Source organism: Chryseobacterium tagetis, assembly GCF_016735585.2.
Lineage (GTDB): Bacteria > Bacteroidota > Bacteroidia > Flavobacteriales > Weeksellaceae > Chryseobacterium > Chryseobacterium tagetis.
Genome location: NZ_JAERSE020000003.1, coordinates 1 through 57,671, shown reverse-complemented (window position 1 = coordinate 57,671; position 57,671 = coordinate 1). Strand labels below are relative to the sequence as shown.

Below are 57,671 nucleotides of genomic sequence, written 5' to 3'. Positions count from 1 at the left end.
TCCGCAAAGTTGTTGCTTCCTCCTCCAAAATCATCATCGAAACCGAAATCATCCTCCATTAAAGGCATTGCCGATTTTTTCTTCCCGCCTCCTGAAGCACCGTTTTTGCTAGGAGCTTTTAAAGGAACGTTTCCAAATCTGTATACCGTGATAGGATAATTAACTCCTTTTGTCTCGTCAATCACTTCAACCAACTCACAGAAGAATTCCCAAAGATCTAAAAGTCCGTACTGGAACTGAGCTTTATCTCCTGCACTTTCGAAGGCTTCATCAATGTACACATCTGACATAATTTCGCCATCACCGTCGTCACTCATATCTTCCAACGGAACACTCTTTACTATTGTTCCATCTTCTTCAAGTAAATTAAAAGTTGAAAGCTCGTCTCCCTGCAAGCTGAATGCACTTTTAATTCCTAAATGTAAGTTCCATAGCGTCTGTTTTCCTTTAACTTCGATATCACGGAAAATATCTTCTTTCGCATCTAATATTACGCGGATTTTGTAAACCATATCAGTTTTTAAATTACTTTTTGCCTTTTTTATTACGATAAATCTCTGCTGCAAATATATAATAAATGACATGTGACAAAAAAATATTTCAGAATTTTTTAAAATATTTTTTTTTCTTACATTTTGCCGAAACTATTTACTTTTTTCGAGCATAAAACTGAACTTCGTTCCTTCAAGATATACACTTTCTACGGTAATGTTTTCGTTGTGAGCTTCCAGAATATGCTTCACAATCGCCAATCCGAGACCAGAACCACCTTCTCTTCTACTTCTGCTGGTTTCCACACGGTAAAATCTCTCAAAAATTCTAGGCAATAATTCTGATTTTATCCCCATTCCGTTATCTATAACTTCTATGAGCACTTTATTTTTCAGAATGCTTGTTTTTACCACTACTTTAGCTTCCTGCCTGTTTGCATAATGAATCGCATTGGAAATTAAATTGATAAAAACCTGAGACATTTTCTGTTTGTCGGCATCTACAAAAATCTGAGGATGCAACGTCTGAATCTGTAATGTGGTATTGCGTTTTTCTGCTTCAAGATCGAGCAGATCAAAAATCTCTTTGATAAGCAGATTCACATCAAATCTGGAAACGGTAAGATTGATTTCCCCGGCTTCAAGTCTATTAATCATATCCAAATCTGTTACAATCGCAATAAGTCTTTCAACAGATTTATCAATTCTTTCCAGATATTTATCCCGAATGGTCAAATTATCTACGCCTCCGTCTCTTAATGTTTCTACATATCCCTGAATGGAAAACAGAGGTGTTTTAAGCTCATGGGAAACATTTCCGATGTATTCTTTACGATAGCTTTCCATTTCTTTCATCATGTCAATTTCGGTAACCTTCTGCTGATTAAGATCTGAAAAACGCTCTCCTAATTCTTTTATGGTAATATTCTCATCGTTGTCCTGAACAATTTCCTGAGGTAAAAGCTGAGAAAGCCCACGAACCTGCTTTTTTCCATAATAATTAAAAAGCAGTTCCAACACCAAATAGTTGATAATAAAAATAAAAACCAGACAAATAAGAAGTCCTATTCTGAAGAATGGGGTCTGGTCATAAAGATCCTTCAGCCAATCAAAAATGATGACCAAGAGGAACATCACCACTGTAAGTAAACCAGAGGTGGCGAGGGTAAGTCTGTAAAATTTCAATTTTACAAATATTTAATAATTAATTGTATGTCTAAAGTTCCGGATTAAACGATAAGTTTATATCCGATTCCTTTTAAAGTCTGAATGGTATTAATTCCTAATTTTTCTCTTAGTCTACGGATGTGCACATCGATTGTTCTTTCTCCTACAATGACATCATTTCCCCAAACTTTTTCAAGAATTTCTTCTCTTTTGAATACTTTTTCTGTATTGGAAGCTAAAAGATACAACAAATCAAATTCTTTCTTAGGTAATAAAAACTGCTGCCCAGCTTTTGAAACTCTAAAATTGTCTTTGTCGATTACCAAATCCCCGATTTCAATCAATTTAGCATTATCAGAAACCTGAGAAGTCAGCTGTAATAATGCATTTACTTTAGAAGTAAGAATTTTCGGCTTGATCAGTTTTACGATATAATCATTTGCTCCTGCTTGAAAACCTGCTAGTTGTGAGAATTCTTCGCTTCTTGCAGAAAGGAAAACAATTAATGTTTTTTGAAGTTCTTTTATTTTGCGAAGTTCCTGACAGGTTTCGATACCATCTTTTTCCGGCATCATTACATCTAATAAGATAAGATCTGGGATAATTTCTTTGGCTTTTTCAATTCCTTCGTTACCATTGGTAGCGGTATAAATGTCGTAGCCTTCTTTTTCTAAGTTGTAAGACAGAATCTCTAAAATATCCAGTTCATCGTCTATTAAGAGGATTTTCTTTTGGTTCATTTTCAATTTTTACGAGTCAAAGTTAATAATTTTTAAAGCACAGATTAACAAATCGGCTATCGTTCACATAAAGTTAACAATTAATTCCTTTTCTTAATATTTAGTTAAGAAAAATTTAAATTTTACTAAACCATAAACCCCGACAATCTTTTATTCCTTTGCAGCGAAAGAATTTTAGTAAGATAAAGTAAAATGAAAAAACAAATCCACAAGAGCATTATGCTACTTGCCTTGTTTTCTGCTGGCTACGCATTTGCACAAAGTCAGATTCTAGAAGGTAGAGTATTGGACGAGAAAGACAATACTCCCATAGAAGGAGTAAAGGTAAAAGTAAATAATCAGGAGGTGACAACTGATATTTCCGGAAACTACTCTCTAAGCCTTCCTCCTGGAACAAATTATATCATCACAGTAACTTCCAACGGATACAACAGAAAAGAGATCAGCGAAGTTGTTATAAAAGGTGATGCAAACACTCATCTTGATATTGTTTTGAATAAGCCAGCTTCTACTAAAGAAAAACAAATCGAAGGGGTAGTTATAAAATCCAGCGCAAAAAAAGAAACTATTGCTTCTACCATAGGATTACAAAGAAATGCAGGTGTTGTTTCACAGGTAATCGGTGTTGAAGCTATCAAAAGAAGTCCGGACAGAAATACAGGAGAAGTTCTGAAAAGAGTATCCGGAGTAAGTTTATTCGAAGGAAGATACATTGTAGTAAGAGGTTTATCTGACCGTTATAACCAAGCCATGTTGAATGGTATTCAGTTATCAAGTACTGAACCGGACAGAAAGACTTTCTCTTTTGACCTTTTCCCAGCCAATGTTATCGAAACGCTTGTTATCAACAAGACTTTCATCCCTGAATACAGTGGTGAATGGGCAGGAGGATTGATCCAAGTAAATACTAAAGATATTCCGAGCAAGAATTTTTTCAATGCACAAGTTGGTGTAGGAGGAAACTCTATCACAATGGGGCATGAATTTAAAATGCAGAAAGGAGGAAAATGGGATTTCTTAGGAATTGATGACGGATCAAGAAAACTTCCTGATGGTATGCCTGCAAAAAATGCATTCAGCAGTTTGGATGATGCTAGTAAAACAGGATTCGGACAAAAATATGTAAAAAACCTAGGCTACAATTCTATTGGTTATCCTGAAAACGTAAATTTACAGTTAGACGGAGGTTTCAATACAAAACTTTTCGGAAAGGATTTAGGAGTTATTGCGGTTTTAAACTACAGCAACAACAAGAGAAAAATTGAAACAGCAAACAGTTTCTTCACAATCAACGGTCCTTTAGCTGATACCAACTTTGATTATTATACTGAAAAATATCAAAATGATGTTATTTTAGGAGGTTTATTAAACCTAACGTTAAAGCTTAACAGCAATAACAAAATTTCCCTGAAGAATATCATTACGAACAATACAACAAACCATATGTCTTTCAGAACAGGAAAAGATTTCGAATTCGATCCTGTAAACGGAACCAACATTATGGCAAGAGAAATTGGATTTAAAGAAACTACTTTCTATAATTCAACTCTAAACGGAACACACAAAATTAATACTTTAGGAGGTATTACTTTAAACTGGTACGGAAGTTTCGGTATTTTGGATCAGTATATTCCATTATTACAGCGTTTACAATACAATCAATATCCTGATATCACCGGAAGCCCTTATTTGGCTTTGATTTCAAATGGTCTTTCTCAAAAATCAGGAAGTGTATTCTACTCTACTCTTAGCGATTATTTATACAATGCCGGAGGTGATTTATCTAAAACTTTTGAAATGTTTGGAGGCCAAAAACAAACAATTAAAGGTGGATATTTATTTCAGGTGAAAGACAGAATTTATAACTCAAGACCTTTTTCTGTAAGACTTCAAGGTTTTAATCAAGGATTACTTTCTCAACCTTTCGAAACTATTTTCAACCCTGAAAACTTTGGAACTGATGGAAGTAAATTCACTTTCGACGAAATCTCAGGAAACCAGTATAGATATATTGCGAATACAATCCTAAATGCAGGCTATTTGCAGATGGACAACAACTTTACACCTTGGTTCAGAGCTGTTTGGGGATTAAGAGTTGAAAACTTCGATCAATTGGTTGGAAGTACAAAAAGAAGCGATGACCGTTTCGTAAATACTCGTGTTACTGACTTTTTACCCGCTTTAAACATGACATTCAAGTTAACTAATAACATGAATTTACGTGTTGCAGGTTCACAGACTGTTGTAAGACCGGAATTTAGAGAAGTTTCTCCATTAGCATATTATGATTTCGATTTAGGAGCTACGGTTGTTGGTAACAAAAATATCCAAAGAACTAAAATTACCAATGCCGACGTTCGTTGGGAATGGTATCCAAGAAACGGAGAAATCCTTTCATTAGCAGGTTTTTATAAAAACTTCAAAAACCCGATCGAATTATATTTTAATCAATCAGGTGCAGGAACAAGTAACACGTTCAACTACTTAAATGTAGATAAAGCTGATGCTTACGGAGCTGAATTAGAATTCAGAAAAAAACTTGATTTCTTCAGTGCTCTTAAAAACTTCACATTGGGTGGAAACTTCGCTTTAATCAAAAACAAAGTAACCGACGAAGCAACAAAAACAAACAGACCAATGCAAGGACAATCTCCTTACACTGTGAACTTAAGCCTTCAATACGATACTGAAAAAACAGGTTGGACTTCAACAGTACTTTTCAATATGATCGGAAGAAGAATCCTTTATGTAGGAAACGACCAGGTTCCACCAATCTGGGAAAATCCAAGACCTCTTCTTGATTTTCAGATTGCTAAAAAAATCTGGCAGAATAAAGGAGAAATTAAGCTTAACGTTTCAGATATCCTGAACCGCCACGCGAAATTCTACCACGATCTAAACAACAACAAAAAATATGACAGTGCAGATGCACTTGCTATAGACAGAGTAACAGGTACAAACATCAGCTTAACTCTAGGATATAGCTTCTAATTAATTTAATTGAATATCTAATAAAAAATAAGTCTTATAACATGAAAAAAATTGTTTTATACTCTTTAATGCTTGGTACTTTAGTAACTACTGTAACAGCATGTAGAAACATAGAAGAAGATGGACAAACTATAGTTCAAGGTGGTTCAGGAAGCGGAAGTACTGAAAACCTGATTCTTTCTGGAAAGATCACTTCGAATCTTACACTTAAAGCTAACAATACTTATAAGTTAAGAGGATTAGTATATGTAACTAACGGAGCTACTTTAACAATCGAGCCCGGAACAAAAATCGTTGGTGAGGCTGATAAAAACGGATCGTTAATTATTACAAGAGGAAGTAAGATTATGGCAGAAGGTACTGCTGCCAACCCAATTATCTTTACTTCTGAAAAACCAAGTCCTAAAAGAGGAGACTGGGCAGGTTTAGTAATCTTAGGATCTGCTCCTACAAACGCTTCTTACAACGGACAAGCAGGTATTGGAGAGATTGAAGGTGGTATCAACAATACTGAAGGTCTTGGTCTTTACGGTGGTACAAATGCTGCTGACAACAGTGGTGTTTTAAAATATGTAAGAGTAGAATATGCAGGTTATGCATTCTTACCGGATAAAGAAATCAACGGAATTACTTTCGGTGGTGTTGGTAACGGTACTACTGTAGATTATGTAGAAGTTGCTTATGCAAATGATGATAGCTTTGAATGGTTCGGAGGAACGGTAAACTGTTCTCACCTTATCGCTTACAAAGGTCTTGATGATGATTTTGATACTGATAACGGTTTCTCAGGGAAAGTTCAGTTCGGTATTGCGGTAAGAGACCCTCAGATTGCTGACGTTTCAGGATCAAATGCATTCGAATCTGATAACGATGCAAATGGTTCTTCTTTAACGCCACAAACTGGAGCAACATTCTCAAATATGACAATTATTGGTCCAATCAACTCTTCTTCAAGCACAAATACCAATGCAGGTACAATCAACGTTTTGTTCCAGAATGCTTTACAGATCAGAAGAAATTCTTCAATCTCTATATTTAATTCTGTTTTCACAGGATACCCTGTAGGTTTATTCATTGATGCTACAAAAGGTACTCCAACAGACAACAATATTGGTGGATCAAGTCTTGTTTTCCAAAACAATATTTTAGCAGGAAATACAGCTCAGTTAAAATTTGCAGGATCTACAACTACTCCTACAACTTTCACTTTAACAGATCTTACAAACTGGTTCAATGCGGGAGGAAACACTCTACAGACTTATACAGCTGATGTAAAATTAACAGGAGCATGGGCTCCGGCAGGAACTACTCCAAACTTCTCTCCTGCTGCAGGATCTGCTTTATTAACTGGTGGTGTATTTACTCACGCAAAATTAACAAACTGGTTTACCCCGGTAACGTATAGAGGTGCTGTAAAAGACGCTAACGATACTTGGTATGCAGGTTGGACAAACTACAATTTATAATATATAGTAAATAGTTTCTTCATATCAAATTGAAAAATAATCCATCTCGTCATCGGGATGGATTATTTCATTAATAAAAACAAGTATTAAAAAAACTCAACTATATATATTTAATTTTTCCAAAATAAATTTCCTTTATTCATCAAACCTTCCACATTCGAAATCCTCGAAACCGCTTCTGCAGAACAGCTTGCATCCACTAAAACTACATTTGCTTCATCACCGATTTTTGGCCATTGCTGCTCTCCTCTATTATTTAACGGAAGCCTATTTTGAGTTGCAAATTCCAACGCCCTCGAAAGCTCAAATTCAGATTCGTAGCCATATAGTTCCGCAATTAAATTGGCTTTCTGCAGCATATTTCCTGAACCGAATGTACTCCAGTAATCCTGCACATTATCATTTCCGATCAAAACATTCACTCCATACTTTTTCAATACAGGAATCGGCATTACTTTCCCCCTGAAGGGCACAGAAGAAGCGATCCCCACTTTCGCAGCAGCTAATTTTTCAGCGATCTCTTGTGCTTCGTTTCTATTTAAATAGGCTAAAGCAAACGCATGGCTCACAAAAGTTTTCCCTTGCAGCTCCGGATTTTCAATGGCTTTATCTATTAAATAATTGATTGTTTTCATCCCCGATTCTCCGGTTTCATGCAAATGAATATCAATTCCTTTATGATGGTCCAAAGCCAATTGAATTGTGAAATCCAATACCTTTTCTATATTTCCGTCAATGCTCAAAGGATCCAACCCACCAATGAAACCTACACTTTTCAACTTTGCCGCTTCCTCCATCAAAGGAGCCGACTTCGTATAATAAACACCATGCTGCGGAAAGGCAACCAGCTCCGCACTGAATGAATCTTTCTTATTTTCTAATGCTTTTTCTAAATTCTCTAATGATTTCAGCCCTGAAGTAGGATCAATATTAAAATGCGTTCTTGCAAAATTTGTCCCGTAGTTTTGTAACAGATCAATGAGCTGTTCTGCTCTTTCCACTGAAGTTTTCAAAAGCTCAGGAATGATTTCCTGTTCGTAGGCAATCATATCCTTTACCGTTCTTCTTTTGGGTGAAAGCGCTTGCCACGGAAGTCCATACAACGTTTTATCCAGATGAATATGCATATCCTTAAATGCAGGAAGCATCAGTTTGCCTTTTGCATCTATTGCCTTTAAATTGGAATCGTTTGGATTGATTGATTTTATTTTCCCATCTTCAATTTCAATAGAAAACAGTTCTGTTTTTGTCCTAATTACATCTTCATTATCATATTCGAAACCCGTCTCCAAACGGACGTTTTTTAACCAGTAATTTCCTTTTGCTATAGCTTGATAAGATGATTGCATAACTCTCATTTAGTCATACAAAGTTACGCTGGCAGAATTTTAAACAGGAGTACAATTCATGTCTTATTCTGTACAGATCATTCTTTGAACTGTGATGGCGTCATTCCGGTTTGCGCTTTGAAGAATTTAGAAAAACTGGCATGATCGTAAAAACCCAGATCATAAACAATATCTTTTACTGACATTTCAGAAACTTTCAGCAGACGTTTTGCTTCAAGCAAAATCCTGTCCTGAATTAATGAAGAAGCCGAAACATTAAGGCTTTTCTTACAGACAATATTGAGGTAATTGGCTGAAATATTCAATTTATCTGCATAAAAAGAAACTAAACGTTCCGATTTGAAGTGTTCATTAATTAAATTTAAAAATTTGGAAATGATCGGATTCGAATTGTAAATTTCAAAATCTTTAAAAGTACCTTCCACCGATTTACTTACTAATAACCCGATAAGCTCACTTCTTTTCTGAATCAGTTCCCAGAATACTTTCTCCTCACCGAGTTCCTTCTTGATAGCCTGAAATTCATGCAGTAACAATTCATATATTTCCTTCGAAACCGTAAAAGCAGGATGTTGAAAATAATAAGACGAAGAAAACCGTAAAGCAGGAAGAAAACTTTCATACCATTCTCTACTGATCATTAATTGATACCCAATCGTTTCTTTTTCAATCGTCCATTGATGAACCTGATCCGGAAACACCAGATGAACCTGATGATCATCAATTGTATATTCCACAAAATCGATAATGTGTATTCCTTTTCCTTTTTCAAAAAGATTAATGATAAAAAAATCATGCTTATGAGGCTCATCAATCCGTCTTTCACCACTCAGCTCATTAAAAAGCAGATCGCAACCTTTAGACTGTTTTTCTGCAAATTCATGAATTCCGAGAATCGGAAAATAATCTGACTGATGGCTCATTCTGTAATAATTTACCCTAAAATACGTAAATTTTATCAAAATGAAATTTTCTTCTTAAAACACAATATTCCCCTGATGGATCAGCGATTCCACATTAGAAATTCTTGAAACAGCTTCTGCAGAACAGCTTGCCTGTAAGAATACCAAATCTGCATCATCTCCAACTTTCGGCCATTGCTGATTTCCTTTATCATCCAACGGTAAAATATTTGCCGTCGCCAGTTTTAGACTTCTCGATAATAAAAATTCTGTAGACTGGCCGTACAATTGCGCCATTAGATTAGCTTTTTGCAATACACTTCCTGTTCCGAAAGTATTCCAGTGATCGACAATGCTGTCATTTCCCGTCAATACCTTTACATTATATTTATACAGAGTTGGAATAGGCATAACTAAGCTCCCAAAAGGAATCGTAGAAACAATTCCAATTTCTGCATTGCCTAATTTTTCTGCAACTTCTTCCTGTTTTGTTTTCTCCAGTTTACCTAAAACGAAACAATGACTTAAGTAGGTTTTTCCTTTCAACGAAGGATTTTCGTTGACTTTATCAATTAAATATTCAACCGTTTTCAAACCGGATTCCCCACTTTCATGCAAATGAATATCAATTCCCTTTTTGTGGTCTAAAGCCAGCTGAACGGTAAAATCCATTGTTTTTTCTATCGCTCCGTCAATTGTAAAAGGATCTACTCCACCGATAAAATCAATATCCATTTTTGCCGCTTCCTTCAGATACGGAACAGAATCCGTATAAAAAACTCCATGCTGCGGAAAAGCAACCAATTCGGCTCCGAAAGTTTTCTTTTTATGTTCTAAAGCTTTCTGTAGATTTTTTAAAGAGTCTAATTTGGAAGTAGGTTCAATATTTACATGGCTTCTTGCAAAAGAAGTTCCTTTCGACTGTAATAATTCGATCATTTTTTCCGCCTTGAACGTTGAGTTCTTCAACAATTCTGGCATCATTTGCTGCTCCAGAGCGATCATTCCTTTTACTCCGCCGGTTCTCTTTCTAACAGCCTGCCATTTATCACCATAAAAAGTTTTATCTAAATGAATATGCATATCTTTGAAAGCAGGAAGCATCAAAAATCCTTTTGCATCAATCGCTTTTGCATTAGGCTGATTAGGAGAAATCTTGATAATTTTTCCGTTTTCAATTTCAATATAAAATAAATCGGTCTTTGTAGCAATCACTTCACCTTCTTCATATTCAAAGCCTGTTTCAAGACGAACATTTTTTAAAGCTAATTTTTCTTTTGAAGAAATAGTGGCATCATTAAAAATTGAAGTTGCTCCCAACCAATTTGAAGGTAAAGCCAGTCCTGCCATTGCCAAAGCTGAATTTTTAAGAAAATCTTTTCGTGATATGCCGCTTGAATTGTTCATTTCCAAATTATTTACAACAAATTTAGAAAGAACGAAAATGAATAACGGGTACGAATTATTGTATTGTCTGTACGATTTATTAGAAATAAATTTCCTCTTTGTCAAAAAAGATTTAAGATCATCTTAAGATAAAAAAGAATACTTCTCCTTGAAAAAGTATTCTTTTTTACTTTGCTTGTTCTAAAAAAATTAGACTATTTTTAGGATATCACTACAATATAATCATTATTCGTTCCACCTGTATAAAAAGAAGTTACAGATATATTAGGATCAGAATATGTCATTGGGTAAGTGAGTATCATATGCGTTCCACCGATTACTTCTATTCTTACATCATAATTCACGGTAAATCCTCCTTGTGCCGAAGGATCATTAGGATCCCAATATTCCACTTGCATACCTCCCCACCCAGTTAAAGTTCCAAATGGAGTATTTAATGCAGGACTTGCAGATGCTAAAGTAAGATAATTGGTTGTAGCTGCTGTTGCCACCCACCAATTATTTATGGGAACAGTTGACAGTTGAGAATTCATATATTTTCTATAAGAAGTTATATTACGCCCAAGTGGATCCCCAACTGGATAGACATTATCATTAAATGGACCGCTCAACGCAGGAAAAGAACCGTTATTAGTAGCACTAACGTGCCCACCCATTATAAATCTACTATAATTCAGAATCTGCATTTCATCGGTTGTAGCATATGGAGGACCTTGAGCATTCATAAAATAAATTGTACCTGATGCCAGCAAAAGTGTTAATAGTTTTTTCATAGTCATATTTTAATTATTAGATTTTACTTTTGTTCTATATATTTTGATATTTTCCTGATAAACTCTGAGACCTTTTTCTATTACGTCTCTTTTATTCAGTTTTTGCAATTCTGTCTCAGACATCCCTTTTTCTAAAACCAGTTGGGTAGCGACAGGTAATAAAATCTTAATACCTTCTTCATTAAGTAACTTATCGCGGCCAACATATCTTTCACCTCCTTTGCTAATAGCTTTTAAAGCACTCTCAAAATTGGTAACCACATCATTTTTAAGGCTTTCTACTGTTTCTGGTGTTTCTACAACTTGTCTTTGTTCATTTTGGCAACTCGTCATGAGCGTACAGCCAACTAATGCAATAAATGCAATTCTTTTCATGATTTTTTTAATTTTTGTGATTAATAATTTTAAAATATCTGTTTGTTTATAACCTGTTTATTATTTTATGTTTTTTCTTTCATCAAAATCATCATTTTGTCAGCCATTAAGTTCATGGGATAAAAATATTTAATGAAAAAAGAAGTGTATTTTTTTGTATTCATTGAAAATCTAAGAATTAGGGATTTATATTTTCATTAAGAAGAACTTGTATTTCTCCAATCTTATCAGGAGAGATACGATCAAGAAAATAATACATTTCCGAAAGCCTTTATTAAAAGATTTTTTCTGACGATTAAATACAAAATAACTTATCGAGGCAGGAATAGCACAGACCAATGCTGTTTGTCTATAATAGGTTTAAAGGAAAGTAGATAGGTATTAAAAATTAGATACAGTTTTTCTCTATCCAATTTGAATAAAATTGTATTTCTCATATAACGATTTGGTGATGATTACTAGTATCCTATCTATAATAGAATACTTTTCGAAAATATGTAAAATAATTCACTTATGGGTAAATTATTTAACTTTTTTTAATTCTCAAGCTAAGTTTTACTCCTTGCTCAACAAATAAACATCACAAAATGAAGCTTTTGGAAATAAAATAGGAAAGCTTTTTTAGCTTTCCTAGTAATAGCAAATTATGATTTTGCTGAATGATTTTACTAAATCAAGAAAAATATATTTCCTGATTTATGGAAAAGGTTGCCTTTATATGACAACCCTTATCCTTTTAATTTTTATCTTAATTCGAATATTCAAATTTTCTGACTGCTTCCAGCGTCATATCAATTTCTCGGTCTTTTATCGCATCGCTGATGAAATACGTTTCATAACCACTTGGCGGAAGATAAATTCCGTTTTGTAATAACTGATGGAAGAAATTATTAAACAATGAATGATTAGCATTCTGAGCTTCATCAAAATTAGAAACCCTGTTGATATGGAAAAATACAGACATCATTGATCCTTTTCTGTTGATTCTATGTGCAATTCCTTTTTCATTTAAAATCTTTCCGATTTCAAAATCTAAAGTTTCTGTAGTTTTTGCCAATCTATTGAAAAATTCAGGATCGTTTTTGATGATCTGTAAAGTCTTCAAACCTGCTCTCATTGCCAAAGGATTTCCACTTAAAGTTCCAGCCTGATAAACTCCACCTTTAGGTGCTAAGTGATCCATAATTTCGTTTCTTCCAGCAAAAGCTCCCACCGGAAGTCCGCCTCCGATTACCTTCCCATAAGTCACCAAATCCGCTTTTACATTGAAAAGTTCCTGAGCTCCACCAAAAGCCAATCTGAAACCGGTCATTACCTCATCAAAGATTAATAAAGCTCCGTTCTCATCACAGATTTTTCTTAGTTTTTGAAGGAATTCATTTTCAGGAAGAACACATCCCATATTTCCGGCAACAGGCTCGATAATTACAGCTGCAATTTCACCCTGGTTGTGTCTGAACAAATCTTCAACCTGTTCAAAATCGTTATATCTTGCTAATAAAGTATCTTTTGCCGTTCCCGCAGTGACGCCCGGAGAATTCGGATTTCCAAAAGTAGCAGCACCACTTCCCGCCTTGATCAAAAATGAATCTGAGTGACCGTGATAGCAACCTTCAAATTTTATGAATTTATCTCTTCCCGTAAAACCTCTCGCCAGTCTGATAGCACTCATACAAGCTTCCGTTCCCGAAGAAACCATTCTGATCTGGTCGATATTAGGAATATTTTCTGTAATGAATTTTGCGATCTCAGTTTCTAATTCTGTAGGAGCACCGAAAGAAAAACCTTTCTCTGCCTGAATTTTTAACTCTTCCAAAACTTCGGGATGAGTATGTCCTAAAATGGCAGGTCCCCAAGAATTTATATAATCAACGTACGTATTATCATCAGCATCTGTAAGGTAAGCTCCTTTGGCAGATTTCATAAAAACAGGAACTCCTCCCACCGATTTGAACGCACGAACCGGAGAATTTACTCCACCCGGAATGTATTTGTAAGCTTCATCAAATAAAGCTGAACTTCTTTGGTATCTCATATCTTTATCAGTAAAATTAACAATTGCTAGTCAGTGGCCAATATATTTAACCATCAACTAGCAATCACCAATATATAAATTAAATTAATTTCTGGGTTTTTTATCAATCAAATAAATCAGCTGTCCTGCAGAAGGTTTTTGGCCTTCATCCATTCTGTTTTTAGCATATAATTTATTCAATTTAATTCCGAATTTCTGAGCGATATCATGCATATCTTCCCCAGATTCGGCTTTGTAAGTCGCCGTATTTCCATCTGAGTTTTTAGATTCTAGGAAAACAATATCGTTTTTGTGTAAAACATCTGTTTCTAATTCATTCCATTTTAAAAGTTTGCTTTCGCTTACTTTAAATTTATTGGCAATGAATTGCACATTGGTATCTTCAGGAATGATGATATATTTCAACCCGTCATTAGGATGGCTTTTAATCAAAATTGAATTAAGGATTTCAGCTTTTGTTTTAATCCTCTCTACTCTTTTCTGTTGCTGAGCATAAGAGGTCGGCTTATAAGGAACTTCTACTGTAACCGGCTCTTTTGATTTTTTTATCGCCTTTGAAGGTTCAAGCTGCGCCATAAAAGTCCGGTCATCTTTCAGATCGGGATACATTTTTAGGACTGCATACAGAACTTCTTTAGAGTTAGTATCATCAAATTCGTATAACTTATATCTTTCAATTTTCCCGATCAGGATCGAAGCATAACGAGGATTCGTTGCATACCCTGCTTTTTTCAAACCTGTTGCCCATGCTTTGTAATCTTTCATATCCAGATTGAAAAGATTTGCATAATATTTCCTTGTCGCTAAAAATATGGAGTGATCTTCGTAAGATTGCCTCGGATCTTCATATACACGAAAACACTCATTGGGAGCATCATCCGTATGTTTCATTGTTTTCCCCGTCCAATCTTCTTTACACTTTATTCCGAAATGGTTTTTTCCTTCCAGAGCCAGTCTGCTTTGTCCGCCTCCGGTTTCCAAAAGTCCCTGCGCAAGAGTGATAGAAGCCGGAATTTTATATTTTTCCATCTCCTCTACCGCATATTTTGCAAATTTTTGGATATATTGGTCTTCGGTCGCCCAGGTCTGAGCTGAGAATTTTGATAAAACTAAAAGGCTAATTAGTAAGAAAAGTCTTTTCATGTTTTTCAATTTTACTTTATATAATTAATTTTCTGTTCTGTTTTTGTAAAAGCAGATTTGCTCCCTCAATCCCCTGCAATCCACCGGTATGAAAGCACAAAACCCTGCTGTTTTCAGGAAAATAGTCTTCTTCAATCAGTTCAAAAACCTTCTGCATCATTTTTCCTGTATAAATCGGTTCCAAAGGAATTCCGTATCGCTCTTTAAAATCATTGATAAAACGGATATTTTCATCTTTTATTTTACCATAACCGCCAAAACTTGAATCTATTAGATCAAAATTTCTTTTCAAAGTTAATTCAAATATTTTATTCTCCAATGAAGAATCGTCTACCGCCTTAAATCCTATAACTTTCTGATTGTCTTCACTAAATTTTAAAATCCCTGCAATTGTTCCTCCAGTTCCGACCGCCGTGCAAAGATAATCAAAATCTTTTGTTTCGTCATTCAGCATCATTTTCACCCCGTTTACGGCATCTTCATTTGTTCCTCCTTCCGGTACAATCAATGCTTCGGGAAATTCTTTCTGTAAATATTGGGTAAGTTTTTCTTTATCGCGGTACTCTTCTCGGGTAACAAATCTAAAATCCATCCCATTCTGATGGGCAAAAACTAAAGTCGGATTGTTACACCACTTATTTTGTAGCTCTTCTCCACGAATCATTCCCAATGTTGGAATCTTAACCAAATTTCCCACTGCAGAAACCGCAGAAATATGATTTGAAAAAGCCCCTCCAAAAGTTATGATAGATGGATTTTCAGGATTTTTCTCTAAATATTGATTGATATTAAAGAAGAGTTTCCAATACTTGTTTCCCGAAATTTGAGGGTGAATTAAGTCTTCTCTTTTCATAAAGAGCTTCACTTTTTTGTTGACAGAGATTTCCTGAATCGGGATATTTTGTATGGGAGGCTGTAGTAGCATTCTTTAGCTTAAATCGTGTTTACAAAATTAGTGTTTTTATATTTTCCAGATTTTATTACGTGTTCTCTCGCAGATTTCATGGATTACGCTGATGTTTTTGGAAATTTTTAATATACTTTTTGTGGAAACTAGTTTTGTTTACGCTAATAAATTTTAAACAAAAAACATTACCCCAAACCGTTTACAAATATTTCCTGAAGCTCCAGAATTTTCTTTTTTTGAGATAATTTAAGTCTAATTCATTGGAATAAGCTTCCCTTTCAAAAGAGATTCTTCTGTACGCCAAATCTTTATTTTTGAGCTTCAACAACCAGTAATAGTATTCAAGTATGTAAAAAATATAGAAAAAAATCACTAAAAGCTCCAATTGTTGTCTTAAATGGATTTTTTCATGATTGATAAGTATATTATTTTGTTTATCTTCGAATTTCCTAATGAAGATAAAGGGAAAGAGAGCAATGCCATTAATTTTTAATCTTTTTAAAGGCTTTTGGCATATAATTATCATATTAACAAATATAAGTTTTTTTAACTTAGAGATTTAACCTATGGCACTTTTTGACATCAAAGAAGGTGAAGACTTTTACTACAACGAACAGGGGTACAAGGTTTTTACAGAAAAATTTCATCTGAAAAGAGGACATTGCTGTAAAAGTGGCTGTAGACATTGTCCTTATGGATACGATAAAAAGACCGATACATTCATTAAAAACGATAAAAAAAATAAATAAAATGAAAAAATATATTTTTATTTTGTTAGCCGCGGCTACGTTGGGTTTAACATCTTGTAGTCCATTCAACGTACGTTCTGATTATGCTGATACAGCAAATTTTACTTCATATAAAACTTATAAATTAAGAATTGATGATTTAAAATTAAATGACATTGATAAAGACAGGGTTTTGAATGAATTGTCGAGACAGCTTCAAAGCAAAGGTCTTCAGTCCGGAGAAAATCCAGATTTGATCGTAAATGTAAAAGCAAACCATAAAAAAATCACCGACATTACAAGCAATTCTCCTTACGGAATGTACGGTTGGGGTGGTTCTTTCGGATGGGGTATTGGAATGAACAGAACCTGGACCAGCAATTATAATGAAGGAGCAATTATCGTTGATTTGGTAGATGCAAGAACAAGCAAATTGGTTTGGCAGGGAATAGGAAGCGGAATTTCTGTAGACAGACCAAAAGCTAAGCAAAAACAAATCCCGGAAATCATGGCGGAAATTATGAAAAATTATCCTCCACAGAGAAAATAGATTTAAATCAATCAAATATATTAAAAGCCGATGCAAACTTTGTGTCGGCTTTTTGTTGCATGTTACCAAGAGAAAAGGCTGTCGACAGATCAACAGCCTTTTCAGAGGAAATTTAAAAAAAATTAGTTTTTGATTGATTTGAACGACTTATTCGTTCCGTTTTTAAAGTGTAAGGTCACAAAATACACTCCTTTTTCCAAGTCTGACAATTGTATTGCTGCGGATGGTTTTTCCAGAGTTTTGATCAGCCTTCCTGAAGCATCAGTAACGGAAACTTTTATCAGATCTTTAGTATCTGAAATATTTAATACATCATTAAATGGATTTGGATAAATTCCTATTCCTGATTGAATATTATTTTCAGCAGTTGACAAATTCTGAATTTGTTCCCAAACTGCATCGTCCCAATAATGCCCTGCAAAAGAAGTTCCCGGATTTCTGATTGCCAGTCTCGCTCCTGAAGGAACTGTAGTTGGAACTGTGAAGATTCTTTCTGCTGCACTATCGGTATAACTTGTATTATTGATATTGATAGGCTGAAGAACAACAAAAGTATTGGCATCTGCAGGATCTGTAACATATCCGAATTCAAGATAACCTGCAGAATTTGCCTTCATCTTCACCCTGAACTGATGAGTTCCTGCATTGATATTTGAAACCGGAGGCATTACTACGATAGAGATTGTTCCTGTCCCATATCCGAACTGATAGATCTGGCTGGTTCCTGATGCAGGTTGCGTACTTGAAATAATCTGGCTTGCATTATTCAGCCTTATGCTGTTCCAGCAGGTAGGTACAACTCCCATTGTACAGCAGGAGTACGCATCAAAATTTTCTGAAAATTCAGCTACCGGATTGCATTGTGCATTGAAGAATAAAACCCCACAAAAAGTACTGATTATGGGTAAGCATTTTTTAGTAAGTAAATTTTTAATCATTCTAAATAAAAATAATAACACGAAATTATACATTCCATTAGATTCAGCAATATTAATTTTATATGATTTTTATCAACAATAAAATCTTATTTCTATTAAAAATTTAAAATAAATATTGTAAAATATTAACAATTTTGTAATTTAATAGTAATAAAATTATATTAACCTTACCAAAAAATAAATTATATGAAAAAGATTTTCTTTTTTCTGGGTTTTGCTTCTTTAGCAACTGCCCAGGCTCCTTCCGGATATTACAATTCAGCGAATGGATTAACAGGTGCAAGTCTGAAAACCGCATTAAGTACGATCATCACCAACGGACATCAAGATAAAGGATACAACGGATTGTGGACCGGATATAAAACCACTGATATTGATAAAAATTATGAAAATGACGGTTCTATTTTAGATATTTACTCTGAGAAACCAACCACTACTGATCCTTACAAATATACTCCGGTAACTAATCAGTGTGGAACGTATTCTGTGGAAGGAAACTGCTACAACAGGGAACACATTATTCCACAAAGTTTATTTAATGAGGCTTCACCGATGGTTGCTGACATTCATTTCATCAGAGCTACTGACGGAAAAGTAAACGGAATGAGATCCAATTATCCTTTTGGAAAGGTAGGAACAGCTACTTTTACTTCTAAAAACGGTTCAAAACTTGGAAATTCTGCTTCTTCAGGATATTCGGGAACTGTTTTTGAACCTATTGATGAGTTTAAAGGGGATGTGGCAAGAATGATATTTTATTTTGTCACTCGTTATCAAAGTAAGCTTTCATCTTTTACTTCTGGAGATATGTTGGGAAGTTCCACTTATCCGGGATTACAAACCTGGGAACTGAATGTTTTATTGGCATGGCATAATCAGGATCCTGTTTCTCAGGCAGAAATCAACAGAAACAATGCATCGTATACTTATCAGGGAAACAGGAACCCTTTTATTGATAATCCGGGATATGTGGATTTAATTTGGGGATCTCAGCAACCTGCTGCAGATACGCAAGCTCCAACTGCCGCGACAGGACTTTCTGTTTCAGGAACGACATCAAGCAGTATTTCTCTTTCGTGGAATGCTTCAACAGATAATGTAGGAGTAACTTCTTATAATGTTTATATGAACGGGAGTCTGAAAACGACTGTAAGTTCCGCATCAGCAACCATTTCAGGACTATCTGCTTCTACCACTTACAGCTTTTATGTTGTAGCAAAAGATGCTGCCGGAAATTCTTCTTCAAACAGCTCAACTGTTTCGGGAACAACTGCAGGAACCACCACTTCAACAACGAATTGCGTGAACGAAACTTTTGAAACCATCCCCGCAAGCTCTGCTTCGTATTCAACAAGAACATGGACAAACAGCGGAATTACATGGACTGCCACTGATGCAAGAACTGATCAAACCATTTCTAACAAAGCCATTACTGTAAGAGACGGTTCTTTGAAATCCAGTACTTCGGCAAACGGAATCTGGTCACTTACAGTAACCACTCAGTTGAAATTTACAGGAACCAACGGAACATTCAATGTTCAGGTAAACGGAGTAACAGTAGGAACTGTTCCTTATAGTACAACTGCAACTACTACAACAATCAACAATATCAATACTTCAGGAAATGTAGTCGTGACTTTAGTAAATAGCTCCGCCAGTAATCGGGTTGCCATCGATAATCTAAGCTGGACCTGCTATGGAGGAGCTTCAAGAATGGCAAATAATATCTCACCTGTTTTAACTACTGAAAACACCACGTTACAGATTTTTCAGAATCCTATTTCTAATCAGGAGATTTTTGTAAAAGGGGATACAGGAAGTATTCAGAAAGCAGAGATCTATAATCTTCAGGGGAAACTGATGCAGAGCATTAATCAGCCTTTTAAGAACACCAGAAATTCAATTAGAATCAAGAATCTTGAGCAGGGAGTTTATATTTTAAAATTGGATCAGACTACCTTAAAATTCATTGTGAAATAATACTTATCCCATAAAGACTTCTCGAAGAAACGGGAAGTCTTTTTTATATCACTAATAACCTTTTATCATAGAAAAGACTGCCTACAATAGACAGTCTCTTTTTATGAATGTTGATGATGTGGTGTGTATTGTATTGTTAAGCAGAAGGCCAAAGTCCTTCGTAAGCAGAATTACCATAATTGATTTTCTCTGCACTTACCGTAAAACTGATCAGCATTGAGTTTTCGTCTACTGCATCAAAGTCTACTTCATGCTCAATTACATATCCGTTTTCCCAGTTCAGAGTAATCAGAGTTCCTTCTTCGTGAGATTTGTTGAAAGTAATTTCCCCGCTTGTCGGTTTATATTTCCCGTTTAATAGGCTTTCCAGAATATCAGATTTCTCCGTTGCTTCTACAGTAAGTTTGATAATTGCGTTAGAAGGATCTGAAGCTACTCTACCTGAAACATCTGTGGATCTTGATACGCTGTAGTTCAGCTTTAATAATTTTTGACCTTCTCCATTGTTGAATTTTAAAATTCCTCTTGAATTTGCTGCCATGATCTGTAAATTTTAATTGTTAATATTTCGTGATTTGGTGATTAATATGAGACAAAGATAGAACCAGCAATCTGATCTCAAAAACTTTTAAACATGAATTTCAAATTTTGTAGTAGTTCTACGATTCTTTGTAGTAGTTCTACGACTTTCCGTTCTTCCGGATCATTTTAAAGTTTCCAAACAACAGAATCAAAATCAACAGTTTACTGTTTATATTTAATTTTTATTGGAATTCTATTGAGATTGCTAAAAAATAAAGACCGCAATTTGCGGTCTTTATTTTTTTATTATTAATTAAATTAATGTCCTTGAATTTCTCTGATTCTCTCTTGTAGCAATTGCGGATCTGAAAGTGCATCTATCCCAATTACAGCAATAATGTAAATAAAATAAATAATTGAAAGAATGTTTAAAACAAGTCCAATTATACAAAGAATTCTACCTGTATTTAAATTACTATAATTATCATATTCGCCGGGATTTTGCTTATATAACTTCATATCTTTTCCGCTAAGTACAAGTCCGATGATTGAAGTAATAAGACCTACGACCCCATAACAGCAGCAAGTAATGATAGATACGATTCCTAAAACAAGTACCGCCGTCGCGTTGGGTAGTTTTTGTTGATTCATAGTTAAATTTTTTAATGATTGTGTTTAAATTATATATAAAAATGTTTGTAAAAGTAAGCAACCACCATGATTACCGAGTTCATAATCGCTAAAAGAATAATCAAATTTCCATAATTCCTTTTTCTGTCAATAAAATTCACCCCAACTACACCTAAAAAAAGCAGTAAGGTATATACAGCAGGAAACATATGAAAGGCTTCTGCAAATCTGCCTTCAAAAACCATTACGATTGCTCTTTGGGCACCACAGCCAAAACATTCTATTCCTAGAAACTTTTTGCTTGGGCAAGGCAACATAAAGTCTTCGATTTTCATATTCTATTTTTTGGTGGCTCTAAATTAAGAAGAAATTTTTGCTCTCAAATACTGATGCGGAAAAAAAGATTCTTCCTTCATTTCAAACGAACCCTGCACCGCAATATACGGATTTCTAAGAATTTCTCTTGCTACAAATATAAGATCTGCGTCTCCTTTCTGCAGAATTTCATCAGCCTGTTGTATTTTAGTAATCAATCCTACTGCTCCAGTTTTCACTTCTGCTTTGTTTTTAACTTCAGAAGCAAAGGGAACCTGATACCCGTCAAAAACAGAAATCTTTGCCCCATGAATGTTTCCTCCGCTTGAAACATCGATAAGATCTACCCCATGATTCTTTAATATTTTTGCCAGTTCCACACTATCTTCAATATTCCAGCCGTTTTCAGCATATTCTGTTCCAGAAATTCTGACAAAAAGTGCAACATTTTCATTTAATTCTTCATTTACAGCATCTACAATTTCCAATAAAAATCTAATCCTGTTTTCGAAGCTTCCTCCATATTCATCGGTTCTGATATTAGACAACGGTGACAAGAACTGATGAACCAAATATCCGTGAGCGCCATGAATTTCAATTATATTAAATCCTGCTTTCACAGCTCTTTTTGCGGCGTTTTTAAAATTCTGAACCTGTTCTTTAATTTCATCTACAGTCAAAACATGAGGAATTCTTTCAGTCGGATGATATGGAATAGGACTTGGAGCTACGGTTTCCCATCCTTCTTCCACCGGAATTTGAATATTATTCCATGTAGAACCTTTTCTCCCTGCATGAGCAAGCTGGATTCCAATCTTACTTTCGGAATTCTGATGCACAAAATCAACAATCTTCTTAAGCTTTTCAGCCTGCTCATCATTCCAGATTCCCATGCAATGATTTGTGATTCTTCCACGAGGCTCCACTCCTGTTGCTTCTACCATGATAAGTCCTGTTCCTCCTTGCGCACGGCTTCCGTAATGCACAAAATGAAAATCATTAGCAATTCCGTTTTCGCATGAGTACATACACATTGGTGACATTACCCAGCGGTTTTTTAACTCTACATTTCTAAATTGTATTGATAAATATAACATTGTTTATTTTTTTATCCGTTTTAAAATTACAAATTTAGTCTTAGTAAAAATGTATTGCCTACGTTACGAAAAAGCTTTAATTTTATCCCCCTTTTTTAATAAGACATGAGAAAAGATATACATATTAGTTATGAGCATTTCAGAAACAGTACAGAACTGAATGAAATAGAACAGGCGCTTTTTGAAAAAGCTAAGCTGGCAAGAGAAAAAGCATATGCTCCCTATTCAGATTTTTTTGTAGGATGTGCCATACTTTTAGAAAACGGAAGTATCTTTTCCGGCAGTAACCAAGAGAATGCAGCTTTTCCTTCCGGCCTTTGTGCGGAGAGGACTACTTTGTATTGGGTGGCCGCCAATTTTCCGGATGTGAAGATAAAAAAGATCTTCATTGTAGGCGGACCAAAAGAATTTTCGGAGAGCAGCCTTCCTATTCCACCTTGCGGATCTTGCCGACAGAGTATTATTGAATATGAAACCAAGCAAAATGAAAATATTGATCTTTATTTTGCAAATCTAAAGGAAGAAACGATCAAGGTACATTCTATAAAAGACCTTCTTCCATTCTCATTTGACGGAACTTATTTATAGATTTTCAAATAGTTGAAATATTTTCATTAGTTTTGCAAAAATTTTCAGAAAAGGGAATCGTGTGAAAATCACGGACTGTCCCCGCAACTGTAAATCACAATTTTATAGGAGTATAAACAATACTTTATAAAAAGATTTTTCTACAAAATACCATTGCCCAAAGCGAGAAGGTGTAGAGAATGTGAAAGTCAGGAGACCTTGCTGAAATATTAAATTAAAAAATGCTTTCGGAGGAAAAGCCTGATTTCATCGAATTTTTCAAGAATTCGTTATAATTAGTGTTTTATTTTTTCCGGTAAGCGAACTTTAACTTTAGCTATTTTTTATGAATAAAAAAATGATTTTAGTTGGAGCGATGCTTGTCACTGGTACAACCATTTTCGCACAACAACAGGAGACTCAGATTGAAGAAGTGACCGTAGCTTCTAAAATTCCTCAACAGCTCTATAAAACAGGAAAGAACGTAAAACTTTTCACGCATGAAGATCTGGAAAACTTCAAAGGACAAACCCTTAATGATGTTCTGGATCAGGTTGCAGGTTTTCAGATTACCGGGAATTTCAACAATCAGTCTGAACCTAAATCTATGAAAATCCGTGGAGGAAAAAGTGCTAATGTTCTGGTTCTTATCGATGGGATTCCGTTGAAAGATGTTACAGGAAATGACTATACAGTAACAGATTTACGTTTAATTGCTCTGGAAAATGTAGAAAGCATTGAAGTACTGAATGGTGCTTCTTCTGTACTTTACGGTTCTAATGCTACTGTTTCTGTTATCAATATTAAAACCAAGCAGTCTGCCCAAAAAGAAGTTGAAGGTATTCTTTCTGCAAGAGGAGGATCTTTCAATACTTACGCTCAAAATGCGACTGTAAAGGGAAAAATTAAAAAATTCAATTATCAGGTTAACGGCTTTAATGAAAAGTCTCAGGGAATTTCTTCGGCAGAGGGTGATGATTCTTTTGATAAAGACGGATGGGAAAAGCAGAATGTTTCAGCTAATGCAGGTTACACTGATGAGAAATTCAATGTAAATATTTCCGGAGGCTGGAATCATAACCTTTACAAATATGATGAAGGTGCTTTTGCTGACGGACAATACAGAGGAAACGACAAACAGTTCTTCACAGGCTTGAATGCCGGATTTAAATATAACAAAGGTCAGGTTGTTTTGAACTCCAGATATTCCGGAAATGAAAGAATCGGACAGAGTTTCTATACAGATCAGTACAATGATCAGTTTTCATATAAAGGAAAAAACCTTTTCACAGAATTGTACAACTTCTATAAGGTAAATGATTTTTTCAATTTTACGGTAGGAGTTCAGTATGAAAATCAGAAAATGGGATATTCTTCGCTTCCTTGGGGAGGAACTTCATTGGAAGAGGTTTTAAATGAAGATGCGACCAAACTTTCAAGCTTTGATGCATTTGCTAAAATTAATTTAAATTACAAAGGTATAAACCTTGATGCAGGAGCAAGAATGACAGATAATTCTGAATTCGGAAATCATTGGGTATATTCTGTAAATCCTTATTATTACAAAGAAACCGGAAAGATTTTCTTTAAAGTAGGAGCTTCGTTTTCGACTGCCTTTATCGCCCCTACTCTATACCAAAACTACGGATCACTTCCATATATTCTTCCCAATCCTGATCTGAAACCGGAGACTAATCAATCTTTAGAAGTTGATTTCAGCATAGGAAATAGAAATAAAACTTTGGTTTTCAACGCCAGTGCATTTCACCGAGAAGAAAAAGATGTTTTTGCTTACCAAACTGTTGATTTCATAACTTATGCAGGTCAGTATCTGAACGTAGATTTTAATAAAGTAAACGGTATTGAAATTGGTTTCGATTATGACTTCAATAAATATGTCGGATTTGGTGGGAACTTCAGTTTTGTAGAGAAAGATAAAGAAGCTACGATGCTAAGACAGCCTAAGCAAAGAGTGAATTCTTATGTTAAAATCAATCCTTTCAAAAACACCCGTATTTATCTGACGCACCAGTTTGTAGGAAAAAGAACGGATGCCTATTATGATTCTACAACATTCTCAACTGTAAATGTAGTGAACAAAGACTTCAACCTTTTCAACCTGAATGTTAACCAAAATATCAACAAGAACATCAATATTTCTGCAAATATCGGAAACCTGTTCAATACGTCGTATGTTGATGTTATCGGATATAAAACAAAACCTAGAAACTATACGTTAGGAGTTAGTTATCAATTTTAAATTCTTTGAAAACTAACTTTGATAAAGTTTTTATAAAAATCTATCCTTAAATTTCTGAATAAAATAAAGGATAAAAACACTTTTTATTTTTTTACATTATGTTGTCCGGGCGGTTTCTTCGAAACCGCCCGGATTTTGTTTGTACAAAAAAAGCAACAGATACTAAAATCCATTGCTCTATAATTTATCTAAAAGTGAGTTTTTAAGCTAAAGTCAACCCCAGTTTCTCTGCTTCCGCAATCACAAAACTTCTTGCTTCCTCGCTGTCATTTCCAATTTCACCTTCAAGAATGGCTTCCTTCACTTTTTCTTTTAAAATTCCGATTTCACGACCAGGTTTAAGATTGAACATTTCCATAATTTCTTCTCCGGAAATGGGTGGCTGGAAATTTCTTACCTGATCTTTTTCTTCCACTTCTTTAATTTTTACCGCAACATATTCAAAATTCTTTTTGAACTTTTCCTGTTTTTTAGAATTTTTTGTAGTGATATCTGCTTTACAAAGCGTGAATAAATCTTCCAGATCTTCTCCGGCATCAAACAGTAATCTTCTCAGTGCAGCATCCGAAGCATCATCGGTAATCAAAGCGATGGGACGGGATGAAAGCTTTACCATCTTCTGAACATATTTCATATCCGGACCTAATGGTAATTTCAGTCGCTGAAACAATGTTTTTACCATTTTTGAGCCTAAAAATTCATGTCCATGGAAAGTCCAGCCTGTTCCTTCAACGAATTTTTTTGTAGGAGCTTTTCCGATATCGTGAAGCAAGGCCGACCAACGAAGCCACAGATTATCTGTATTTTCAGAAATGTTATCCACAACTTCTAATGTATGATAAAAATTGTCTTTATGAGTCTGTCCTTCTACTTCTTCCACTCCTTTCAGATCGATCAGTTCAGGAATGATCAGTTTCATCAAACCCGTTTGTTCCATCAGTTTCAATCCTATTGAAGGCTTTTTGGAAAGCATGATCTTGTTGAATTCAACCATAATTCTCTCCATAGAAACAATTTTTATTCTTTCTGCTTCCTGTTTGATGGCTTCTAAAGATTTCTCTTCAATATGAAATTGTAAGGTTGATGCAAATCGAATCGCTCTCATCATTCTCAAAGGATCGTCAGAATAGGTTTGAGCCGGCTCTAATGGAGTTCTTAAGATCCCTTTTTCCAGATCATCAACTCCGTTGAAAGGATCAATTAATTCTCCGAAATTATCTTTATTTAAAGAAATCGCCATTGCATTTACGGTGAAATCCCTTCTTTTCTGATCATCCTCAATAGTTCCCCCTTCCACTTCCGGTTTACGGCTGTCTTCTGTATAACTTTCTTTTCTTGCACCTACAAATTCCAGTTCAAGATCTTTATATTTAATCATTGCGGTTCCGTAGGTTTTAAAAACAGAAACTTTCATTTTAGGATCGATTTCCTTTCCTACGTTTTGAGCCAGTTCAATTCCGCTTTGTTCAGTCACAAAATCAATATCCGTAGACGCTTTTCTTTTCATCAGTAAATCCCGAACATAGCCGCCAACAACGTATACAGACTGATTGTTTCTACCTGCAACCTCAGAGATTATTTTGAAAAGTTTTAAATTTTGATTTTGATTTAAATTGATGAACATGATTTATATTTAATTTAAAACCATTAAAGAATCAAGACTTTACGAATATTTCCCAAATTTTCCTGATGCTTTAATGGTCAAATGATTTTGCAAAGATAATTAAAATCTTTTTTTATTCCCGAAGCACTTTTATTCTATTATCACTCCATATTTTTATCACAGAAGATCCTGAATATTTTGAAACTTTTTCGCGATCCTCTTCCACTGCGTAATCTACCAGATCGATGATTTCAGACGAAATATCCGAAAATTTCAATGGGCTTTTGTTTCCACTAAAATTTGCCGAGGTTGAAACCAACGGCTTATTTAATTTGGTGATTAATTTTTTACAAAAATCATTCTTTACCAAACGGATTCCTATACTTCCATCTTCTGCCAATAATTCTTTGGGTAAACCTCTTGGATTTTCATAAACAATTGTCACCGGTTTTTCGCTTAAATCGATAATTTCCCAAGCCATTTCAGGAACATCTACCAAATCCTGCAGTCTCTTTTCAGATTCTACCAAAATGATCATGGATTTGTTCTTTTCACGCTTTTTGATGTCAAAAATCTTGTTGACCGCGTCTATATTAGTAGCGTCACATCCAATTCCCCAAATTGTATCTGTTGGATAAAGAATTGTTCCGCCAGATTTTAATATTTCTATGATGTTTTCCATTAATAATTAAAATTTTAAGTTTTAACTAAGACCAATGATATTGAATTTAATCTTAAACGAACAGATTAAAAACCCATTTCCAGTAATTTCCCAGTCGTAAATTTACAAAATCTTTGTACAAAAATCTATTTAAAATAATGGACCTATATTCAATAGGAATGGGCTTTAGCCCATTTTATAAATCATAAAATCAAATTTGGCTTTAGCCAAAACCTATTTAAAATTATATTTCTCAATAAACTCCTGATATTCTTCTATAAATGATTTCTTTCTATGATGGTTTTCTTGATTTTTAATATAATTTCTAACCGATTCGACCATAGATTCAGAAACAGAAACGGCGAAATATTCATCCTGCCAAGCAAATTTTTCTTGAGTCAATTGATTTTTATTTATCCAATGCGAAGACTCTCCTTTCAATAATTGAACAACTTTTTCAATATTTTGATTTGAACTGAGAGAAATTAAACAATGACAATGATCTGAGTAACCATTAACCATATCTAGGAAAATGCCTTTCTCATTCGCATTTTTTTTGATATGTTTCCAAACTTTTATTTTTAATTCTGAAGTGTTGAAATAAGGTATTCTATTTCTTGTCGAGAAAACGACATGAATATAAATTTTAATAAATGGCATTTGTGTTGTTTTACCAAAAATATAAATTCTTTCTTAAATTTTGGCTAAAGCAAATGGAATTGTATTAAAATTGAAAACGGGCTAAAGCCCGTCCCTATTGATAACAATTAAAATATTTTTATCTACAAGTTCGGCAAATATCTTTTCTCAATAATATTCAAATGATGGTAATTGTGCCCAATAATCAGTTTTCCGATGGTTTCTACAGAAATCTGATTTCCGTTGGCTGTTCCGATATTATTTAGAACAGATGGATCTAATGTTTCCAATAAAATTTGTGAAGATTTTCTTACCGATTGATATTCTTCCAACAAAGAATCTAAACTTCTTCCATTAGCAAAAGACTGATCGGCATATAATTCTTCATCAAAACCTGGTAATTCATTTTTATCACCTCTTGCAAAAGCTAAAATTCTGTATTGAAAAACTCTTTCCGTATCAGATAAATGCAAAAGCAGTTCTTTCAAAGTCCATTTTCCTTCTGCGTAGGCAAAAAGGGATTGCTCTTCTGTAAGATTTGTATAAATTTCAACTGTTTTTTCTCCTGAGTTCTTTAATTCTCCCAACCAGTCTTCGGATGGAATATTATCTAAATATCTCTGTACGTATTTTTGAAAATCAGTCATGTTTTTTTAGTTATATAAGTTATAATTGATAAATGATGATTGATAAATGGTAACAAGCACAATTTTTAATCATTTATAATTTATCAACGATCATTTATGCATCATTATTCGTCCATTCATAGAAATTCACTTCATCGTAAATTTCGAATCCGCAGGAGGGATATAATTGGTTTCCGATATCGTTGGATTTTCCCGTTTCAAGAAGAACACCACAAGCATCTGTAGATTTTGCCAGTTCTTTAGCTTCTCCAATTAATTCTTTTGAAAAACCTTTTCCACGATGGTTCTCGTTGATGTACAAATCATTTAATAACCAATAACGCTTCATTCTTGTTGATGAAAACAATGGATATAATTGAACAAAACCAACCAGCTTCCCTTCATTTTCAACAATAAAAATTTCAGAATCTTTGTTTTGAATCCTTTCTGTTAAGAACTTTTCAGCTGCAGGAATATCAGAATCTTTATAGTAAAATATCCTGTATTGATCAAACAGTTCGGATAATTGTGGTACATCCTGAACCGTAGCTTTTCTCGTGTTTTTCATGATTAATTACAAATGATGATCGTAACTGAGTACCCGCTTCATTTTCCAGTCTTTCCCGTCTAAAATCCAAAGAATGGTAAATTTAGCACGGCTTCCTTTATTCCATTTTCCTTTATAAAATTCGGCGAAATCGTGTTCGCCTTCTTCAATAAAAGCATACAACGTATTATTGTTGTACAAAGGATAGACTTTCATAGTGTTTGGAACCAGCTCACGTTTTACCTTGTTGGGTCCGCCGCAAATATTGTTTTTAATAGAAGCTATGAAAGCTTCTTTTCCGGAAGTAATTCCTCCTTTATCATGATAAAATTCCAGGTCGTCACTCACGATAGAATCATAATGAGAAAGATCACATGTATTGAATCCGATATCGAATATCAGACTGTCTAATTTTTTTGCCGTTTTGTACAGTTCATCAGTATTTTTCACCTGAGAATAGGCAATCTGACCTAAAATTAACAACAATACAATCTGAATCTTTCTCATTATGTTTACTTTTTTTATTTAACCACAAAAGATAGAAAAGCTTTTACACTTAAGAATTTTAAGTTCATTATTAAACTTTATAAAAGTACACCTAAGTTTTTGAAAATATTTGATTTTCTGCTTTGTAAAATTTTAATTTTAAAACTATTTAAAACCTAACATTTTCTTTTGTGACTTTTGTGGTAAAATCTATTAAGAAAAAGCTTTTTCTAAATCTGCGATAAGATCTTCTGCATCTTCAATTCCAACGCTTAAACGAACTAAGTCATCAGTAATTCCCAGTTCAGCACGTTTTTCAGCAGGAATAGAAGCGTGAGTCATCAAAGCTGGGTGATTCGCTAAAGATTCTACTCCACCAAGAGATTCTGCTAAAGTGAAGACTCTTACTTTTTCTAAAAAGCTGATCGCATCTTCTTTTTTTCCAGACTTGAATGTGAAAGAAACCATTCCTCCGAAATCTTTCATCTGAGATTTTGCCAGTTCATATTGTGGATGAGATTCCAATCCCGGATAGATTACTTTATCAACCGCAGGATGAGATTCAAGATATTTCGCAACAGCCATTCCGTTTTCAGAATGTCTCTGAACTCTTAAAGCTAATGTTTTAATTCCTCTTAATACCAAATAAGAATCATGAGGTCCTAAGATACCTCCGCTCGCAAATTGAATGAAGTGAAGTTTATCTCCCAATTCAGCATCTTTAGCGATTAAAGCTCCCGCAATAACATCAGAGTGACCTCCTAAGTATTTAGTTGCAGAGTGCATTACGATATCTGCTCCCAAATCGATCGGTCTCTGAAGATAAGGCGTTGCAAATGTATTATCAACTGCAACAAGGATATCTTTTCCTTTTGCAACTTCAACAACCGCTTTAATATCCACTAATTTCATCAATGGATTTGTTGGTGTTTCAACCCAGATCAATTTCGTTTTGTCTGTAATAACATCCGCAATTTTTGAAGCATCGTCAAAATTCACGAACGTAAATTTCAATTGATATTTTTCAAAAAGTCTGGTGAACATTCTGTAAGTTCCACCGTATAAATCATCAACAGCAATTACCTCATCGCCAGGATTTAATAATTTCAAAACACAGTCGATTGCTGCTAAACCTGAACCGAAAGCCAAACCTCTCGCTCCGTTTTCGATGCTTGCCAAAGAATCTTCCAAAGCCTGTCGTGTAGGATTGGCCGCTCTTGAATATTCATAACCGGAATGTACTCCCGGACTTTTTTGTGCGAATGTAGATGTTAAAAATACAGGAACATTCACAGAACCTGTTGCAGATTCGTGATGCTGTCCTCCGTGTATAACTTTTGTATTAAAATTCATTGCTTTATATTTTTTGGTTGGAAGCCGGATGATGGAAGCTGGATGTCTTGATAAACTTCCAACATCCGACTTCCAGCATCCAGCATTTTTTACATTTTTATTGCAGACTTGATCGCAAATTCTTCTGCCATCTGCTCAATCCATTGTGCTACATCTTCTTCTCCTGTCGCTCTTTGATAAGTACTTCCAAGAGAAACTAAAATCTGATGCATAAACATTTTCATCTGGTCAACCGGCATTTCTTTTGTCCAAAGATCGATTCTTAAAGCTTCCATCGCTTTTTCATCCCAAACAGAAATCATTACCGCTTTTGTTTCTTCTTTATCAACACCTCCGTCCTGCGCATTCCAAGTCATTAATTCCGGGATGTGATTTTCATCCAATTCTACATCTATCGTAATCTGAGTCTTTCTCATTCTTTCTATTTTTTCTAATTCTTTTAATTAATTTTTTGGTTTATATCCTGATTTATTGAAAATGGTTTGTGCATCCATTTTTAAGAAATCCAATAATTTTGTTTCCGGATTTTCTTTTAAATATGATTTACAAATCTGCCATCCTGTGAAAATACCAATCTGAGGGGAAGATTCGTTATCTATTTCTGTATAAAACTTTGAAAACGGTCCCGGTGAAATAAAACGCTCTACCAATCTGGGATCATCACCGAAGACTAAATTATTTTCTACAAAATAGTTCCAGATATTCGCTTCATTGGTAACTGCCCAATCATATTGTTTTTTGGTATAATTCATCTTAAGATAATCCGGAAAATTCGGTAAAAACGCATCTTGTAAAGTCATAATTTTACCATTAAGGATCAACTGATCTACAAATTTCTGCTGGGATGAAGCTGTAACAATATTTTCAGCAAAAATCTGTGAAACTTTCGGGACAATATTCCCCGGATTCATCGACTTCTGGAAATACTGTTCCAATCCTTTATAATTCACATTTCCATCTCCCATAAATCCTGTAATATCGATGAATAAAAATCCGCTTTTCTCATCATAAATAATAGGATCCTGAGCCATTTGTAATGCCGATGAAAACAGGTATACTTTCGGACTGGTAAATTTTGGGTAATAGTATTTGATATGTGAAAATAATTCCTGAAGCTCAGTCTGAAGTTTGTTTACATCTATTTTATGAATCGCTTCATTGTAGATTTTAACTTCATTTGCATCTGTTCTTCTTTTTGCAAAGTCTTCATCAGAAACTGTCCCCTGAAACCACGGAAAACTTGTTTTAAACTGCTCCAACGGAACGTTTTTATCATAAAACATTTTGGAAATATCTACGACCTGCACTTTCTCTGCCGGTTTTTCAATTTCTACCTTCCATTGGGATTCCTGCTCTTTTTTACATGAATATAAGCTTAAAACTAAAATGGAAGAAAGTATAGCAATTCGGAAAATCTTCATTATTTTTACATGAATTTAAGTTTACAAAAATAAGGATTTAAACACAATTCTATATTTAAATTATTGGGTTTTATCATCCTGACAATGTATTCTGTATTTGAGAAACGTAAGACACAGAAATGATACTGGAAACCAAGCGCCTTTTAATGAGAAAATTTGAAGAAACAGACTTTGAACGTTTGTTTCCGGCACAAAATAAAAAGCGAAAATTATAGTTTATGATCACAATAAGACAGGAAGAGGAAAAAGATCACCAAAAGGTTTTTCAACTGATCGAGGAGGCTTTCAAAACTATGGCACATAGTGATCATCAGGAACAGTTCTTAGTTGAAAGATTAAGAAAATCAGAGGCTTTTATTCCTGAATTATCCCTTGTTGCAGAAAATGAGAATGGAGAAATTACAGGTCATATTTTATTTACAAAACTTAAAATCATTAATGGATCTGAAACGTTTGAATCATTGGCATTAGCTCCGGTTTCCGTAAAGCCTGAGTTTCAGAATCAGGGAATTGGCGGACAATTGATCAATTACGGGCATCTTACAGCAAAGAAATTGGGATTTGGCTCTGTTATTTTAATTGGGCACGAAACCTATTATCCTAAGTTTGGATACAAAAAAACCAGTAATTTTGGTATTTCATTTCCTTTTGACATTCCCGAAGAAAACGGAATGGCTTTGGAACTGACAGAAGATTCATTAAAAAATGTAAAAGGTATTATACAATACCCTAAAGAATTTGGAATAGATTAAAAAAATATAAATAATGCAGACACAAAAAGTAATAGACCGTCTCGTAAACTGGCTGAAAGATTATGCCACCAAAGCAAATGTAAAAGGATATGTAATAGGCGTTTCGGGCGGTGTAGATTCGGGAGTCGTTTCTACCTTATGTGCAATGACGGGGCTGGAAGTTCTGCTTTTGGAAATGCCGATCAGACAGAAAGAAGATCAGGTAAACAGAGCTCAGGATCATATTGAAGATCTGAAGAAAAGATTCCCGAATGTTCAGGGAAAAAGAATTGATCTGACTCCGGTTTTTGAGACTTTCGAAAGCAGTGTGGAAGATCATGTGGAAGGAAGATGGAGCAACAACCTATCTTTGGCCAATACAAGATCGCGTTTCAGAATGGTGACTTTGTACTACTTCGGACAGCTTCATGGCCTTTTGGTGTGCGGAACAGGAAATAAAGTAGAGGATTTCGGAATCGGTTTTTATACAAAATACGGAGATGGCGGTGTAGACGTTTCCCCAATTGCTGATCTTTATAAAACTGAGGTATATCAATTGGCAAAAGATTTAAATCTTATTGAAAGTATTCAGAATGCGATCCCTACAGATGGACTTTGGGACGCAGAGAGAACCGATGAAGATCAAATCGGAGCCACTTATCCAGAACTGGAAAAAATTCAGAAAGAATACGGATCTAAAACAGCTGAAGATTATGAAGGAAGAGACAAAGAAGTATTTTTAATTTTCGACAGAATGCATAAAGCTGCCAAACATAAAATGGTTCCTATTCCTATCTGTGATATTCCTGAGGAATGGAGATAAAATAGTATCTAATACCTTATTAAATTAGCGATTATGAATGCTAAAATCAGATCTCTGTTTTTTATCTGCTTAGGACTTCTTTTTGGAATGTCTGTAATGTACGTCTATAATAATTTTATTAAAGACAATCCGGCTTCTGCAAATAATACTACGGTTGAATACGGAAAGGTAAATGAAGCTGAAAGCTCTTCTTTAAAGCAATCCATTGATCAGTTGACAGCGGAGAAAACAGTCATCAGTTATGTTAAGCAGAATCATCAGCTTCCCAATTATTATATCACAAAAAATGAAGCGAAAAAGCAAGGTTGGAATCCTTCAAAAGGGAATCTTTGTGAAGTTTTACCGAGACGTGCGATTGGTGGTGACAAGTTCAGCAACAGAGAAAAAACTTTACCGCAGGGAGAAAAATATTTTGAAGCGGATGTGAATTACCATTGCGGAAACAGAAATGCAGACCGTATTATTTTCACAAAAAACGGGGATGTTTATTTGACGAAAAACCATTATAAGAGCTTTGAAAAGCAGTAGTAAAAATTAAAAGAAAGTAAATATGAAAACAATATATATAGATTTTACAGACATAGGAGATTATGAAGACTTCTATGCTCAATTAAAAGAAAAACTGCCGCTTCCTGAGCACTTTGGAGAGAATCTGGATGCACTAGCCGATGTGATTACCGGAGAACTGGAAATGCCTCTTCATTTAGAATTTGTGAATATGAGCATCGACCAATTGGAGATTTTTGAGGATTTATTAGCCACTTTGGAAGATATAGAAGATGAGATCGAAGACTTCACATTCACTTATTATCTGGAGCAATATGAGGATGATGAAGACAAAGATGAAGACGAAGAAAATAATTAACAAGGTTAATATAAAACAAAACTCGCAGAATAATCTGTGAGTTTTGTTGGTCTAAGACATTCAGTTAATTTGTCTAACTTAACTACTGCTTTATGAATTTATAATTCTGTTGTTTTTCCCCCTCAACAGAATATTGCAGTATATAATCTCCACTTAATAAAGACGATACGTCAATCTGGCCATCTACCGGATTGAATGTTTTCACTTTTTGCCCGACCATATTATAAATTTCAGCTTTATCAATTTTTTCAGCTCCTTTGAAATAAAGGATGTTCGTTACCGGATTTGGGTAAATTCCTACCTTATGATCACTTTTCACGTAATCTCTCACCGATAAATATTGGGTAAGATCTAAATAAAACCCGACGATCTGTCCGGATGCATTGGTTCCTACTCCTGCAATTTTCTTCCCGTCCTGCGAAATCGCCAAAGGCAGCCCCATTGTTACCCCATTGGTGGCAATTCCTAATGATACCGCGTAATCATTCAAATTAACACGTCCGTTTGCCGCCGTCCAAATAAAGCCTTCTCCAGACATTGGAGGTGCCGAAAACGCCCTGAAATACCCTACTACAGTTGTTCCGTTGGCAGATATTCCTGTTGCACCACCCCTGAAGAAGACCGAGGAATTTGGATGTGTTATATATGTTACTCCCGATGTTGTATTCCAAACATAAGGATTAGGCAATGCTGCACCTATTATTGTATTTCCGTCTGCAGAGACAGCTCCGGCTTCCCCCAGATTATTTCCGCTGCCGTCTGTAATGAAACTTTCCACACCGTTTACCCACATTGCACCGCTTCTGGTTCCTGTAGGTTCGTCCTGCCATCCTACAATGACAGTTCCATCAGTATTCACCGCATTGGCTCTTGAGCTTCTTCCGGAAACCATACTTCCCAAGTCTACCACTCCACCGGCTGCATCCCATTTCACAGCATGTGCATTAGCTGCAGTAAGCCATCCTAAACCGACAATGGTTGTTCCATTTAAGTTCATTCCCCAGGTAGAACTTACAGATCCATCCCAACCGGTAGGAACAAGCCCGCCTCTATTCACCCACGTAGAAGTAGCTACATCATATGTTGCGATCTCATTAAAGCCTGTCGCCGCATTTGTTACTGAAGATGCAATCTTGGTCCCGTCATTGGAAACCACTGTTCTTCCCGCAGCAGGATAGCCATTTGTAAGTGATCCTATCTGTACCAGTCCGCCTGCAGCCGTCCATTTGTAAATTCCGCCTGCGCTTGTATGCATACTTACGACTCCGTTATCAGAAACCGCACCTACGGTATAATTTCCAAGCCCCATTACACTAAGCTGCGCCTTTGCAACTCCAACATTCAGCAGGCAATATCCTGCCAATACTTTAATTGAAAGTTTGTAAATCTTTTTCATGCTTTGTTATATTTAATATTTTGAATTGGTGAAGACAATATTAATATTATATTTACCCAATTAAAAGAAATTGTCTTTTACAATTCGTGAAATTCAAAAGAATAAAAACCATAAAAATTTAATAATCAACAATATATAAAAAAGCTATATTGAAGATAATTTTCAAGGAGATTATTCATAGTAACACAAAAAACAGTTTATTTTTTCTAAAAATGCCGGAAAGTAAAAACACCGTTTTATTATTACTTGTCATTTTTTTGTCCATTTTCACAAGCGGACAGTCAGGTCCCGACTTCACAATTCTGGCTGATAAGGCATTTCAAAAGTTGTATCAGAATCCTGACGACTGCATTAGCTATTCACAAAGCCTTCTTCTCAGTGATCAGAATATTGAGCACAAAATCGTACTGCAAAACATCATTTCGCAAGCGTATGCGATGAAGGGTGATTATGTACAGTCTGTAAGCACTTCCATACAGAAAGAAGATGTACAGGAGAAAAATTTGTCTTATTTTATGCAGGCTTTTGGTGATTATAATCTCGCTGAGCAGTATCAAAATCTGGATTTATACAATCAGTCAAAAAAAATCATCACTCATCTTCTCTGTGATCAGAACCTGCTAAAAAGTAATGATCCCAGATTAAGAATTACGACGGCCAAACTTTATCAGCTTCAGGCGCTGAATTTTGGGATCAACAGAAATTATCCTGCGGCTTTACAATATCTCGATAAGAGTGATCAGTATACCAATAACAGTAATGAAGAGAATATCATCACGGAAATAGAAAATAAACTTTTCCGCTCCTCTTATCTGATGAAACAGAATCATTTAGAGGAATCTAAAAAACTGACAGACAGCATCATTCACCATCTTAAAAAATATAAAGACCGTCCCTTTTTATTAGGTTTCGCTTATGAAAACTTATCCCGGTATTATTTCCTGAAACAGGATTATAAAACGTCAATTTTTCAATCAGAACTGGCCCTTTCGCAAATTGAGAATTTACCTTTTGATAATTTAAAAATTAAAATTTACGAATCGTTATCCCGAAATTACTTTACGCTTCATGATAATGAAAAATACCATCAGTACAATAAACTTTACACGGATTTAAAAACCAAGGAAGATTCTAATACCAAAGAAGGAATACGGTATATCGTAAAGCTTGTAGAAACCAACCTCAATAAAAATATTGAGTTTAAAAAGCAAAACTATCTGCAATCTTTCTGGACGTTAACCCTGATCCTGATCTTAATAACAATCGGGCTTTTCATTTATTTACTTATCATTAAAAACAAAAATAAAGATTTAAAAAAGCAATTCGATTTTTTTGAAAAACAACGAAAACAGAAACAGAAAATCGCTTCTTCCCTGCCGGTTATAAAAGAAACTCCTGCCAGTGAAAAGAATCCGGAAAAAGATTCTAATAAAATTTCAAAGGAAAAAGAAGAAGAAATTCTCCTAAAACTTGAAGAATTCGAACAATCTGACCGTTTTTTGAATAAGAACATGTCCCTTTCCTTACTTTCTTCTCAAATGGAAATCAATACGAAGTATCTTTCTGAAGTTATTAACAGCAGCAAGGAAAAGAACTTCAACGGGTACATTAATGAATTAAGGATCAATCATATTGCCCATTTATTAAGAACCAATCCTACTTTCCTTAATTATAAGGTAAGTTATCTTGCGGAATATTCGGGATTTTCATCTCACAGTACGTTTACAACCGTATTCAAGTCTATTACAGGAATGTCTCCGAATGCCTATATTCAGGAAATCAGTAAAAGTAAATCTCTATGAAACTCATTATAAAATTATTTTCATTCCTGCTGCTGAGCTTTTATATTTCTATACATGCTCAAAAAACGCCCGATGATTCTCTGATGAAAAAAGCCTATAATGAGATCTATGATAATCCGGACAACAGTATTAAAATTGGGAAAAATCTATTAAAAAAAGATAATGACATCAATACTTCCATTAGAATTTATATGCTGCTTTCCACCGCCAATATTGCTAAAAGAAATTTTGATGAGTCTTTAAAATACATTTTAAAAGCGAAAGAACTTTCACAAAAGACAAACGACGCAAAAAATCAGGCAAGTGTGCTTATTGCTGTTGCAATACAGTATCAGCAGATGGAACTCTTCAGCAAAAGTCTTGAAACCCTGAACGAAGCAGACCAGTATTTAGCAAAAATCCCGGAAAATTCGCCTGAAAAATATATAGAAACCGCAAGAAGCTATGCGATACGAGGCATGATCTACAAAAGCCAGTCAAACTCAGAAATCGCTCTTGAAAAGTTTCTGATCTCTCTTCAGAATTTTGAAAAAGTTCCGGTAAAGAGCACTACCTATTCGAATGTAAGTGTGGTCTATTATAACATTGGCTATTGTTATCTGAATTTAAATCAGATCGACAAAGCGCAACAGGCATTTTCAGAATCTGTAAACTTCGCACAGAAAAACCACGCCAAAAGTCTTGAAGCATTTGCTCTGAAAGGAATGGCGGAAATGTATAAGCAAAAACACGAGTATCAGACAGCCATCGATCTTTTAAAAAAAGCAGAAAACCTCAGCAAAAACACGGGTGACATTGTCCTAAATGAAGGAATCTATAAGGAAATGGCAGATAATTATCTTGCGTTAAGAAAACAGGATCTCTACCAAATGTACAATAGAAAATATTTTGAAATGCGTTTCAAAAGAAAGGAAAATGAGCTCACTTCTATCAATCAGGTTATTGATAATCATAACAAAGATACTTCCGCTAGGAATAAAGAAATTAAATCTCATTATACTTATTTAATGATCATTTCGTCCGTTATAAGTATAATTGTCATTGGATTTTTTATTTATCTGATCTTAAGAACAAGAAGACAAAACAAAAGATACCAAAAAGAAATACAGCACATTATACGTGCTTCATAACAAAAAAACATTCCGATATGGAATGTTTTTTTATTTATAATTGTAAGATCTAAGATCTATTTACCAACAACTTCCGTAATCGGATTTCCTACATTTCCGCTAGGAAACTGAATTTTTAATAAAGAAGAAACTGTTGGTGCAATATCCGTCATAAAATAAGGCTTACTGCTTTCTCCATGCTGAATTCCCCATCCCATAAAAATTAACGGAATATGTGAATCGTAAGAATTCCAGACACTGTGTGTTGTTCCTGTTTTCGCATACGGAGGCAACATAGAGTCGTGAGAAATCAGCTGAATATCTCCGCTTCTCTGTCTGTTGATTCCATTGATGATTCTCTGCTTGATCGGCTCAGGAATAGTCGCTTCCTGAACTTCCGTCACAGAAACCGCATACAAAACAGTAGGATCTTTTTCTAATTCTTTGATGGCAAAGTCTCTTACATCATCCAATTCCAGCTTATTATCTTTCAGTAATTTTCTGTCAAAATAAACCTGATAGTTATCTACTGCATTAATCAGCTTATCAACCCCGAACTTTTCTTTTAGTTTGTCATTGATATTTTTTTCCATTCCTTCCCCGAAGAAACCTGTTGCAATTTTATGTTCCTGTAAAAATCCTACAGAATGTGCTCCTCCGTGATCGGCAGAAAGGAAAACCGTATATTGCCCTTTTCCAACCTTAGAATCTAAATAATTGAAAAACTGAGCTAAATCCTGATCTAATCTTAAATAGACATCCTCAACTTCAATAGAATTCGGACCAAACTTGTGACCTGCATAATCCGTTGAAGCCAGATTGATCGCTAAAAAGTCGGTAATATCATCTCCTCCTAACTTTTCACCTTCCACAGAAGCTTCAGCCAACTTCAAAGTCAATGTATTTCCAAAAGGCGTGTAACGGATATTATCTTTTTTCGCTTTATAATCAACCGCTAAATTGCTGTATGGGAAAGTTGGTGTTTTAGCACTTCCCAACAATCCTTCCCAAGAAGAATTATCCGGAGAACTTTCAGTATACTGACTGATTGGAAGCAAGGTATTCCAACCGTTTGCCACTAATTGATCCGGCAAATTCTGAGAATTGAAAGATTTCACCCATTGTGGCAAATCATTCATGTACCAAGAACTGGTAATAAAATTCCCGGAAGAATCATCGAACCAGAAAGCTCCGTTCGGATTGTGACCTGCCGGAAGAATAGAAGCTCTGTCTTTCAAAGAAACCCCGATTACTTTTCCTTGGAAATTGGTCGCCAATCTTAATTCATCTGTAACTGTAGTCGACCAAAGGTTTTTCGGAGAGTGGCTTCCCACTTTTGCATTAGTTGTTCCAACTGGTTTTACACTTTCATCTGTCGTACAATATACATTTTGTCCCGTCTCCTTATCTGTCCAGTCATTCCCTGCAATCCCATGAATTGCCGGAACCGATCCTGTATAGATACAAGTATGTCCTAAAGCCGTAACGGTAGGAACATAAGGAATATGTACATTATTTAAAGAATAACCAGTTCCCAATAATCTTTTGAAACCATCGTTACCATATTTATTATAAAAACGGTACAGATAATCCCATCTCATTTGATCAACCACCAAACCTACTACCAATTTTGGTCTTTCCAGCTGTGAATTTTTGTTCTTCTGCGCATTGATTGTAAACACGGATAAAAATGTAACCGCCGCAATCGAAATTTTCCTAAGCATTCAGTAAAAATTTTATTGACAACAAATTTACGGGTTTTGAAAATTTTGGTGTGTGAAATTTTGATTAAATTTGATCTTTACTAAAATTCTTCGTTTTATTAAATCTATCTGATCCACATGAAACTTTTAACCCCAAAAGGAATTTATTTTATTAATAAATATTCAGCTTTTATCATCAATCTAATTTTATTTCTCTTCATTTTTATCCCAGTTTTCATATCAAGCAAAAACTTTGTGATCAGTTTTATTATTTCCTCTTTAATCACGGGAGTTGTATTGATTTTAATTTGGATAAGTACATCTGTTGGCAAAAAAGTTCATTCCAAAATATTTGAAAGATCAGTTTTTACAGAATTAAGACAAAGAGGATTTCAAAAAGAAAACATTGATAAATATGAAGGCTTAATTAAAACAATTGAAGGTAGAACTGTCCGGGTTTTTTATAATTGGAATAAAATTGCCGAAGGACCTATGAGCTTTGGGGATATTGAAATTAATGTTTTCTATACACCTCAACTTTTTGAAAAGGATATTAATAAAATTGACATAGAAAAACTAAAAAAGCTTAATAAAAAATATGATAAAACATTTTGGTCAAAAACTAAAAGATATGGATTTTCTTTCGATAGATTAAAAGTTTGCTTCAATTATTATCCTTGGACAACAAGTCATAAAATTGATAAAGAGATTTATAGAGCTTTGGATATTTTAAAAGAGAATAGTTTAGAAACTTTTAATATCCATAAAATTCCATCCGAATATCTTAGTCTTGAAAAAGATGGATGCTTTTACCCCAATATGGAATATATATGGGAGAATTTTGAAACGCAGAAAGAACTACCTCTCATTAAGATAGAATAATAATTCTCAAAGTCATATTCATGGAAATCAAAAAACTAGAAAAACTCACTTCCAACCCTACTCTGAACTGGGGTTTCAACGGTTATGAAACTGATAAAATCTTCAGCGTTTCCACCATAGAGATCGGAAATTCTTTTGAATTTACTATAAGAGAAAAAAATCAGTTCTATAAAAAGGTCTGGGAAACAAATTCTGAGGATATTGATAATCTGAACGAAATTATTGAACAGGGAAATTCCTTCGGAGCTTTTGAAAATAATGAACTGGTAGGTTGGGCAATCTGTGATTTCAGGAAATGGAACAACAGCCTTTTTATTGAAAACATTCTGATTCATGAAGAATTTCGCGGTCAGAATATCGGAAAGCTTTTCATTAAGAATATTAACCGAAAAGCAAGAGAACTGCAATGCAGAATGGTAGAACTGGAAGTACAGAACACCAATTATCCTGCTATCAAATTTTATCAAAAAGCAGGTTTTGCCATTAGCGGAACCAACACAAAACTCTATAATAACTCTACAGAAACCGCTTTATTCATGAGCTTTGACGTATTAATTTAAAATGGTTTTGTTTTTTTTGTAGTTATCAAAATTTTTAATTAACAGATATATGTTATATTTAAGAATTACTTATTACTATGAAAAAACTCGCCACTTTTATATTTATTTTCCTTTTTAATCAAATTATTTTCGCCCAGAAAGACCCATATTATGATTTCATAAAGACATGGAATTTTATTAAATATTACCATCCCGATGTAGCAAGTGGGAAAATTGATGCAGACAGTTTGTTTTTAGTTACCGTTAAAAACATCAATTCAAAAGATGATTTCAATTCCGTCATCAACAAATTATCTCAAAATTTAAATAAAAATTTAACGACTCCCGCTCCGGCTGAAACATCAAAAGATGTTTTAAGCAAAACTCAAAACTTCGACTGGTTCCGGAACAACGGAAAAATTTCTTCCGAAAACAAAAATTTACTCAATACGATATACAGCCACCGCTATAATTACGAATTGCTAAAAGAAGGAAAATCAGTAAGTACGGAGAAAAAATATCCTTTTCCTAAAAATGAAAATCTTCCGCTTGAGTACCGTTTGCTGGCTTTGGCAAAAATACAGGGAAGCATTGATTATCTTTTCCCTCACAAATATCTGATGGATAAAGGTTTTGAAGACTATTTCAAAAATACCCTGGAAGAAAACCTAAACATACAGTCCAGAAAAGACTTCGAAACGATACTCGCCAAATTATCTTCAAAACTTAAGGACAGCCATTCTTTCAGTTTTTACAGACAACTGAATTACAAAGGTGATATTTTAAATATGCTGTACCTTGCTCCATTTGATTTCCAGATTATTAACGATCATCTTTTGATCACCCATCTTATTTATCCAGAAATATGTTCGAAAGCTCATATCTCGGTGGGTGATAAAATCATTTCTGTTAACGGAAAAAGTATTCCACAAATCATTAAAGAAAAGGGAGAATTACTATCAACATCTAATAAAGAGACCCTTGTACATCATCTTTCAAAATACGAAAACAACCTGATCTGGCCGGATAATCTTATGCAAAAAACGTTAGAAGTAAAATCCGGAAAAACCGGAAAAAAATTCACTTCACAACTGGATATGATCGATATTAAGGACAAGGAAAAATACAGCTTTATTGTAAGCTACATCCAGGATAAGATCGGAAAAAGAGAAAGCCGAAAAATTGTTAATAAAAACATTGCTTACTTTAAAATAAACCAAACCCTGGAAATTGCCGGAGATCTTGAAAGCAATAATCTGGATGCCCACATGGATAGTATTTTACATGAAGCAGCCCAAAAGAAAGCCCTTGTTTTTGACATGAGAGGATATCCCGACTGGGGCGGTTTTGTCAACTATTACGTTTATAAACACTTCTCGCCTGTCGAAAATTATTTTTACAAATATTATGCTCCCAACCTGAAAAATATTGGTACATTCTATTATCTGGCAGATTCAAAACACTATTTCTCTAACATCAAGGATAAAAAAACGCATCCCTATTCAGGAAAAGTTTTTATTCTGGTAAATCCTGAAACTCAAAGCGCCAGTGAATGGTATTCGATGAGTTTACAGCATATCTTTCCTCAGTCCGTAACGATGGGTCAACGGACAGCTGGTGCAGACGGAGATGTCACCAAAGTAAATTTACCTGGTGATTATGTTTTAGAATTTACCGGAAACGGAATTTTTTATCCTGATAATTCTCAAACCCAACAAATTGGAATCAGAATTGATGAAATCATACCCTATAAAGACAAAGACATTCTTGAAAACCGAGAACTCGAATTTGAAAGAATCTTAAGCCTTATAAAATAATTTTCAGCTCATTCTGCAATATGATGAAAGAAGGGTTCCTTTAAACTTTGTAGAAAAAAAGTTTATTAAATTTGATTGGTTTCATGATTAGTTAGTTGTTAGTTAGTTTTTATGTTTTAAAAAAGTCAAATGGAAAACGGGAAAACACAGCTGACAAGGCTTCTGAATTCCGTAGGTTTTTTCCCTGTATGTTTTTTAATGAAATTCGTAAAGTTGGCTTCGTCTGAAAATCCTAATTGGTACGATATTTCAGAAATCGTAAGTGTTGTATATTTTACGGATTTCTCAAATTCGTTCACCAGTTTGTCGATGATCATTTCTTTGGCGGATTTCCCTGCGATAAACTCGGTCATACTCGTTAGTTTCCTTGTCGTAATATGAAGAGCACTTGCATAGTAAGATACCTTTTTTTCCGTTTTAAAATCTCTTTGAAGCATTACCCTGAATTTATTCACATACGATACGTATTCCAGCTTTTCATCTTTTTCAATCTCATCATCATTAATAGTCAGTAATGCATCCAGTATTATCGTTTCAAGTGTATTGTGAGCCGCAGAAACGAAAAGCCTTTCGTCTTTTTTCTGAAAATCCAGCAGTCGGTTGATCAGAAAATACCTCATGATCTCTTTCGGAACATCACCTACATATGGTGAAACAAGAACTTCTCTTCCGTAATTAAAGAACAAAGCCGAGTTTAGAAACACGGAGTCTGTGGAAGACTGTTCATAAAAAATTGAAGAAAAAGAGAATACATATACTTCTTTTCCTTTGCACTCTCCAAAGCTTATACTTTTATGCGGACCGATAAAAACGGTACTTACCCCCTTTATATCATAGCTTCGTCCTTCTATGATCATTTCCACATCATCAAAAACAAACCAAACATTAAAATACTCTAATGTATTAAAGTCTTTCTTCCCCTGATTTCTGTCTAAAACATAACTTAACGGATTCATGCTGAACCCTGTTTTTTTCAATCTATCTGTAATTGTATACGTCATTTTCCCTCTAAAACTAATTGGTTATTAAATTAGTAAAAAATACCTAAATCTCAAACATTTTATCGTCCTCATTATTTTTTCAAAATTAATCAAAAGATTCTTTGAATTTAAGGTAACACATCGTGTTTTTTGTTATAAACCTTAATTATATTTTATCATAAAAAACCGCGCCCTTTCGGGCGCGGTTTTCATTTATATAAGCTTAATAAATTAAAACTTCAAATCCCCGTTTACTTCTCTTACAGCCTGAGCTGCTTCAGCAAATTTTAATTGCTCTTCTACAGTAAGGGTAATGTTTACGATTTTCTCTACACCGTTTGCTCCTATAATTGCAGGAACACCTAAGCAGATATCGTTTTGTCCGTATTCCCCTTCCAGCATTAGTGAACAAGGAATCATTTTCTTTTGATCACACGCAATAGCCTGAACCATTACAGAAACTGCTGCACCTGGAGCATACCAAGCTGAAGTTCCTAATAATTTTGTAAGAGTTGCTCCTCCTACTTTAGTTTCTTCGATTACATATTTTTGTTTTTCTTCGTCTAAGAACTCTGTTACAGGAACACCATTTCTGGTTGCTTTGCTCAATAAAGGAAGCATACCTGTATCACTATGAGCTGCGATTACCATTCCGTCTACATCAGAGATCGGGCTTTCTAATGCTTCAGCCAATCTGTATTTGAATCTTGCAGAATCTAATGCACCTCCCATTCCGATGATTCTGTTTTTAGGAAGACCAGAAGTTTTGTGTACCAAGTAAGCCATGGTATCCATTGGGTTAGAAACTACGATAATGATTACTTCTGGAGAGTGTTTTACTAAGTTTTCAGTAACTTCTTTTACGATTCCAGCGTTGATTCCGATCAATTCTTCTCTTGTCATTCCCGGTTTTCTCGGAATACCTGAAGTGATCACCGCTACATGAGAACCCGCTGTTTTGCTGTAATCTCCTGTTGTTCCGGTAATTTTTGTATCAAATCCGTTCAACGATGCTGTTTGCATCAAATCCATTGCTTTACCTTCAGCAAATCCTTCTTTAATGTCTACTAAAACCACTTCTGAACAGAAGTCTTTCATAGCGATGTATTCTGCACAGCTTGCTCCAACAGCGCCTGCTCCTACTACAGTTACTTTCATAATGTATACTTTTTTTAAAATTTATTTTTAAAGTTTAGTTTCAAAATTTTAACTCCCAAATTTAATGATTCCTGAAAAATTGAGCAATTTTTCAGGAATTTTAATTGGATTTTTAATAAATCTATTGATACTCAGCAAAAAGGCCTCCCGTATTTGCTGGATTTCTTTTACCTCATTCGGATACTTTTTATCAATTGACAATAAGTAAGATCCCATTGTTTGCCTTATCAATCAAATGATGATTATTAACAGGTATTAATATAAAATTTTAGAAAAAAAATGTTAATTAAATAAAATTTCATTAAATTTATGTCACCAAATTTTGAAAATTGTTAAAAAATTCATTGAATATTTCTGTTAGAAATTCAAAATAAATTTCAGCTCACTAAAAATATTATTATGAAAAAGCTCCCCTTGATTTTACTTTCCTCAATTCTTTCTATAGGATTTTGGAACCCTTCCGAAGCCTGTACAAGAGTCGTTTATAAAGGTCCCGAAAATACTATTATCACTGCCCGTTCTATGGATTGGCGAGATGAAATTCCGGCCAATTTGTGGATTCTTCCAAAAGGAATCGCAAGAACCGGAGAAGTAGGACCTCTTTCTGAAAAATGGACCTCCAAATACGGAAGCGTAGTCAGTACTTCTTGGGATATTGCTTCTTCAGACGGCATGAATGAGAAAGGACTGGTTGCCAATCTTCTTTGGCTCGGAGAATCTCAATATCCGAAATTCGACCCCAAAGGAAAGAAAAAAGGGATTGCTATTTCATTGTGGGCGCAATATTTTCTTGATAATTTTGAAACGGTAAAAGAAGCGGTAGAGCAGGCAAAAAAGGAAAAATTCGTTATTGTAAGCGATTATATTCCCGGAACGGAAAGATTCACAACCATTCACCTTTCCCTTTCCGATGCTTCTGGTGACAACGCTGTTTTTGAATATATTGATGGGAAACTTATCATTCATCATTCTCCTGAATATACGGTCATGACCAATTCCCCCGTTTTTGAGGAACAATTAGCTTTAAATAATTACTGGAAAGGGATTCCGGGAACGGTAATGCTTCCGGGAACCAACCGTGCTGCGGACCGTTTTGTAAGAGCCTCTTATTATATTGATGCCATTCCGAAAACTGCTGATACAAGAATTGCTGTAGCAAGTGTTTTCAGTGTGATCAGAAACTGCTCCGTACCTTACGGAATTTCTTCTGAAAGCGAACCTAATATTTCTTCTACAAGATGGCGTTCTGTTTCTGACCAGAAAAATCTGGTGTATTATTTCGAAACGGTTTTTACTCCAAACACATTCTGGGTAAATCTCAAAGAATTTGATTTAAGCGCAAAAGGCAAAGTCATGAAGCTTGATTTAAGCAACTACCAAACATATAACGGAAAAGCAAATTCGAATTTCAAAGAATCAGCACCATTCAAATTTTTAGGCTTAAACTAATTTAACTAACTACACAAAAACACAACAATATGACTTTTTTATCATTTAAAAAGAGTCTGTTGCTTTGCTTTATGCTGCTCTGCTGTACGGCAATTGCACAGATTCCGGATTCTACCCAGGCCGAATCTCAGGAAGATAATGTAAAATATCCCATTCTCCAGATCAAAGGTCTTTTCCAGGCCCGTTACCTTGTCGGAATGTCGAAAGACGTCGATGTAAATGGTCTTCATCATTCCGATGAATCCGGAGTCAGCAACAACTTCATGGTCAAATATATGAGAGTGCAGGTCCGTGCACAAATCAGCAAACGTACCGAGGTGGTTGCCCTCGCCAATTTAGCAGACTTTAAAAACGATCCCAAAAGCAGGGTTCTTGAAAATGCCTATTTAAAATATACCTTCAACCCGAAATTAGCCCTTACTGTAGGACAATTCAGACCTTGGTTCGGAATTGAGGAAACCTATCCTATTGATATTATCAAATCACTGGACTGGTCTAATCAGTACACAGAATTCGGGAAATTGGGCTGGACGAGTTTCCAGATCGGGCTTTCTGCAACAGGACAGTTACAATTAGGAGAAATTCCGTTTCAATACGCCGTTTCTGTAGTCAATGGAAACGGTAAAAACCAGGTCAACGATAATGATAACGGAAAACAGTATTCAACCCGATTGGTCTTTGGTTTAGTTAAAAAATACAATTTGAATCTTGGTTTGAATGGCGGTGTCGGCGAGGTTTTAAGTAAAAAAGTGTATGGTGTGGGAATTGACTTAAGCTCCCTTGTCCATTTTGATCCTAAATGGAGCTTGGATATGCAGCTTGAAGCTAAACAGGCAACTAATCATCCGCTGTATTTTGCGGCGGATCCGGAGACAAGACCGTCAAATCCCGATGCATACCTGATTCGTGGTGCCTATTTTCTTCCGAATTTACGGTATGAAGTCAATCACAGAAATCTGAGTGCTTTCGAACTATCCTGCCGTTATGAATATTTAGATACCAATTTCAGATTAAATTCCAATCCCAGACAGACCATTACACCTATGTTCGGCTTAGAATTTTTGAAGAATTATGGGGCAAGAATACAGCTCGGGATGCAGTTCGACCGCTACAAATATCAGGTAGAAAACACCACTCAATACAACAATAACCTGTTTATTGTTCAGGTACAAAGTAGATTTTAAATATTAAACTAACTATTATGAAAGAAATTAACATTAAAGCTGTCGCAATTACATTTGCCATTGCTCTTATCATATGGTTTATTCCTGCTCCGGAAGGAGTAGCAGAAAACGCGTGGCATTTATTCGCCATTTTCGCAGCAACCATTTTAGGAATAATTTTAAAAGCTGCTCCCATGGGAACGATGTGTATGATGGCCATCGGATTTACCGCTCTTACACAAGTGGTTGCTCCGGGAGATGCAGGAAAATCAATTACAAAAGCACTTTCCGGATTCGGAGATAAAGTCATCTGGCTGATCGGAATTTCGTTTTTTATCGCGAGAGGATTTATCAAAACAGGCTTAGGAAATAGAATTGCTTTCCTGTTCATCAGAATTTTTGGAAGAAGCTCATTAGGTCTGGCCTACGGATTAGGACTGGCAGATGTATGTCTGGCTCCTGCAATCCCCAGTAATACGGCAAGAGGTGGCGGAATCATTTATCCTATTATGAAATCTATGGCGATAAGCTTTGATTCTGTACCCGACAAACCTGAAACCCATAGAAAACTAGGTTCTTTCTTAACACTGAACAGCTACTATATGAACCTCATCGCTTCCTCTATGTTTTTGACAGGAACGGCGAGTAACCCTATGTGTCAGAAATTTGCTGCCAATTTAGGGATCAATATCACATGGATGTCGTGGGCTGCTGCGGGTTTTGTTCCGGGATTGGTAGCTTTCTTTGTGGTGCCATTGGTTTTATATAAATTATATCCGCCTGAATTAAAGAAAACAGGAGATGCTCCGAAAATGGCAGCTCAAAAATTAAAAGAAATGGGCCCGATTTCCAAAAACGAATGGCTGATGCTGTTGGCATTTTTCATTCTGCTTGCCCTTTGGATTTTTGGTGGCGCTTTATCAATTGACGCTACCACAACAGCTTTCATTGGTTTAACATTGCTTTTACTCACCTCAGTTTTAACCTGGGAAGATGTAAAATCCGAAAAAGGAGCTTGGGATACTATTGTCTGGTTTGCTGTTTTAGTCATGATGGCCAGCTCATTAAACGAGCTAGGATTTATTGGCTGGTTCAGTGATCTAATTAAAGCTAAAATTGGCGGTATGACCTGGACGGTTGCTTTCCCTGTTATTATCCTCGTCTATTTTTTCAGTCATTATATTTTTGCCAGCGCTACAGCACACGTTGCGGCAATGTATGCAGCCTTACTAGGAGTGGGAGTTGCGGTAGGAATTCCTCCGATGCTATTGGCGATGATGCTAGGTTTCTTAGGATCAATTTATGGGGTATTGACCCATTACGGACACGGTCCTGCTCCCGTATTTTTCGGAAGCGGATATGTGGATCTGAAAGCATGGTGGCTTAGAGGTTTGGAAATCGGGATTGTTTTGCTCATCATCTACATGGGAGTCGGTGGACTCTGGATGAAAGTGTTAGGCTATTATTAATCTAAAAATGAAAAAATATGCTGTCAACATTGTCAAGAAAAATGTGGATGTGTTTTACAGGGCTTTTCCTGAGCTTCTTTTTGCTGATTCATTTTTTAGGAAATCTTCAGCTTTTTTTACCGCAGGAGCAGGCGCACCTTCAATTTAATGCCTACTCCCATTTTTTATCAGGAAATATTGTTATAAAACTGGTTTCATATATTTTGTATCTCAGTATTATACTTCATGCCGTAGATGGAATTATCATTACTTTAAAAAACAAAAAATCAGGAGGAAGTTATCAGTCTGATCATCGCGGAAGAGCCAGTAAATGGTATTCCAGAAATATGGGAATCTTAGGAACTCTAATTTTGATTTTCCTTGTGATCCATTTTCAGAATTTCTGGTATGTCTACAAATTTGGAAACCCTCCTCTTGATGAAAACGGAAACAAAGACTTATATATTTTAGTGGTAACCGTTTTTAAAGAATGGTGGTATGTTGTTATTTACGTCATTTCAATGATTGCTTTATGTTATCATTTAATTCACGGAATTTACAGCGCGATCAGAACCTTAGGTTTATTTCATCCGAAGTTTGTAAAATGGTTTAAAACCATTGGGATCGCTTATTCGGTCATCATCAGTGTAGGATTTGCCTTGATGCCTATTTATGTATTCTTCACTTACCGTTAAATTGAACAATCATGATTTTAAATTCAAAAATACCGGAAGGACCCCTTGAAAAAAAATGGGACAACTATAAAAAAACAGCCAAGCTCGTCAATCCTGCCAACCGGAAAAAACTAGACGTTATCGTTGTCGGAACGGGATTAGCGGGAAGCTCAGTAGCTGCATCATTAGGCGAAATGGGATACAATGTAAAATCCTTCTGTTTTCAGGACAGCCCGAGAAGAGCCCATTCTGTGGCCGCTCAGGGGGGTGTGAATGCTGCCAAAAACTATAAAAATGATGACGACAGCGTATACCGTATGTTTGTTGATACCTTAAAAGGAGGAGACTTCAGAGCCCGTGAAGCCAATGTTTACAGAATGGCAGAATGCTCTTTGAATCTCATCGATCAGGCCGTTGCACAGGGAGTTCCTTTCGCAAGAGAATACGGAGGCTATCTGGATAACCGTTCTTTCGGAGGCGTTCAGGTAAGCCGTACTTTTTATGCAAGAGGACAAACCGGGCAACAGTTGCTTCTGGGCGCTTATCAGGCTTTAATGCGACAGGTCGGTAAAAAAACAGTACAGCTGTTTTCAAGACACGAAATGCTGGATCTGGTAGTCATAGAAGGTAAAGCCAGAGGAATTATCGTAAGAAATCTGGATACCGGAGAAATAGAAAGACATTCCGCTCATGTAGTCGTTTTGGCAACGGGCGGTTACGGAAAAATATATTATTTATCCACATTGGCCATGGGATGTAATGGTTCTGCCATTTGGAGAGCCCATAAAAAAGGAGCTTTAATGGCTTCTCCGAGCTGGATCCAGGTGCACCCTACTTCACTTCCACAATCTGGAGATTATCAGTCAAAATTAACTTTAATGTCTGAATCTTTAAGAAATGACGGCAGAATCTGGGTTCCTCTAAAAGAAAATGAAACCAGAAAAGCCAATGATATCCCTGAGGAAGAAAGAGATTATTATCTCGAAAGACGCTATCCTGCTTTTGGAAATCTGGCTCCGAGAGATATTTCCTCAAGAGCTGCCAAAGAAAGAATAGATGCAGGTTTTGGAATTGGCCCATTGAAAAATGCAGTATATCTTGATTTTTCCAAAGCTATTAAAGAGCAGGGAAAAGAAAAAATTCAGGAGAAATATGGAAATTTATTTAATATGTATCTTAAAATAACAGGATATGATGCTTATAAAGAACCCATGATGATCTCCCCTTCTGCCCACTTTTCAATGGGTGGACTTTGGATAGACTATGAACTGATGACCACAATCCCCGGCTTATTTGCATTGGGAGAAGCTAATTTTGCAGACCATGGCGCCAATCGATTAGGAGCAAATTCCTTGCTTCAGGCCTCTGTTGACGGATATTTCATCGCACCCTACACGATTGCCAATTATTTATCAAATGAAATTCACACCGGAAAAATTTCTACGGATGATATTGAATTTGAAAAAGCCGAAAATCATGTGAAACAGCAGATTGAAGGATTCATTGCTATTAACGGAACAAAAACCGTTGATTATTTTCACAGGGCCTTAGGAAAACTTCTGTACGATTACTGTGGATTAGCCCGGAATGAAAAAGGGCTGAAATATGCCATTGAAGAAATCAGAAAACTGAAACAGGAATTTTATAAGGACGTGAAAATTTCAGGGCAGGGCAATGCCATGAATACAGAACTCGAAAAAGCAGGCCGTGTTGCCGATTATTTCGAAATTGGCGAATTGATGTGCTATGATGCTTTAACGCGAAATGAGTCTTGTGGAGCCCATTTCCGTGAAGAGTTCCAGACTCCCGACGGGGAAGCATTAAGGAACGATACCGAATTCCAGTTCATCTCTGCATGGAACTGGACTGGCGAAAACAATGAGCCGGAACTCATCAAAGAACATTTGATTTTTGAAGAAATACAGCCAACCGTAAGAAGCTATAAATAACGTTTTACTTCATAACACCAAAAACGCAAAAATTATGGATTTACATCTGAAAATATGGAGACAGAAAGACAACCAAAGCAAAGGAAAACTGGTAAATTATGATTTAAAAGACTTAAATCCTCATATGTCTTTCCTTGAAATGCTGGATATATTGAATGAAAAACTGATTATTGAAGGTGACGAGCCGGTAGAATTTGACCATGACTGTCGCGAAGGAATCTGCGGGCAGTGCGGAATGATGATCAATGGGCTTGCTCACGGTCCTTTGGAACACACCACCACTTGTCAGCTTCATTTACGCTCTTTTAAAAATGGACAAACCATCGTGATTGAACCTTTCAGAGCTCTTGCTTTTCCTGTAAAAAAGGATTTGAAAGTTGACCGTTCTGCTTTTGACCGAATTATTTCTTCAGGAGGTTTTGTTTCTGTGAACACAGGTCAGGCTCCTGATGCTACTACCATTGCAATTACCCATCGGCTTGCCGAAGAAGCTTTTGATTCTGCCGCCTGTATTGGCTGTGGTGCATGTGTGGCAACGTGTAAAAACGGAAGTGCGGCTCTATTCACCTCTGCAAAAATCACTCATATGGTGTTGCTTCCACAAGGTAAAGAAGAAAGAAGCGAGCGCGTTCTCAATATGGTTAAGCAAATGGATTCTGAGCATTTCGGTCACTGTTCCAATACCGAAGCCTGTGAAGTTGAATGTCCGCAAGGAATTTCTGTACTGAACATCGACAGAATGAATTATGAATACAGCAGAGCGTTATTCTTCAATAAAAAATAAATGTCCGAATACAGGATAATTAGATAAACACAAAAAAACTCTAATCTTTTTGATTAGAGTTTTTTTTTATCTAAAAAGCAAAAATTAAACTTCTTTATCGAAATACAGCATATAGTATTTTCCTTTTTCATCCTCTCCGGTAGCCAGTTTTTGGCGATCTCCGTGAATATAGATATGGAAGTTCTTATCCAGCTTAATGATGCTTTTGAAATGTCTCTGCGTTTTCTTTACCGCTGCCTCGCTAATCGGAAACTCTTCTGCGATATTAATCTGCATATCCTGCTCATAATCGGTTTTAAAGTTGTTAAAGCTTTCGATTACATGTTCATCTCCTAATACTTCACTGGCAAATTCGTCCAGTTTAAATTCCTCTTTTTCCTTAAAGAAATTAATCGACTTATTCAGAAAGTCAGCCTGATCAGCTTTAGAAACTTCAAATTCCTGAGGTAACTGTTTGGTGATATAATCTTTATAGACCATTAAAGCCTCCTGCGTGTGGAAATATTCATCATCACGCTGCTTCACTTTTAAGAAATCTTCGAACCAATAGTACATATCTCCGTTTTTGTTGTTATCAACCACAGAAAGCACATAGCCGGTTTCCTTATCATTATTGTAAATAAGTGCCGCTTTGTCAATTTTAGACAAACCAATTCCCATATCTTTTTCAATTTCGAAGCTTTCTTCCTGAGGAGAGATCTTTAAGAAAGACTCTCTTTTTTCAGTTTTAAAAATTCCGATTTTATCTACTTTTTCTCCACTCTCTCTTTCATCTTCAAAATATACCACAAACAACTCTCCACCCTGAACTCTTGGGTTTTCAGCCGCTTCAAAAAGGTGTTTGGCAATATTCTCAGATTCCCACATAAACTTTGCCTTATCATCAAAAATTTCAGACACGGCACTATAAATAGGATTATTCACCAAATAAGAATCACTGTAGAAATGGAAGGTCTCCTCAGATTTGAAAGAGCCCAAAAAGTAATTCTCCAGCAACTCTGCCATTCCCTCCTCCAACTGCAATTCTTCCTGAGAAAGTATTAAAGACTCTCCGTTGATCTTATTTCCGACTCTGTGTACTATAATTTTTGAAAACATTTTCGATTTTTATGGATTGCAAAGATATTAATTATCTCAGATACTCCACAGTTTTTCATTCTGAGAAAACCTTATCATTCTGATGCTTCTTATAACCGTTCATTCCGTCATTCAAAATGATTTTCTGTCATGATTTTATTTTATTTGTCAGATTTTTTTCAGACTTTTCCACTTTTCTGCCACCTTCATTTTTATTACATTTTTTATCCGTTTCATTACAGAAACACAGAATCCCTTGCATCTGAAACATAATTAAAAACCAATACTTTATAGCTTTAAATAAAAAAATTAAAAAACTCTGTATCCTCTTTTAACAGAGACATTGAAGCCAATTTAATCCCTGCATATAATTTTGATTATAAAAAAAAGTTAATTATTTATTACGTATTTATCTTGGTATGCTTTTCGCTGCAATATGGGTACTTGAAAAATATTAATTATGGTGAACGTAAATATGCAAGCTATCAATCAGAAAAAAGCTATGGAGTATTTAAAATTTTTCTATCCCCCACTTCGAAACGAAATCACGCAGTTGTCTTTACAGGATAATTTTGCAGGAGTCATTCAGGCGACGATCAACTATTTAAAAAGACTTTTGCAGGAGTCGAAAGTCAATATTATTGCCCATCACATTAAACTTATGGATATGATCTATAAAAACGGAGATTCTTACGTAAAAAGCATCATTGAAAATATCTTCGTAAGATCATTCGAAAGCTTTAAAAAGCATGGAAAAATCCAGCATTGGAAGCTTCTCTATCAAAATATGCCTGTCAGCTTTCAAGTGATCTACAACGATCAGAGAAAGCAGGATAAGATATTCTTTGGAAAATAAATAAACGGAAATAACAAATCGGCGGCTCCAAAGGAGCCGCCGATTCACATTCCAATCTACTGTCATAGATTGGAATTTTTTATTTAGATCACCTTACTTAATCCTTTTTTCGCAGAGCGGTCGAAAATTTATCACACAAAAAGGATATAAAAACCCTTGATGTTACTCATGAGTGTAAGTGAGGGGTACGTTATAGCTTGAAAATGAGGAAGAAAATTCATTTTTGTAAACCTTATCAACTATAAAACAGCAACCGTCTGTTTTTAATCTAACCAATACAAAATAATTATTATGGCACTAGAAAATTTAATCAGCATTTCGTTCTCAGAAGCAGAACTTACCCAGTTGGATCAGGCCATTACCAGTATCGAAACCATACTGCAGGGCAAAACCATCAATCTCGATGCAGAGCAGAGGCAACAATACGGCAGCATTGCCGAGCAAAACAAACTCTTTGTAAACAAAGCCAAATCCTATATGGAGCAGTATCCCCAGTTTGTTCCAACGTTTTTAGACAAAGCAGAATACGACAGGGATTATGCTGCCAGACAACAGTTGGAGAGCCGTATGCAGCGCCTCTCTTCCGTTACCGAACAATTATTGGATACCAAAACCCTTTTAGATTTTGATAATTACCACAACTCACTCACTTTTTACAGGAATATGAAATACCTCTCCCGTGAGAATATGCCCGGAACCAATGTGATCTATGATGATATGAAACAGTTCTTTGTAAGCAGCTCTATAGCTTCGCCTAACGAAGATAATAAAGCTGGTTCCTAACCCCTTTCACCCGGTCCGGAACCACCCCTCGGGCGGTCCTGAAGTACCTGCAACAGGTTGGTGAAGTGGTGACAGGGACTTCTCTAAGTGGGTATACCCGGTTCCCAACCCCTTAAAAGGGGTATCCCAAATGGCTGCAACCACTTCCACAAGTCCTTGCAAGCAGTTAGCAACGGCGTTTTGGCACTTCAATAACCGACTGCAAGGGCTTTTACAAGTGGTTTTCACCAGTTAGATACCGATTGCAGATAGTTCTCCAGCCTCACAAAGGATATTCTGAAATGTTTGCATTAATACAGCAACAATGAATACTATAACTTCAATCCTTTATTATGATGTGCTATGAAAAAAAAGATCATACTTACCGAATGTTTCAAATGTGGAAAGCGCTACGAAAATCATTTTACAGCATCTCCTTGCTGTAAATCTATCATGCTGAAAGTAAATGAAAAAGGAGAACGTACAGCAATCAGTTTTTTAGGTTCATTTCCTTTTCCAAGACAAGCGAAATGAAGGGGAAAATAAAAACAGGTCAATATCTGTCATATTGCAGCCATCCTTTGCTACAGCGATAATAAGAGAGAATAAAACCAATTTGAGGTGATAAAATTCACAATTATTTCATTATAAATCTAATCAGAGTGAACTAAAAATAATATTTTAAAGATTAATAATAAAACTAAACTCCAAATGAAAAAACTCTACACTAGTGCATACTTCTTATGCATGATTCTGAGCTTATCCGCTCAGGAAGTCCTATGGCAGAAAGACATCAAATCCTCCACTCAGGATTTTCTTAGCCAGGTGACTCCGACGGTAGATCTTCAGTACTTAATTACCGGAAGCTCTATTCAATCTAAGGGCCAATCGCAAGCAGCCAGCAGCCAAAAGCAAAATAACGGCTACGATTTCCATCTGGTGAAACTCAACCAGCAAGGCGAAGAGGTCTGGGAAAAATATTTCGCAGGAAAGAACCATGACTATCTGTCTGCTTCCCTTTCCACGCAGGATGGA

At 35.4% G+C, this 57,671-nt stretch carries 56 protein-coding genes, 1 pseudogene and 1 riboswitch (1 of these 58 running past the window's edge); of the genes and pseudogenes, 26 read left to right on the top strand and 31 right to left on the bottom strand.

The genetic code is table 11. From position 1 onward, the window contains the following. From JI747_RS10230 to JI747_RS10220, 3 genes are all read right to left on the bottom strand, one after another. On the bottom strand, positions 1 to 512 hold the 5' portion of the coding sequence (locus tag JI747_RS10230; protein WP_225688343.1) for a plasmid pRiA4b ORF-3 family protein. The gene continues 88 nt to the left of window position 1, outside the view; the window shows 512 of its 600 coding nt (coding positions 1–512); it begins with the start codon at positions 510 to 512; its stop codon lies beyond the left edge, outside the window. Positions 513 to 644: 132 nt separating this feature from the next. After that, on the bottom strand, positions 645 to 1,676 hold the full coding sequence (locus JI747_RS10225; RefSeq protein WP_225688342.1) for a sensor histidine kinase: 1,032 nt from the start codon (positions 1,674 to 1,676) through the stop codon (positions 645 to 647). A 44-nt stretch (positions 1,677 to 1,720) separates the two neighbouring features. Next, positions 1,721 to 2,398, bottom strand: a complete 678-nt coding sequence (locus tag JI747_RS10220) for a response regulator transcription factor (protein ID WP_225688341.1) — start codon at positions 2,396 to 2,398, stop codon at positions 1,721 to 1,723. Positions 2,399 to 2,590: 192 nt separating this feature from the next. Here JI747_RS10220 and JI747_RS10215 point away from each other — a divergent pair, with 192 nt between their 5' ends. Together JI747_RS10215 and JI747_RS10210 are read left to right on the top strand one after the other, a co-directional pair. Continuing rightward, complete coding sequence (locus JI747_RS10215) at positions 2,591 to 5,389, top strand: TonB-dependent receptor domain-containing protein (protein ID WP_225688340.1); 2,799 nt, start codon at positions 2,591 to 2,593, stop codon at positions 5,387 to 5,389. Between the two features lie 41 nt (positions 5,390 to 5,430). Next, positions 5,431 to 6,855 carry a hypothetical protein gene (locus JI747_RS10210; protein WP_225688339.1) on the top strand — a complete coding sequence of 475 codons (1,425 nt, stop codon included), beginning with the start codon at positions 5,431 to 5,433 and terminating at the stop codon, positions 6,853 to 6,855. 110 nt (positions 6,856 to 6,965) lie between these two features. On the opposite strand, the gene JI747_RS10205 is transcribed toward JI747_RS10210, so the two are convergent. From JI747_RS10205 to JI747_RS10165, 9 genes are all read right to left on the bottom strand, one after another. Then, the gene (locus tag JI747_RS10205) at positions 6,966 to 8,204 is read right to left on the bottom strand and encodes an amidohydrolase (protein ID WP_225688338.1); all 1,239 of its coding nucleotides are present in this window, start codon (positions 8,202 to 8,204) and stop codon (positions 6,966 to 6,968) included. Between the two features lie 77 nt (positions 8,205 to 8,281). Then, positions 8,282 to 9,127: an AraC family transcriptional regulator gene (locus JI747_RS10200; protein ID WP_225688335.1), complete on the bottom strand. Its 846-nt coding sequence runs from the start codon at positions 9,125 to 9,127 to the stop codon at positions 8,282 to 8,284. Between the two features lie 54 nt (positions 9,128 to 9,181). Next, on the bottom strand, positions 9,182 to 10,513 hold the full coding sequence (locus JI747_RS10195; protein WP_225688333.1) for an amidohydrolase: 1,332 nt from the start codon (positions 10,511 to 10,513) through the stop codon (positions 9,182 to 9,184). Between the two features lie 200 nt (positions 10,514 to 10,713). After that, positions 10,714 to 11,238 (bottom strand): hypothetical protein, encoded by a 525-nt coding sequence (locus JI747_RS10190; protein ID WP_225688331.1) that lies wholly within the window; start codon positions 11,236 to 11,238, stop codon positions 10,714 to 10,716. A 57-nt stretch (positions 11,239 to 11,295) separates the two neighbouring features. Next, the gene (locus tag JI747_RS10185; protein ID WP_225688330.1) at positions 11,296 to 11,661 is read right to left on the bottom strand and encodes a hypothetical protein; all 366 of its coding nucleotides are present in this window, start codon (positions 11,659 to 11,661) and stop codon (positions 11,296 to 11,298) included. 748 nt (positions 11,662 to 12,409) lie between these two features. Further along, on the bottom strand, positions 12,410 to 13,696 hold the full coding sequence (gene hemL, locus JI747_RS10180; RefSeq protein WP_225688329.1) for a glutamate-1-semialdehyde 2,1-aminomutase: 1,287 nt from the start codon (positions 13,694 to 13,696) through the stop codon (positions 12,410 to 12,412). A gap of 84 nt (positions 13,697 to 13,780) precedes the next feature. Beyond that, positions 13,781 to 14,839, bottom strand: coding sequence for a glucosaminidase domain-containing protein (locus JI747_RS10175; RefSeq protein ID WP_225688328.1), 1,059 nt, complete (start codon positions 14,837 to 14,839; stop codon positions 13,781 to 13,783). A gap of 16 nt (positions 14,840 to 14,855) precedes the next feature. After that, positions 14,856 to 15,764 (bottom strand): 1-aminocyclopropane-1-carboxylate deaminase/D-cysteine desulfhydrase, encoded by a 909-nt coding sequence (locus tag JI747_RS10170; RefSeq protein ID WP_225688327.1) that lies wholly within the window; start codon positions 15,762 to 15,764, stop codon positions 14,856 to 14,858. A gap of 181 nt (positions 15,765 to 15,945) precedes the next feature. Then, the gene (locus JI747_RS10165) at positions 15,946 to 16,272 is read right to left on the bottom strand and encodes a hypothetical protein (RefSeq protein ID WP_225688326.1); all 327 of its coding nucleotides are present in this window, start codon (positions 16,270 to 16,272) and stop codon (positions 15,946 to 15,948) included. 40 nt (positions 16,273 to 16,312) lie between these two features. Between JI747_RS10165 and JI747_RS10160 the strand changes: the two genes are divergently transcribed. After that, on the top strand, positions 16,313 to 16,495 hold the full coding sequence (locus JI747_RS10160; protein WP_029294953.1) for a DUF5522 domain-containing protein: 183 nt from the start codon (positions 16,313 to 16,315) through the stop codon (positions 16,493 to 16,495). A gap of 1 nt (position 16,496) precedes the next feature. Then, positions 16,497 to 17,024, top strand: a complete 528-nt coding sequence (locus JI747_RS10155) for a DUF4136 domain-containing protein (RefSeq protein WP_225688325.1) — start codon at positions 16,497 to 16,499, stop codon at positions 17,022 to 17,024. A gap of 122 nt (positions 17,025 to 17,146) precedes the next feature. Here JI747_RS10155 and JI747_RS10150 read toward each other — a convergent pair whose 3' ends face one another. Next, positions 17,147 to 17,962 carry a T9SS type A sorting domain-containing protein gene (locus JI747_RS10150; protein WP_225688324.1) on the bottom strand — a complete coding sequence of 272 codons (816 nt, stop codon included), beginning with the start codon at positions 17,960 to 17,962 and terminating at the stop codon, positions 17,147 to 17,149. Positions 17,963 to 18,148: 186 nt separating this feature from the next. Here JI747_RS10150 and JI747_RS10145 point away from each other — a divergent pair, with 186 nt between their 5' ends. After that, entirely contained in the window at positions 18,149 to 19,942 is a 1,794-nt protein-coding gene (locus JI747_RS10145; protein WP_225688322.1) for an endonuclease, read from the top strand. A 136-nt stretch (positions 19,943 to 20,078) separates the two neighbouring features. On the opposite strand, the gene tssD is transcribed toward JI747_RS10145, so the two are convergent. The 4 genes from tssD to namA all read right to left on the bottom strand — a co-directional run bounded on the left by tssD (position 20,079) and on the right by namA (position 22,506). Then, a complete protein-coding gene (gene tssD, locus JI747_RS10140; protein ID WP_225688320.1) occupies positions 20,079 to 20,483 on the bottom strand; it encodes a type VI secretion system tube protein TssD in 405 nt (134 codons plus the stop codon). Positions 20,484 to 20,782: 299 nt separating this feature from the next. Continuing rightward, positions 20,783 to 21,115, bottom strand: coding sequence for a CCC motif membrane protein (locus JI747_RS10135; RefSeq protein ID WP_225688318.1), 333 nt, complete (start codon positions 21,113 to 21,115; stop codon positions 20,783 to 20,785). A gap of 29 nt (positions 21,116 to 21,144) precedes the next feature. After that, on the bottom strand, positions 21,145 to 21,429 hold the full coding sequence (locus tag JI747_RS10130; RefSeq protein WP_225688316.1) for a DUF2752 domain-containing protein: 285 nt from the start codon (positions 21,427 to 21,429) through the stop codon (positions 21,145 to 21,147). A 24-nt stretch (positions 21,430 to 21,453) separates the two neighbouring features. Next, on the bottom strand, positions 21,454 to 22,506 hold the full coding sequence (gene namA / locus JI747_RS10125) for an NADPH dehydrogenase NamA (protein WP_225688315.1): 1,053 nt from the start codon (positions 22,504 to 22,506) through the stop codon (positions 21,454 to 21,456). Between the two features lie 105 nt (positions 22,507 to 22,611). Between namA and JI747_RS10120 the strand changes: the two genes are divergently transcribed. Both JI747_RS10120 and JI747_RS10115 read left to right on the top strand, forming a co-directional pair. Continuing rightward, a complete protein-coding gene (locus JI747_RS10120) occupies positions 22,612 to 23,094 on the top strand; it encodes a cytidine deaminase (RefSeq protein WP_225688313.1) in 483 nt (160 codons plus the stop codon). A gap of 16 nt (positions 23,095 to 23,110) precedes the next feature. Continuing rightward, positions 23,111 to 23,313, top strand: a riboswitch (cobalamin riboswitch). A gap of 118 nt (positions 23,314 to 23,431) precedes the next feature. Next, positions 23,432 to 25,333 (top strand): TonB-dependent receptor plug domain-containing protein, encoded by a 1,902-nt coding sequence (locus tag JI747_RS10115; RefSeq protein WP_225688311.1) that lies wholly within the window; start codon positions 23,432 to 23,434, stop codon positions 25,331 to 25,333. A 202-nt stretch (positions 25,334 to 25,535) separates the two neighbouring features. Here JI747_RS10115 and JI747_RS10110 read toward each other — a convergent pair whose 3' ends face one another. The 9 genes from JI747_RS10110 to gldB all read right to left on the bottom strand — a co-directional run bounded on the left by JI747_RS10110 (position 25,536) and on the right by gldB (position 32,669). Then, positions 25,536 to 26,957 (bottom strand): CCA tRNA nucleotidyltransferase, encoded by a 1,422-nt coding sequence (locus JI747_RS10110; RefSeq protein ID WP_225688309.1) that lies wholly within the window; start codon positions 26,955 to 26,957, stop codon positions 25,536 to 25,538. Positions 26,958 to 27,069: 112 nt separating this feature from the next. Next, a complete protein-coding gene (locus JI747_RS10105) occupies positions 27,070 to 27,618 on the bottom strand; it encodes an L-threonylcarbamoyladenylate synthase (protein WP_225688307.1) in 549 nt (182 codons plus the stop codon). A gap of 213 nt (positions 27,619 to 27,831) precedes the next feature. After that, positions 27,832 to 28,257: an IS200/IS605 family transposase gene (gene tnpA / locus JI747_RS10100; RefSeq protein WP_225688304.1), complete on the bottom strand. Its 426-nt coding sequence runs from the start codon at positions 28,255 to 28,257 to the stop codon at positions 27,832 to 27,834. A 122-nt stretch (positions 28,258 to 28,379) separates the two neighbouring features. Then, positions 28,380 to 28,883, bottom strand: a complete 504-nt coding sequence (locus JI747_RS10095) for a DinB family protein (RefSeq protein ID WP_225688302.1) — start codon at positions 28,881 to 28,883, stop codon at positions 28,380 to 28,382. Positions 28,884 to 28,977: 94 nt separating this feature from the next. Next, positions 28,978 to 29,430, bottom strand: a complete 453-nt coding sequence (locus JI747_RS10090) for a GNAT family N-acetyltransferase (protein WP_225688300.1) — start codon at positions 29,428 to 29,430, stop codon at positions 28,978 to 28,980. Between the two features lie 6 nt (positions 29,431 to 29,436). Then, on the bottom strand, positions 29,437 to 29,916 hold the full coding sequence (locus tag JI747_RS10085; protein WP_225688298.1) for a nuclear transport factor 2 family protein: 480 nt from the start codon (positions 29,914 to 29,916) through the stop codon (positions 29,437 to 29,439). Between the two features lie 192 nt (positions 29,917 to 30,108). After that, positions 30,109 to 31,278: a cystathionine gamma-synthase gene (locus JI747_RS10080; protein ID WP_317197622.1), complete on the bottom strand. Its 1,170-nt coding sequence runs from the start codon at positions 31,276 to 31,278 to the stop codon at positions 30,109 to 30,111. Positions 31,279 to 31,337: 59 nt separating this feature from the next. Next, positions 31,338 to 31,664 (bottom strand): gliding motility protein GldC, encoded by a 327-nt coding sequence (gldC, locus tag JI747_RS10075; RefSeq protein WP_225688294.1) that lies wholly within the window; start codon positions 31,662 to 31,664, stop codon positions 31,338 to 31,340. A 27-nt stretch (positions 31,665 to 31,691) separates the two neighbouring features. Next, positions 31,692 to 32,669 (bottom strand): gliding motility lipoprotein GldB, encoded by a 978-nt coding sequence (gene gldB, locus JI747_RS10070; protein ID WP_225688293.1) that lies wholly within the window; start codon positions 32,667 to 32,669, stop codon positions 31,692 to 31,694. A 218-nt stretch (positions 32,670 to 32,887) separates the two neighbouring features. Between gldB and JI747_RS10065 the strand changes: the two genes are divergently transcribed. Genes JI747_RS10065 through JI747_RS10050 form a run of 4 tightly spaced genes read left to right on the top strand, consistent with a single transcriptional unit; the run spans position 32,888 to position 35,088 of the window. Further along, on the top strand, positions 32,888 to 33,421 hold the full coding sequence (locus JI747_RS10065) for a GNAT family N-acetyltransferase (RefSeq protein WP_225688292.1): 534 nt from the start codon (positions 32,888 to 32,890) through the stop codon (positions 33,419 to 33,421). A 13-nt stretch (positions 33,422 to 33,434) separates the two neighbouring features. Continuing rightward, positions 33,435 to 34,223: an NAD(+) synthase gene (gene nadE / locus JI747_RS10060; RefSeq protein WP_225688291.1), complete on the top strand. Its 789-nt coding sequence runs from the start codon at positions 33,435 to 33,437 to the stop codon at positions 34,221 to 34,223. A 33-nt stretch (positions 34,224 to 34,256) separates the two neighbouring features. Continuing rightward, positions 34,257 to 34,751, top strand: coding sequence for a ribonuclease domain-containing protein (locus JI747_RS10055; protein WP_225688290.1), 495 nt, complete (start codon positions 34,257 to 34,259; stop codon positions 34,749 to 34,751). A gap of 22 nt (positions 34,752 to 34,773) precedes the next feature. Continuing rightward, positions 34,774 to 35,088 (top strand): barstar family protein, encoded by a 315-nt coding sequence (locus JI747_RS10050; protein ID WP_225688289.1) that lies wholly within the window; start codon positions 34,774 to 34,776, stop codon positions 35,086 to 35,088. Positions 35,089 to 35,170: 82 nt separating this feature from the next. On the opposite strand, the gene JI747_RS10045 is transcribed toward JI747_RS10050, so the two are convergent. Continuing rightward, on the bottom strand, positions 35,171 to 36,484 hold the full coding sequence (locus JI747_RS10045; RefSeq protein ID WP_225688288.1) for a T9SS type A sorting domain-containing protein: 1,314 nt from the start codon (positions 36,482 to 36,484) through the stop codon (positions 35,171 to 35,173). Between the two features lie 212 nt (positions 36,485 to 36,696). Here JI747_RS10045 and JI747_RS10040 point away from each other — a divergent pair, with 212 nt between their 5' ends. Together JI747_RS10040 and JI747_RS10035 are read left to right on the top strand one after the other, a co-directional pair. Then, entirely contained in the window at positions 36,697 to 38,286 is a 1,590-nt protein-coding gene (locus JI747_RS10040) for a helix-turn-helix domain-containing protein (RefSeq protein ID WP_225688287.1), read from the top strand. Further along, positions 38,283 to 39,416 carry a tetratricopeptide repeat protein gene (locus JI747_RS10035; protein ID WP_225688285.1) on the top strand — a complete coding sequence of 378 codons (1,134 nt, stop codon included), beginning with the start codon at positions 38,283 to 38,285 and terminating at the stop codon, positions 39,414 to 39,416. Before JI747_RS10040 ends, JI747_RS10035 begins: the two co-directional genes overlap by 4 nt. Before the next feature lie 56 nt (positions 39,417 to 39,472). Here the strand turns inward: JI747_RS10035 and pafA are convergent, their stop codons facing one another. Beyond that, positions 39,473 to 41,119 (bottom strand): alkaline phosphatase PafA, encoded by a 1,647-nt coding sequence (gene pafA / locus JI747_RS10030; RefSeq protein WP_225688283.1) that lies wholly within the window; start codon positions 41,117 to 41,119, stop codon positions 39,473 to 39,475. Positions 41,120 to 41,236: 117 nt separating this feature from the next. Here pafA and JI747_RS10025 point away from each other — a divergent pair, with 117 nt between their 5' ends. The 3 genes from JI747_RS10025 to JI747_RS10015 all read left to right on the top strand — a co-directional run bounded on the left by JI747_RS10025 (position 41,237) and on the right by JI747_RS10015 (position 44,336). Beyond that, complete coding sequence (locus tag JI747_RS10025) at positions 41,237 to 41,980, top strand: hypothetical protein (RefSeq protein ID WP_225688281.1); 744 nt, start codon at positions 41,237 to 41,239, stop codon at positions 41,978 to 41,980. Between the two features lie 20 nt (positions 41,981 to 42,000). Continuing rightward, positions 42,001 to 42,540: a GNAT family N-acetyltransferase gene (locus JI747_RS10020; protein ID WP_225688278.1), complete on the top strand. Its 540-nt coding sequence runs from the start codon at positions 42,001 to 42,003 to the stop codon at positions 42,538 to 42,540. Between the two features lie 77 nt (positions 42,541 to 42,617). Then, the gene (locus tag JI747_RS10015) at positions 42,618 to 44,336 is read left to right on the top strand and encodes a S41 family peptidase (RefSeq protein ID WP_225688276.1); all 1,719 of its coding nucleotides are present in this window, start codon (positions 42,618 to 42,620) and stop codon (positions 44,334 to 44,336) included. Positions 44,337 to 44,461: 125 nt separating this feature from the next. Here the strand turns inward: JI747_RS10015 and JI747_RS10010 are convergent, their stop codons facing one another. Both JI747_RS10010 and JI747_RS10005 read right to left on the bottom strand, forming a co-directional pair. Continuing rightward, positions 44,462 to 45,337: a helix-turn-helix domain-containing protein gene (locus tag JI747_RS10010; protein WP_225688274.1), complete on the bottom strand. Its 876-nt coding sequence runs from the start codon at positions 45,335 to 45,337 to the stop codon at positions 44,462 to 44,464. 210 nt (positions 45,338 to 45,547) lie between these two features. Next, positions 45,548 to 46,474: a malate dehydrogenase gene (locus JI747_RS10005; protein ID WP_225688272.1), complete on the bottom strand. Its 927-nt coding sequence runs from the start codon at positions 46,472 to 46,474 to the stop codon at positions 45,548 to 45,550. A gap of 399 nt (positions 46,475 to 46,873) precedes the next feature. Here JI747_RS10005 and JI747_RS10000 point away from each other — a divergent pair, with 399 nt between their 5' ends. The 6 genes from JI747_RS10000 to JI747_RS09975 are packed head-to-tail and all read left to right on the top strand — an operon-like array spanning position 46,874 to position 53,941. Next, positions 46,874 to 47,923 carry a linear amide C-N hydrolase gene (locus tag JI747_RS10000; protein WP_225688270.1) on the top strand — a complete coding sequence of 350 codons (1,050 nt, stop codon included), beginning with the start codon at positions 46,874 to 46,876 and terminating at the stop codon, positions 47,921 to 47,923. A gap of 29 nt (positions 47,924 to 47,952) precedes the next feature. Further along, the gene (locus tag JI747_RS09995) at positions 47,953 to 49,107 is read left to right on the top strand and encodes a porin (protein WP_225688268.1); all 1,155 of its coding nucleotides are present in this window, start codon (positions 47,953 to 47,955) and stop codon (positions 49,105 to 49,107) included. 17 nt (positions 49,108 to 49,124) lie between these two features. Further along, entirely contained in the window at positions 49,125 to 50,555 is a 1,431-nt protein-coding gene (locus tag JI747_RS09990; RefSeq protein ID WP_225688266.1) for an anion permease, read from the top strand. 17 nt (positions 50,556 to 50,572) lie between these two features. Continuing rightward, positions 50,573 to 51,229 (top strand): succinate dehydrogenase cytochrome b subunit, encoded by a 657-nt coding sequence (locus JI747_RS09985; RefSeq protein WP_225688264.1) that lies wholly within the window; start codon positions 50,573 to 50,575, stop codon positions 51,227 to 51,229. Positions 51,230 to 51,240: 11 nt separating this feature from the next. After that, positions 51,241 to 53,157 (top strand): fumarate reductase/succinate dehydrogenase flavoprotein subunit, encoded by a 1,917-nt coding sequence (locus JI747_RS09980; RefSeq protein ID WP_225688262.1) that lies wholly within the window; start codon positions 51,241 to 51,243, stop codon positions 53,155 to 53,157. Positions 53,158 to 53,191: 34 nt separating this feature from the next. Continuing rightward, a complete protein-coding gene (locus JI747_RS09975; RefSeq protein WP_225688260.1) occupies positions 53,192 to 53,941 on the top strand; it encodes a succinate dehydrogenase/fumarate reductase iron-sulfur subunit in 750 nt (249 codons plus the stop codon). A gap of 84 nt (positions 53,942 to 54,025) precedes the next feature. Here JI747_RS09975 and JI747_RS09970 read toward each other — a convergent pair whose 3' ends face one another. Further along, positions 54,026 to 55,039, bottom strand: coding sequence for a nucleoid-associated protein (locus JI747_RS09970; RefSeq protein ID WP_225688258.1), 1,014 nt, complete (start codon positions 55,037 to 55,039; stop codon positions 54,026 to 54,028). Positions 55,040 to 55,478: 439 nt separating this feature from the next. Here JI747_RS09970 and JI747_RS09965 point away from each other — a divergent pair, with 439 nt between their 5' ends. The 4 genes and pseudogenes from JI747_RS09965 to JI747_RS09950 all read left to right on the top strand — a co-directional run. Next, positions 55,479 to 55,874, top strand: a complete 396-nt coding sequence (locus tag JI747_RS09965) for a DUF7674 family protein (RefSeq protein ID WP_225688256.1) — start codon at positions 55,479 to 55,481, stop codon at positions 55,872 to 55,874. A gap of 291 nt (positions 55,875 to 56,165) precedes the next feature. Further along, the gene (locus JI747_RS09960) at positions 56,166 to 56,657 is read left to right on the top strand and encodes a hypothetical protein (RefSeq protein WP_225688254.1); all 492 of its coding nucleotides are present in this window, start codon (positions 56,166 to 56,168) and stop codon (positions 56,655 to 56,657) included. A 342-nt stretch (positions 56,658 to 56,999) separates the two neighbouring features. Beyond that, positions 57,000 to 57,170 carry a hypothetical protein gene (locus tag JI747_RS09955; RefSeq protein ID WP_225688253.1) on the top strand — a complete coding sequence of 57 codons (171 nt, stop codon included), beginning with the start codon at positions 57,000 to 57,002 and terminating at the stop codon, positions 57,168 to 57,170. A gap of 177 nt (positions 57,171 to 57,347) precedes the next feature. After that, a pseudogene (locus JI747_RS09950) lies at positions 57,348 to 57,671 on the top strand (T9SS type A sorting domain-containing protein); the annotation flags it as partial.

Coding starts and splice junctions, on each gene's coding strand:
- JI747_RS10220 (WP_225688341.1), bottom strand. CDS start 2,398: ATGAACCAAAAGAAAATCCTCTTAATAGACGATGAACTGGATATTTTA.
- JI747_RS10215 (WP_225688340.1), top strand. CDS start 2,591: ATGAAAAAACAAATCCACAAGAGCATTATGCTACTTGCCTTGTTTTCT.
- JI747_RS10210 (WP_225688339.1), top strand. CDS start 5,431: ATGAAAAAAATTGTTTTATACTCTTTAATGCTTGGTACTTTAGTAACT.
- JI747_RS10205 (WP_225688338.1), bottom strand. CDS start 8,204: ATGCAATCATCTTATCAAGCTATAGCAAAAGGAAATTACTGGTTAAAA.
- JI747_RS10200 (WP_225688335.1), bottom strand. CDS start 9,127: ATGAGCCATCAGTCAGATTATTTTCCGATTCTCGGAATTCATGAATTT.
- JI747_RS10195 (WP_225688333.1), bottom strand. CDS start 10,513: ATGAACAATTCAAGCGGCATATCACGAAAAGATTTTCTTAAAAATTCA.
- JI747_RS10190 (WP_225688331.1), bottom strand. CDS start 11,238: ATGAATGCTCAAGGTCCTCCATATGCTACAACCGATGAAATGCAGATT.
- JI747_RS10185 (WP_225688330.1), bottom strand. CDS start 11,661: ATGAAAAGAATTGCATTTATTGCATTAGTTGGCTGTACGCTCATGACG.
- hemL (WP_225688329.1), bottom strand. CDS start 13,696: ATGAGATACCAAAGAAGTTCAGCTTTATTTGATGAAGCTTACAAATAC.
- JI747_RS10175 (WP_225688328.1), bottom strand. CDS start 14,839: ATGAAAAGACTTTTCTTACTAATTAGCCTTTTAGTTTTATCAAAATTC.
- JI747_RS10170 (WP_225688327.1), bottom strand. CDS start 15,764: ATGCTACTACAGCCTCCCATACAAAATATCCCGATTCAGGAAATCTCT.
- JI747_RS10165 (WP_225688326.1), bottom strand. CDS start 16,272: ATGATAATTATATGCCAAAAGCCTTTAAAAAGATTAAAAATTAATGGC.
- JI747_RS10160 (WP_029294953.1), top strand. CDS start 16,313: ATGGCACTTTTTGACATCAAAGAAGGTGAAGACTTTTACTACAACGAA.
- JI747_RS10155 (WP_225688325.1), top strand. CDS start 16,497: ATGAAAAAATATATTTTTATTTTGTTAGCCGCGGCTACGTTGGGTTTA.
- JI747_RS10150 (WP_225688324.1), bottom strand. CDS start 17,962: ATGATTAAAAATTTACTTACTAAAAAATGCTTACCCATAATCAGTACT.
- JI747_RS10145 (WP_225688322.1), top strand. CDS start 18,149: ATGAAAAAGATTTTCTTTTTTCTGGGTTTTGCTTCTTTAGCAACTGCC.
- tssD (WP_225688320.1), bottom strand. CDS start 20,483: ATGGCAGCAAATTCAAGAGGAATTTTAAAATTCAACAATGGAGAAGGT.
- JI747_RS10135 (WP_225688318.1), bottom strand. CDS start 21,115: ATGAATCAACAAAAACTACCCAACGCGACGGCGGTACTTGTTTTAGGA.
- JI747_RS10130 (WP_225688316.1), bottom strand. CDS start 21,429: ATGAAAATCGAAGACTTTATGTTGCCTTGCCCAAGCAAAAAGTTTCTA.
- namA (WP_225688315.1), bottom strand. CDS start 22,506: ATGTTATATTTATCAATACAATTTAGAAATGTAGAGTTAAAAAACCGC.
- JI747_RS10120 (WP_225688313.1), top strand. CDS start 22,612: ATGAGAAAAGATATACATATTAGTTATGAGCATTTCAGAAACAGTACA.
- JI747_RS10115 (WP_225688311.1), top strand. CDS start 23,432: ATGATTTTAGTTGGAGCGATGCTTGTCACTGGTACAACCATTTTCGCA.
- JI747_RS10110 (WP_225688309.1), bottom strand. CDS start 26,957: ATGTTCATCAATTTAAATCAAAATCAAAATTTAAAACTTTTCAAAATA.
- JI747_RS10105 (WP_225688307.1), bottom strand. CDS start 27,618: ATGGAAAACATCATAGAAATATTAAAATCTGGCGGAACAATTCTTTAT.
- tnpA (WP_225688304.1), bottom strand. CDS start 28,257: ATGCCATTTATTAAAATTTATATTCATGTCGTTTTCTCGACAAGAAAT.
- JI747_RS10095 (WP_225688302.1), bottom strand. CDS start 28,883: ATGACTGATTTTCAAAAATACGTACAGAGATATTTAGATAATATTCCA.
- JI747_RS10090 (WP_225688300.1), bottom strand. CDS start 29,430: ATGAAAAACACGAGAAAAGCTACGGTTCAGGATGTACCACAATTATCC.
- JI747_RS10085 (WP_225688298.1), bottom strand. CDS start 29,916: ATGAGAAAGATTCAGATTGTATTGTTGTTAATTTTAGGTCAGATTGCC.
- gldC (WP_225688294.1), bottom strand. CDS start 31,664: ATGAGAAAGACTCAGATTACGATAGATGTAGAATTGGATGAAAATCAC.
- gldB (WP_225688293.1), bottom strand. CDS start 32,669: ATGAAGATTTTCCGAATTGCTATACTTTCTTCCATTTTAGTTTTAAGC.
- JI747_RS10065 (WP_225688292.1), top strand. CDS start 32,888: ATGATCACAATAAGACAGGAAGAGGAAAAAGATCACCAAAAGGTTTTT.
- nadE (WP_225688291.1), top strand. CDS start 33,435: ATGCAGACACAAAAAGTAATAGACCGTCTCGTAAACTGGCTGAAAGAT.
- JI747_RS10055 (WP_225688290.1), top strand. CDS start 34,257: ATGAATGCTAAAATCAGATCTCTGTTTTTTATCTGCTTAGGACTTCTT.
- JI747_RS10050 (WP_225688289.1), top strand. CDS start 34,774: ATGAAAACAATATATATAGATTTTACAGACATAGGAGATTATGAAGAC.
- JI747_RS10045 (WP_225688288.1), bottom strand. CDS start 36,484: ATGAAAAAGATTTACAAACTTTCAATTAAAGTATTGGCAGGATATTGC.
- JI747_RS10040 (WP_225688287.1), top strand. CDS start 36,697: ATGCCGGAAAGTAAAAACACCGTTTTATTATTACTTGTCATTTTTTTG.
- JI747_RS10035 (WP_225688285.1), top strand. CDS start 38,283: ATGAAACTCATTATAAAATTATTTTCATTCCTGCTGCTGAGCTTTTAT.
- pafA (WP_225688283.1), bottom strand. CDS start 41,119: ATGCTTAGGAAAATTTCGATTGCGGCGGTTACATTTTTATCCGTGTTT.
- JI747_RS10025 (WP_225688281.1), top strand. CDS start 41,237: ATGAAACTTTTAACCCCAAAAGGAATTTATTTTATTAATAAATATTCA.
- JI747_RS10020 (WP_225688278.1), top strand. CDS start 42,001: ATGGAAATCAAAAAACTAGAAAAACTCACTTCCAACCCTACTCTGAAC.
- JI747_RS10015 (WP_225688276.1), top strand. CDS start 42,618: ATGAAAAAACTCGCCACTTTTATATTTATTTTCCTTTTTAATCAAATT.
- JI747_RS10010 (WP_225688274.1), bottom strand. CDS start 45,337: ATGACGTATACAATTACAGATAGATTGAAAAAAACAGGGTTCAGCATG.
- JI747_RS10005 (WP_225688272.1), bottom strand. CDS start 46,474: ATGAAAGTAACTGTAGTAGGAGCAGGCGCTGTTGGAGCAAGCTGTGCA.
- JI747_RS10000 (WP_225688270.1), top strand. CDS start 46,874: ATGAAAAAGCTCCCCTTGATTTTACTTTCCTCAATTCTTTCTATAGGA.
- JI747_RS09995 (WP_225688268.1), top strand. CDS start 47,953: ATGACTTTTTTATCATTTAAAAAGAGTCTGTTGCTTTGCTTTATGCTG.
- JI747_RS09990 (WP_225688266.1), top strand. CDS start 49,125: ATGAAAGAAATTAACATTAAAGCTGTCGCAATTACATTTGCCATTGCT.
- JI747_RS09985 (WP_225688264.1), top strand. CDS start 50,573: ATGCTGTCAACATTGTCAAGAAAAATGTGGATGTGTTTTACAGGGCTT.
- JI747_RS09980 (WP_225688262.1), top strand. CDS start 51,241: ATGATTTTAAATTCAAAAATACCGGAAGGACCCCTTGAAAAAAAATGG.
- JI747_RS09975 (WP_225688260.1), top strand. CDS start 53,192: ATGGATTTACATCTGAAAATATGGAGACAGAAAGACAACCAAAGCAAA.
- JI747_RS09970 (WP_225688258.1), bottom strand. CDS start 55,039: ATGTTTTCAAAAATTATAGTACACAGAGTCGGAAATAAGATCAACGGA.
- JI747_RS09965 (WP_225688256.1), top strand. CDS start 55,479: ATGGTGAACGTAAATATGCAAGCTATCAATCAGAAAAAAGCTATGGAG.
- JI747_RS09960 (WP_225688254.1), top strand. CDS start 56,166: ATGGCACTAGAAAATTTAATCAGCATTTCGTTCTCAGAAGCAGAACTT.
- JI747_RS09955 (WP_225688253.1), top strand. CDS start 57,000: ATGAAAAAAAAGATCATACTTACCGAATGTTTCAAATGTGGAAAGCGC.